The sequence below is a fragment of the Ruegeria sp. BB6 genome, from assembly GCF_056539385.1.
In genome coordinates, this window is record NZ_JBQFUW010000008.1 from 165,997 (window position 1) to 212,874 (window position 46,878).

Genomic DNA, 46,878 nt, shown 5'->3' on the forward strand with positions numbered 1-46,878 from the left:
GTCAGACCGTGCAGGACATCAAAGTTGTGACCGGCGCGCCCGGGGCTCAATAAGTCTCGCTGGTGGCCCGGCTGCATCTGGTTGAGGACACTGGCCGACATTTCGAGCCATTCCTTCACTTGCTCTGCCGTGACGATGACGGCCATCAATTCGTTCGGAAAAATGCTGAGGTCGTGAACATGGCGCAAGCGGATCTGGCCCGGCGGCACGTCGGTAAAAAAGCGCGGCCCGGCACGGCCCCCGAATTTTGAAGGCGAAACCGCCGATAGGACCGGAAAGCTCTCGAGCGGGGTGCCTTTCAGGTAGGGCCGCAGGGCCGCGGCCTGAGCCGACGCCACTAGCGCAAGCCCACGATCCGCAGCGCAAAAACTGAAGTAGCTGTGCAGATGCCGCCGTGTTTTCCCAACAGGCTGGTCAGATATCTTTCGCGTAGCAGCATGTCCTTCGGCAAACAGGCGTCGCATTTCCGGGTCTTCCACCGGCGGGTTCAAAGATGCGGTGGGTGATATGGGGCGCAGGTCTGCGCGTTGGCTGGTGACCCTCCATTTTCCGTTTTGTTCCGCGCTGAGGTTCAGGTCAATCACCCCCAGATGCGACCCCGCAGCGCCGGGCATCACGACCGGCTTTCCATGAACGAAACCTTTTTGCCAATCGACATGCTCCAATCCGTCATGCGCAGCCCCGGGAAGCGTCAGATGCGAATGTCCGGCGATGATCGCGTCGATGCCATCCACGGTGGCCAAGGGGATAATGGCGTTTTCGATCATGGGTTCCGGCGCCGAGGTACCCAGCCCGGTATGCGCCAGCGCAACTATCAGATCGCATCCGGCAGACTTTAGCTCTTTCGTTTTGGTTCGTGCGCAAGTCACGATGTCGTCTATGTCCACGACACCTTTCAAATGGTTGGCCTCCCACTTGGCCGTTTGCGGAGGCAGGACAGAAAAGACGCCAATTTTCAAAGTGGCTATCTGCCCGTTTGCGCTGATGGAGCGGTCTAGAATCGCGTGGCTTTGCCAGATCGGAGCCGCGTCCTGCCGGGTGGCATTGCTGCAAAGAACCGGGCACGGTGCCTGCCCCATCACTCGATCCAGGACATCCAGTCCGAACCCGAAATCGTGGTTACCCAATCCAATCGCGTCATATCCGAGCATGTCGAACGCCTGCATCAGGATGTGACGTTCATCTGTTTGCCCAACTGCCCACTCTCCGATCGGAGCACCCTGCAGCGCGTCGCCATTGTCGAATAGCAGAACCAGGTCTCCGCGCTCCTCGGCCTGCGCCCGCGCCTGTTTGATCAGGCTTGCGGTGCGTGTCAGGCCGATGGAAGGGTCCGGGCTGTCGCTGTAGTAATCAAACCCGGTCATATTCATATGCAGGTCTGTCGTGGCCAGAATTCGGACCCGCGCTTTCGTCAAAGAGGAAGAAGGTTTCAAAACTCTACTTTTGGCAGTTTTTTATTAATCAATTTCAACAAAAAGAGTATTCAGCGCAAAGATCAAGATGAGCCGCGGGTATTTAACGCCGCGGGTTCTTTTTCCGGTCGGTATGAATTGCCATTGCAACGCCATCGTTGTCATGGCAGCCCTGTGCGGACAACCCAAAGGAACTGCAATGAAAAACGCTGAGCATGTGACATTTGGTGGTTCTGGCCTGGATCGTGCGGCGCATTTTCGTGGAAACGCTGATGAAATCGCGTCGGCCCGGGCGAACCCCGGGGCGCGGTGTCTGTTGCTGTGGCGGGGTAAACTGCTGGCCCAGGGCGAGGCGCTGGATCGGCTGGGCTTTGTTCCGATGACACATGGCTTGGTTGAAAACGGACCGGGTGGCATTACCGAGGAACCGATCTTTCTGGGTATTTCCGACGACTCGCCAGTGTTCGCGGTCGATATTTCAAACTGGGCCGCAGATGATCTGGATTTGTCTCAGGTCGGCGCTTTTGTTGACCGGTCAGAGCAACAGCATCCTGACCTACCCGCAGGGTTTGTGTTTGCTGAACTGCGTCGAATCATGACCCGGTTATCGGCGCGCGACGCTGAATTGGCGGCGTCCGCCAAGGCGGTAATCGGCTGGCACGAGACGCATCGGTTTTGCGCCCGCTGTGGCGCGGCCAGCGAGATGTCTCAGGCGGGATGGCAGCGCAGTTGTCCGTCTTGCGGTGGGCAGCATTTCCCGCGAACGGATCCGGTCGTCATTATGCTGATCACGTATGGCGAATCCGTTTTGATGGGGCGGTCTCCTGGGTGGCCCGAAGGGATGTATTCCCTGCTGGCGGGATTTGTCGAGCCGGGCGAGACGCTGGAAGCCGCCGTCAGGCGCGAGGTAATGGAGGAGGCAGGCGTGCCGGTGGGTCAGGTGACGTATCTGTCCAGCCAGCCCTGGCCGTTTCCAGCATCGTTGATGTTTGGGTGCGCAGGTGAAGCTCTTTCGAGGGACATCAACATTGATCCTGTTGAGATCGAAGATGCGATGTGGGTCAGCAAGTCCGAGATGATGCAGGCGTTCGCAGGTGAGCATCCAAATCTTTTGCCTGCGCGCAAAGGTGCCATCGCGCATTTCCTTTTGCAGAACTGGCTTGCAGACACCTTGGACTGACAAAATACTGGGCTGAAAAGTATTAGAGCCACAAACTGAAATGCAATTCACGGCGCGCGAAGATATCGAAGCCCCGATCAACTCAGTGTTTGAGATGGTAGCTGATTTTGAACGCTTTGAGCGTATGGCCATGCGTCGCGGCATCGAGGTGCGGCGGATGTCGGGGCACATGGGAGTCGTTCCCGGTACTACTTGGGAAACCGAGTTCAGGCTGCGCGGTAAGCCGCGCCACGTCGAAATATTGATGGCCGAGTGTGAACCCCCGTCCCAGATGCGCTTTGAGGCCACCGGCAAAGGGCTGAGCGGCACGACGGTGATAGAATTCCTTGCTCTGTCCCAGCGCAGAACAAGGCTGAAACTGGATATGACCCTGGCAGCCAAATCCCTGCCGGCGCGCCTCTTTCTGCAGTCACTCAGACTGGGGCAGTCTCGGTTCCGGCGGCGCTTTCAGTCGCGGTTGAGTGAGTTTGCCCGAGAAATGGAAGAACGGCACAGGCACGGCCTCTGAAGCGCAGAAAAGCCCGAAACCGCTGGCGGGCAGCCCGCCGCCTATAGGGGATAGGTCAAGCGTTTCACTTCGCGACGCGTCTTATCCGCGCGGTTGGGCGGCTGGATACACGCCCAGAACCTCCACATTTGTGGTGAAATGCTCCAGTTCTTCCATGGCCAGCTTTACGTTTCGGTCGTCTGGGTGGCCTACGATGTCGGCATAGAATTGTGTGGCGGTGAATGACCCATCAACCATGTAGCTTTCTAGCTTGGTCATGTTGATACCGTTCGTGGCAAAGCCGCCCATCGCCTTGTAGAGGGCCGCGGGGATGTTGCGCACCTGAAAGACAAAACTGGTGATCATGCCGTGCTCGCCACGACGGGACATGTCCGCCTGACGGGACATCACAAGAAACCGCGTGGTATTGTTGTCACGGTCTTCGATATGGCGCGCCAGAACTTTCAGGCCGTAAATTTCCCCGGCAAGTTCGCTGGCCAACGCAGCCGAGTGCAGATCACCTTGCTCGGAAACCTCACGCGCGGCGCGGGCGTTGTCGGGGCTGACCCGTCCGCGAATCCCGTGTTCTTTCAGAAACCCCGCACATTGAGGCAGCAATACCAGATGCGAATGGGCTTCGGTTATGTCCGCAAGCGTGGCCCCCGGAACGGCCAGCAAATTGATGTGAACACGCACGAATGCCTCGTCGATGATGTGCAGACCACTGTGGGGAAGCAACCGGTGGATATCGGCGACCCGACCGTAGGTCGTGTTTTCGACGGGCAGCATCGCCAGATCAGCCTCGCCCGAGCGGACCGATTCGATCACATCCTCGAATGTGCGGCAGGGCAGGGCCTCCATGTCGGGGCGGGCATTGCGGCAAGCCTCGTGGCTATAGGCGCCGGGTTCTCCCTGAAATGCGATACGTTTGGTCATTTGGTCGATTCCGTGCAACAAGTTCTCGAATTGGGCGTTTAGTCGCGGTGTCTATACCTTGCCTCTTGTCAGGGGAAGCCTTAGACACCCCGCAGACAGCTGAAATGGACTCGCGATCAATGTTCGACACGATGACAGTTACCAAGGCCGCCGCAGGCCTGTTTGGCACCTTCCTGGTGCTGCTTCTGGCCAAATGGGGCGCCGAAGTTCTTTATCACGCCGATGCGCATGGCGAGACGGCTTCTTATATCATCGAAACCGAAAGCGCGGGCGAAAGCGCTGACGGCGAAGAAGTGGTGTTTGAAGACATGCTGGCCGCCGCTGACGTGGAAAAAGGCGCCAAGGTATTCCGCAAATGCACCGCCTGCCACAAGCTGGAAGATGGCGCGAATGGCACCGGCCCGTACCTGTATGGGGTTGTGGACCGCCCGGTTGCCTCGGCGAATGGGTTTACCGGCTATTCAGCCGCGATGCAGGCGCATGGCGGAAACTGGACGCCGGAAGCTCTGGACGCGTTCCTGGAACGCCCAAGCGCCTATATTTCGGGCACCTCCATGAGCTTTGCTGGTCTGAAAAAGCCGCAGGATCGCGCCGACCTGATTGCTTACCTGCAAACAATCGGCAACTGATCCCATACTCGGTATCGCCAAGATTCAAAGCCGCTGCCCCGCGCAGCGGCTTTATTTTTTGTTTAAGAAGAACTTCACAAAGCGTTCACGCATTCTAAACTTGCATATGACAGTGCTGGTCTTTTAGCTGGCGCTTACAAGGTTAAAGAAGTCAACGATCCAGAGGATGAGCACATGAAACCCCTGTCGCCCGCACCGCGCGTATCGAATGTTCGGCCTTGGGCGGCACTGATGGGGATTACTGCAGCGTTCATTTTGGGCATTGGAAACCAAGCCCATTCTGCCGAGGAAAATGTCACCCGAAGCCACGGCTATTCGTATTTCGGAAATCTCGACTATCCCGCAGACTACCCGCACCTGAATTATGTGAACCCCGAAGCCCCCAAAGGGGGAGAGTTGTCGCTGGCTGGTTCCGGAACGTTTGATTCTCTGAACCCCTATTCGCGCAAAGGTCGGGCCGGGGCGCTTACGACGCTGCAATACGACTCGCTGATCGACAGCACCGCAGACAGTGTCGGGCAGTATTACGGCCTGCTGGCTGAAAGCATGGAATATGATGAAGGCCGCAACTACGTGATCTTTCACATGCGGCCCGAGGCGACGTTTTGGGACGGCACCCCGGTAACGGCTGAGGACGTGGTCTATAGCCATCGCCTGTTTATCGAGCAGGGTCTGCCATCCTACGCGCAAGCTGTTGGTCGGATGGTAACGGGGTCCGAAGCGCTGGATGACCACACCGTCAAGTTTACCTTTAGCCCCGAAGTAACAAGACGTGGGCTGATCGAGACCGTCGGGTCAACGCCTGTATTCTCAAAAGCGTGGTTTGAAGCGGACGAGAGCCGCCGTCTGGATGAACCCCGGCTTGAGGTTGCGGTAGGGTCGGGGCCGTACAAGCTGGACAGTTACGACATCAATCGCCGCATCGTTTACAAGCTCCGTGACGATTATTGGGCGAAAGACCTGCCTATAAATGTGGGGCGCAACAACTACGATACCATTAGGGTTGAGTATTTCGCCGACCAGACCGCTGCTTTTGAAGGGTTCAAGGCGGGCGAGTATACGATGCGTATCGAAAGTGACCCCAAACTCTGGGCCTCCAGCTATGATTTTCCAAAACTGAGCGAAGGTTCAGTCGTGCGAGATGAGATTGTCGATGGCAGCCCTCCGACGCCATCGGGCTTTGTTTTCAACCTGGGCAAGCCGCAATTCGCGGATAAGAACGTGCGCAAAGCCTTGGCGTTGGCGTTTAATTTTGAATGGGCCAATGAATCGCTGATGTTCGGATTGAACTCGCCGCGGAACTCATTTGTTCAGGGAACGCATCTTGAGGCAGCAGGCGTGCCGGAAGGGGCTGAACTGGCGTTTCTGGAGACGCTGGGTGACGTGGTCCCCGCAGATGTTCTGAGCGAACCGGCGCTTTCGACGCATGAATCCAACCCGGCGCGCTTGAACGACCGCCGCAACCTGCGCAAGGCGTCGAAACTGCTGGATGAGGCCGGGTGGCCTGTGGGCGATGGCAATCTGCGCCGTAATGCGGCTGGTGAAACCCTCAAGGTGAACATCCCCTATGCGTCCAGCATTCCAACCTCGACCGCGACGATGATCGAAACTTTCGTGCAGAACTTGCAGTCGATCGGCGTGGACGCCTCGGCGGAAAAGGTGGACCCGTCTCAGTTCACGCTGCGCCGGCGCGAGCGGGACTATGACATGGTTCATTCCACCCGGTATGGGTCATTCCTGTCGACCGGCGGCGGTTTGAGCCAGATGTACGGTTCCGAAGAAGCCGCGTTCAGCTTGTTCAACCCGGCTGGGCTTGCCAGCCCGCTGGTGGATGCCGTGATTGAGGCGTCTTTTGACACAACAAATCAGGCCGAACAGGACGCCGCGCTTATGGCGCTGGATCGCGTGCTGCGGTATGAGTTCTTCATTATTCCCGATGGATACGTGGCGGACTACTGGACGGCCTATTACGACATGTACGAGTACCCCGAAAACCTGCCGCCATTTTCGCTTGGCTACCTTGATCTCTGGTGGGTCAACCCCGAGAAAGAGGCTGCGTTAAAGACGAAGGGCGCGCTGCGGTAACATGGGCGCCTATATACTAAGACGCCTGTTGCTGGTTATTCCCACGCTTCTGGGCATTATGATCGTCAACTTCACGCTGGTTCAGTTTGTACCGGGCGGGCCGATCGAACAGATCATCGCGCAGATCGAAGGGCAGGGTGACGTTTTCGCAGGTTTCGCGGGTGCCGGAGATGCCGGTGCTGCCGCCGAACCCGCCGGAGGCTCGTTCGACGACAAATACGTTGGTGCCCGTGGCTTGCCGCCGGAATTCATTGCAGAACTGGAAAAAGAGTTCGGGTTCGATAAACCACCGCTGGAGCGTTTCCTGTCCATGATGGGCAACTACCTGACACTGGATTTCGGCGAGAGTTATTTCCGGTCGATCAGCGTTATTGATCTGGTCCTCGAAAAAATGCCTGTCTCGATCTCGCTGGGTCTGTGGTCCACGCTGATTGCCTATCTGGTGTCGATCCCGCTGGGTATTCGCAAGGCGATCAAGGACGGCTCGACCTTTGATACCTGGACAAGCGGAACGATCATCGTGGCCTATGCTATTCCCGGTTTCCTGTTCGCAATCCTGTTGCTCGTGCTGTTTGCCGGTGGGTCATACTGGCAGATTTTCCCGCTGCGGGGGCTGACATCGGACAATTGGGACAGTCTAAGCCTGATGGGAAAAATCGCCGACTATTTCTGGCACATCACGTTGCCGATTATCGCCCTGACCATTTCGGCCTTTGCAACCCTGACGCTGCTGACCAAGAACTCGTTCCTCGACGAGATCAAGAAACAGTACGTGATGACAGCCCGCGCCAAGGGCTTGAGCGAGGGCAAGGTGTTGTACGGTCACGTGTTCCGCAACGCCATGCTGATCGTGATTGCGGGGTTCCCTGCGGTGTTTATCGGCGTGTTTTTTGGCGGGTCGATCATTATTGAAACGATCTTCTCGCTGGATGGGTTGGGCCGATTGGGGTTCGAGGCGGCCGTTGCGCGCGATTACCCGGTGATCTTCGGCACGCTGTTCATCTTTGGCTTGATGGGGCTGGTGGTCGGCATCATCAGTGATCTGATGTACGTGCTGGTCGACCCGCGCATCGACTTTGAAAAGCGGGAGGGGTAGATGGCGCTTTCTCCGCTTAATCAACGTCGTTGGCGCAATTTCCGGCGCAATGGCCGGGCCTTCTGGTCGCTGATCATATTCTCGATCCTGTTCGGTCTGTCGCTGTTTGCCGAATTCATCGCCAATGACAAACCGATCCTCGTGAAATACCGGGGCGAGTTTTACACGCCCGTCTTCAACTTCTACGCCGAAACCGAGTTTGGGGGCGACTTCCAGACCGAGGCGATCTATCGCGATCCCGAAGTGCGCTGCCTGATCGACAGCGGCGGGTTGGAGCAGTGTTTCGACGACCCCGAGGGCACTATCGAGCAGATCGATGCCGGTACGTTCCAAGCCGAAGGGTTCGAGCGCGGCTGGGCCATCTGGCCGTTGATCCCCTATTCCTTCAACACCAGCGTTGACCGGCCGGGTGCCGCGCCGCTGCCTCCAAATGGCCAGAACCTGCTGGGTACGGACGACACCAAGCGCGATGTGCTGGCGCGGGTGATTTATGGGTTCCGGCTGTCGATCCTGTTCACCCTGATGGTGACCGGCGTTGCCAGCCTGATCGGGATTTTCGCCGGTGCTATTCAGGGGTTCTTCGGCGGTTGGCTGGACCTGATTTTCCAGCGGATCATCGAAATATGGTCCGCGACCCCCTCGCTTTATGTGATCATCATCATGTTTGCCATACTGGGCCGAAGTTTCTGGTTGCTGGTGGCGTTGATGATCCTGTTCAGTTGGACAGGGCTGGTCGGGGTTGTCCGGGCCGAATTCCTGCGGGCGCGGAACCTTGAATATGTGCGCGCGGCGCGTGCGCTGGGTGTGGGCAACATGACCATCATGTTCCGTCACATGCTGCCGAATGCGATGGTCGCCACGCTGACCTTCATGCCGTTTATCGTCACGGGCACCATTGGTGGGTTGGCTTCGCTGGACTTCCTTGGCTTTGGCCTTCCGTCCTCGGCCCCGTCTCTGGGTGAGCTGACCTTGCAGGCGAAACAGAACCTGCAAGCCCCGTGGCTGGCGTTCACGGCGTTCTTTACCTTTGCCATCATGCTGTCGCTGCTGGTCTTCATCTTTGAAGGCGTGCGCGATGCGTTTGATCCCAGAAAGACCTTCTCATGAGCCTTTTGGATGTGAACAACCTCAAGGTCTCGTTCAAACAGGACGGGCAGGTCAGCGCGGCGGTGAAGGGGGTGTCATTCACCGTCGACCGTGGTGAAACAGTGGCTTTGGTGGGGGAGTCCGGATCGGGTAAATCCGTTACAGCCTTGTCGACAGTGTCGCTGCTGGGCGATAGCGCGATCGTCGAAGGTTCCGTCCGGTATGACGGGAATGAGATGATCGGCGCGTCCGAGGACAGGTTGATGGATGTGCGCGGCAACGACATCAGCTTTATCTTTCAAGAGCCGATGACCTCGCTCAACCCGCTGCATACGATCCAGAAACAGATGGCGGAATCCCTGGCCTTGCATCAGGGTCTGACCGGCGATGCAGCGCGTGACCGAATTGTCGAGCTGCTGACAAAGGTTGGTATTCGCGACCCGCAGGATCGTCTGGACAGCTATCCGCACCAGCTTTCGGGCGGACAGCGGCAGCGCGTGATGATCGCGATGGCGCTGGCCAACAAGCCCGACATCCTGATCGCGGATGAACCGACAACGGCGCTGGACGTGACCATTCAGGCGCAGATCCTCGAACTGCTGGCCGAGTTGCAGAAATCCGAAAACATGGGAATGTTGTTCATCACTCATGACCTTGGCATCGTGCGCCGGATCGCGGACCGTGTGTGCGTGATGAAGGATGGTGAGATCGTCGAAACCGGCCCCACGGCCGAGATTTTCGACGACCCGCAACACCCCTATACCCGCAAGCTGCTGGCGGCCGAGCCGTCCGGTCACCCACAGGCGGTGGCCTCGGATGCAGAAGAGGTCGCGCGGACTGATCACCTCAAGGTCTGGTTCCCGATCCAGCGCGGGTTCCTGAAGCGGACCGTGGGACACGTCAAGGCGGTCAACGACGCCACGCTCAGCGTGCGCGCGGGTGAGACGCTGGGGATCGTGGGCGAAAGCGGGTCGGGCAAGACAACGCTGGCTTTGGCGATCATGCGCCTGATCGCCTCCGAAGGTGGCATCACCTTCCGCGATCAGGATGTCCGACGTTGGTCCACGCGACAGCTGCGCCGGTTGCGCAAGGATATGCAGATCGTGTTTCAGGACCCGTTCGGCAGCCTTAGCCCACGCATGACGTGCCAGCAGATCATTGCCGAAGGTCTGGCGATTCACAAAGTTGACCCGCACCGCGCCCCGCGTGAACTGGTGGCTGAGGTGATGACCGAAGTGGGGCTGGATCCGGCTGCAATGGACCGGTACCCGCATGAGTTCTCAGGCGGCCAACGTCAGCGGATCGCCATCGCGCGAGCAATGGTGTTGCGGCCCAAGCTACTGGTTCTGGATGAACCCACCAGCGCGCTGGACATGACGGTGCAGGTTCAAATCGTCGATCTGCTGCGTGACCTCCAACGCAAATACGGGCTGGCCTATCTGTTCATCAGCCACGATCTGAAAGTCGTGCGCGCCATGTCCCATAACGTCATCGTCATGCGAAATGGCGACGTGGTTGAAATGGGCGCGGCCGAGGATTTGTTTGAAAACGCTCAGACGGATTACACCCGGGAATTGATCGCAGCGGCGGGCTGAAGCCCGCCCTGCGGTTTGCTCAGGCGCTGGCTTTTTCCTTTGCCGCCTGTTTTGGCACCGGGCCACGCAGTTCCTCATAGTGATCAAAGCTCAGTTTGACCCAACCGGTGCCGCGTGTGGCGCTGGCCAGACTGCGGTGCAGTTCATCCTCGGCCACCGCAGGAAGCTGCGCGTTGAAAATCTCCCACCCTGATGCGTTGGGATTGCCCTCAAAGCCCAGAACCTGACCTTGAAGCGAACTGATCGTGGGAACAAGATCGCCCACGAAATCCGATGGCAGGTGAATCTCGGCGTTCAGGATCGGTTGCAACACCACGGGTTTGGCCTGTGGCAGCGCCTCACGCACAGCGTTTTTTCCGGCCGTGCGGAAGGCATAGTCCGAGCTGTCCACGTTGTGGTGTTTGCCGTCGCTCAGCGTGATTTTCACATCTACAACCGGGAACCCCTCGGGGCCCTGTTCAAGCGCGTCCTTGGCCCCGTGTTCGACCGAGGGGATATAGTTGCGCGGCACGGCGCCGCCTTTGACCACCTCCTCAAACTGGAATCCTGACCCGCGCGGCATAGGCGCGACCGAGATGACGACATCGGCGAATTGCCCGGCCCCGCCGGACTGTTTGCGATGGCGGTGCCGATGTTCAATCGGCGTACGTATGGTTTCCCGATAGGCGGTTTCAACCGGGTCGGTTTCGATCTCGATCCCGAAATCCTCAGCCAGTTTCGCGCTGACACGGCGCATATGCTGCGGTCCCTGAGACCCCAGAACTGAGTGTCCGCTCAGCTCGTCCTGCTGGATGTGCAGTCCGGGGTCAATCTCGACCAACCGGGTCAGGGCATTGGACAAACGTACATCGTCGCGTTCGTGCGCGGGTGAGACCACTTGACGGTGGGCCGCTGGATGGGACGAGGCCCACTCGGGCAGCGGCGTGGCCTCTTTGCTGTCATAGAGATTGCCGGGGTTCAGGTGATCAGACTTGACCGCCAGCCCGATTTGTCCCGCGTCCAGCTTGTCGATCTGGGTTTTTGCATCTAAACCCGTCAGATTACCAACGGTCTCTCCGCCCAATGGCTCATGGGCTTTTACGCCGTCTCCCAGTCCGCGCAGGACGATGATCTTGCCGATATGCTTTTTCACATCGGCAAATCCTGCGATCGCACGGGCGTTTTCGGCGGCCTCATCGCGACCGGCTGCGATGTCAAACTCGGGCGCTTCGTGCCGCAAGGCTTTCATCAGGCGCGTCAGGCCGTTGCCATGGCTGGCGGATCCCAGACAGGCGGGGATAAGCTGATGGTTCTGCAATACCTGCGCGGCAAGGTCATAAATCTCGGCGCTGGGGGGCTGTTTGTCTTCGATCAGTTGTTCGAGCAGGTTGTCGTCAAAATCGGACAGAGTTTCCAAAAGCTCGGTTCGGGCTTCTTGTTCACGGTCTTCCACAGATTGGGGCAACTCGATCAGATTCGAGGGCTTCCCCTCTTGGTATTTCCAGGCCCGTTCCGAAATCAGATCGACCGCGCCAACGATGGATTCTCCGTCACGGATGGGGACTTGCCGCAACGCGATGTGATGAACGCAATAGGTCTGTAGTGCCGCAATGATGTCCCGAATGCGCCCGTTTGGGCTGTCCATACGGTTGATGAACAAAAAGCAGGGAATCCCGGCCTCCGCCACCAACCTCAGATAAGGAGCGCAGAGAACGGCCGCGTCCGGGTCCGGGGGTACAACCACAACAGCGGCGTCGGAAATGGCCATGGCCGGGCCGACATAGCCCAGATTATCCCCGCCGCCATCGACGTCGACGGCGCACCATTGTTCGTCCAAATAAGAAAAACCGTGCATATGCACGGTTCCGGATACGTCGAATGTGGTGGGTCGACCGTCGAGGCGGCTAATGGCCTCGACCAGGGTTGTCTTGCCCGACTGACTGGGGCCGAGGACGGTGAAAACGCGCATGAGTGCTGTCCCTCTTTCAGGTTGCAGTAATACCTGCACGAAAAGGACCGTCCCACGCGGATGCGTCGGCAAGAACTGTCTGCGAATTCACCTGCCTCAGGGTGCGGATCGCACAGCCCAAGTGTGGAGAAAATCGGATACCTGCGTCAAGCCCCTGCACGTATTTCAGGGCGACGGACCGCAGAGCCGGGCAATCTGCAAGACGTCAGATCGCCGAACTGTGCCCTGCTTTGCTGAGGTCATAGGCGTCGAAACTACGGGCAATTATCCGGGTCAAAGCCCGCGCTTCCGTAGGGATGAACAGGCCGTCCTCGGTAACGCTAAGCAGATTATCAAACGATGTGTTGGCGGTCTGATACATCTGGTTCAACTCGGCGGCAGAAATATCGTGGTCGCGCAGGATTTCGGCTGAGTTGATCTGAAAGTCGCACATCAGTGCCTCGATCAATCGGGCACGCAGCACGTCCTGCCCCTTGAACACATGTCCACGAGACGTCGAGAAGCGCCCCTCGCGGATCGCTTTCGTATGGGCCGACGTTGCGGGCGCATTCTGGGCGTAGCCCTGCGGAAAGCGCGAGATCGAGCTTGCGCCGACTCCGATCAAAACTTCGGCCTGATCGTCGGTATAGCCCTGAAAATTCCGCTTGAGCCGCCCAGTTTTCAGAGCTTGGGTCAGGCCGTCATCCTGCGTCGCAAAGTGGTCGATGCCGATTTCGGCGTAGTTGTCCCACATGAACAGGCGGCGTGCCGTGTCGAAAAGATCAAGACGCTGTTCCGGGGTGGGCAGCGCGTCGGACGGAATCAATTGCTGCCGTTTGGCCATCCATGGAACATGGGCATACCCGTATAGCGCCACGCGATCCGGGCTGAGCGACAGTAGCTTTTGCACGCTTTCGGTCATCCGCGACTTGGTCTGATGCGGTAGGCCGAACAGGATGTCTGCATTCAGGCTGGAAATGCCGCGTGCGCGGATCATCTCTGCTGCTTTGCGGGTGGTGTCGTAGCTTTGAATGCGGCCAATAGTTTTCTGAATTTCGTCGTCGAAATCCTGAACCCCGATCGAGGCCCGGTTCATTCCGGCCTCTGCCAGTGCGTCCAGACGCGCTTCGTCAATCTCGTTCGGGTCGATCTCGACCGAGAACTCGGCGTTCGGGCCAAGGGGAACAATCTCCAGAATACGCTTTGCCAGATCACGCATCAGATCCGGGCTCAGTAAGGTGGGTGTACCGCCGCCCCAATGCAAGCGCGACAGGGTCACCCCTTGTGGAAGACGTTCAGCCAGCAGATCCAGTTCGGCTTTCAGCACATCCACATAGGCGATGACTGGGTTGTCGGTCTGGGTGCCTTGCGTCCGGCATGCGCAGAACCAGCAGAGCCTGCGGCAGAATGGGACGTGGACGTACAAAGAGATGGCAGAGCCGGGCTTGATCCGGGAAATCCAGTCCCCATAAAGACTTGCCCCCACGTCATTGCTGAAGTGAGGGGCGGTAGGATAGCTTGTGTAACGCGGTACTTTCGCGTCAAATAGTCCAAGCCGTGCCAGTTGTGGTTTAACTATCATGGCGATACCGTTAAAGGACGGCCCGCAAAGATACCTTGATAGAGATCAAGTGGAAACGTGTATGACACCCACATTCAAGATCGACCATGCGAACTGTGCTGACTGCCCGATCCGCCATCGGGCCGTGTGCGCGCATTGCGATGCCGATGAGCTGGAAGAGCTGGAAACGATTAAGTATTACCGCAGTTTTGAGGCCGGTCAGACGATTATCTGGTCCGGTGATCAGATGAATTTTGTGGGATCGGTCGTGTCTGGCATCGCGTCGTTGACCCAGACTATGGAAGACGGCCGCACACAGATGGTTGGGCTTTTGCTTCCCAGCGATTTTGTCGGACGGCCCGGTCGCGAATCGGCGCCTTACGATGTGCAGGCTACGACCGATCTGGTGATGTGCTGCTTTCGCAAGAAGCCTTTTGAAGAACTGATGAACGAGACCCCGCATATCGCCCACCGCCTGCTGCAGATGACGCTGGATGAGCTGGACGCAGCGCGCGAATGGATGCTGGTTCTTGGGCGCAAAACCGCGCGCGAAAAGATCGCCAGCCTGTTGTCTATCATCGCCCGCCGGGATGCCTCGATCAGTCCAAAGGGGAATGCCGGGCCGATTGTCTTTGACCTGCCGCTGACGCGTGAGGCTATGGCGGATTACCTTGGTTTGACCCTGGAAACGGTCAGCCGCCAGATTTCAGCGCTGAAACGGGACGGCGTCATTAGCCTTGAAGGCAAACGCCACGTGACCATCCCGGACATGGGCCGTCTGATGGAAGAAGCAGGCGACGACTCAGACGGTGGTTTTCTGGTCTGACGTGACCTGACGCATCAGTCATGGTTTAGTGGGCTGAGTGCAGTCAGTTCAGGAGCAAACCATGGAATTCAGCAGCCTACTGGCCATGATCTTCATTGGTGCCGTAGCCGGTTGGCTTTCCGGCAAGATCATGGAAGGCCGGGGCTTCGGCCTGTTTGGAAACATCATCGTCGGGGTTGTCGGCGCGTTTCTGGCAGGAACGATCTTTCCGGCGCTTGGTTTTTCGGTTGGGGGCGGCGTGTTCTCGTCGATTTTGTTTGCCACGATTGGAGCAGTCATTTTGCTGTTCCTGATCGGTCTCGTACGGCGAGGATAAAAAAACCGCCCCTTGGGGCGGTTTTCTTTTGCTGGCCTCAATGCGCCAGAAATACAGGAACAGGCGATTGTTCCAGCATGTTTCGCGTTGCGCCGCCCAGAATGGCCTCTCGGAATCTCGAATGCCCGTAGGCACCCATGACGATCATGTCGGCTTCGGTGTCCGAGGCGTGACGATTCAGGATGTCTGATACACGGGTCATCGTCTTGCTGAGAACGTCGATTTCACATTTCACGCCGTGCCGTGCCAGCATTTGCGACAGCATCCCACCCGGATCGGACCGGTCCGGGCCGTGGCGAGGCGGGTCGATCACGACGATCCGTACAAGCTCGGCCTGTTTCAGGAAGGGCAGGGCGCGACGAATGGCGCGCATGGCCTCGACGCTTTCGTTCCAGCCGATCAGTATGGTGCCCGGCCGGTCGAACGGTTGCGCGTTTGCCGGAGTGATGAGAACGGGGGCGTGACCCTCGAACATGGCCGCTTCTACTATGGGTTCACACTCTGCGCCACGATCTTCGCCATATGGCTGAGGCAGAACCACCAGATCAGAGAATCGTGCACGGTGGGCAACATGACGTCCGATGTCCGCGATCTGCGCCACTCCGTTTTCGGCCGACCACCGGATGCCGGATTTACCCAGAAACTCTTTTGCGTGGGCCAGAATCTCCTCGGCTTCTGCATTCGCGCGGCTCAGCGTCTCTTGCAGGATCAGGGCGTTTGCGCCCGCATAGTAATACCCTGTCTGACTGCGATCGACCCCCAGACACAGGGCTTCGGCGTGGGCATCCTGAGCCGAGGCAAGCGCCGCCAACTGCGTGAGCGCTGCGTTCGATTGTTCGGTATTTGTCATGACAGTAAGAAGAGATTTGTAAGCCATTTTGACCTCTTGCCTTCGGACCACTGCAAAATGCGACTTTCTGGCCCAGTCGTTTCTATAGCATTGTCATAGTATTCGGCGGCTTGTCTTGACACAGATCAAGGCAGTTGAGGCGGCTGTCCGACAAAAGAGCAGCCAGTCAATAAGGTTCTGCGATATAAGAGAATCGCGCAGAGCATGGCAAAGGGACGCAATATGTCAAATTACATCAAGCTGATCGTGCTTGGTCTTATCGTGGTTTTTGCCGCGATCGGGACCAATTATGCACGCGATTTGGCGTATCAGGTGCATGCAATTCTGGTGATGCTGATCGCCGGCGGATTGTTCATCTGGACGCTTAGAAACACCGACGAGCCAGATATTCTTGTGGATCATTCGGCCGAATATATGGACGGCGTGATCCGCTATGGCGTTATCGCCACCGCCTTCTGGGGCGTGATCGGGTTCATCGCCGGAACATTTATCGCCTTTCAACTGGCCTTTCCCGTTTTGAATTTTGAATGGGCGCAGGGCTATCTGAATTTTGGCCGTTTGCGTCCGCTGCACACATCTGCAGTGATTTTTGCCTTTGGCGGCAACGCCTTGATCGCAACCTCGTTCTACGTGGTACAGCGCACCAGTGCCGCGCGTCTTTGGGGCGGCAACCTGGCGTGGTTCGTGTTCTGGGGGTATCAGCTGTTCATCGTACTGGCCGCGACCGGTTATGTTCTGGGTGGAACACAATCCAAGGAATACGCTGAGCCCGAATGGTACGTCGATCTGTGGCTGACCATCGTCTGGGTTGCGTATCTGGCCGTTTTCCTGGGCACTGTCGTCAAGCGGAAAGAGCCGCATATCTACGTGGCCAACTGGTTCTACCTGGCCTTTATCGTCACCGTCGCGATGCTGCACGTTGTCAACAACCTGACCATCCCGGTCAGCATCTGGGGGTCGAAATCGGTCATCGTCTGGTCGGGTGTACAGGACGCCATGATCCAGTGGTGGTACGGCCACAACGCCGTGGGCTTCTTCCTGACCGCCGGCTTCCTGGGCATGATGTACTATTTCATCCCGAAACAGGCCGAGCGTCCGGTGTTCTCGTACAAGCTGTCGATCATCCACTTTTGGGCACTGATCTTCCTGTACATCTGGGCCGGTCCGCACCACCTGCACTATACCGCGCTGCCTGACTGGGCTTCTACGCTGGGCATGGTGTTCTCGATTGTGCTGTGGATGCCTTCTTGGGGTGGTATGATCAACGGTCTGATGACCCTGTCGGGTGCTTGGGACAAGCTGCGCACCGACCCGATCATCCGTATGATGGTCATCTCGGTCGGCTTCTACGGCATGTCCACCTTTGAAGGCCCGATGATGTCGATCCGTGCTGTGAACAGCCTCAGCCACTACACCGACTGGACCATTGGTCACGTGCATTCTGGCGCTCTGGGCTGGAACGGTATGATCACCTTTGGTGCGCTGTACTTCCTGGTGCCTGTCCTGTGGAAGCGTGAGCGTCTGTATTCGCTGCAGATGGTCAGCTGGCACTTCTGGCTCGCCACGATTGGTATCGTTCTTTATGCCGCGTCGATGTGGGTCACCGGTATCATGGAAGGTCTGATGTGGCGTGAAGTTGATGCCAACGGCTTCCTGGTGAACTCGTTCGCTGACACCGTGGCCGCCAAGTTCCCGATGTATGTGGTGCGTGCGCTGGGCGGTGTGCTCTACGTCGCGGGCGGTGTGATCATGTGCTACAACCTGTGGATGACTGTGCGGAAGGCACCGGCTAAAGAAGCCAGCCTGTCCGTCGCGGTCCCGGCTGAATAAGGAGGGCCGGAGCAATGGCAATTCTCGACAAACATAAGATCCTCGAGACCAACGCGACCCTCCTGCTGGTATTCAGCTTTCTGGTCGTGACCATCGGTGGCATCGTTCAGATCACCCCGCTGTTCTATCTTGAGAACACAATCGAGAAGGTGGAGGGCATGCGTCCCTACACCCCTCTCGAAATGGCGGGTCGTGAAGTCTATCTGCGCGAAGGCTGCTATGTCTGCCACAGCCAGATGATCCGTCCGATGCGGGACGAGGTTGAACGGTACGGCCACTACTCGCTGGCGGCTGAGTCGATGTATGATCACCCGTTCCAGTGGGGATCGAAACGCACCGGGCCTGATCTGGCCCGTGTGGGTGGCCGTTACTCGGACCAGTGGCACGTGGACCATCTGCGCGATGCACAGTCGGTGGTGCCGGAATCGGTGATGCCCAAATATGGCTTCCTCGAGCACCGAAAGTTGGACGGCAAGTATATCGGCGACATCATGGCTGCTAACGCGGTCGTGGGCACGCCCTATACAGAAGAAATGCTGGCCAACGCCCAGGCGGACTTCCGTGCGCAAGCCGATCCGGACAGCGACTATGACGGACTGCTGGAACGTTATGGAGACAAGGTCAACGTGCGTAACTTTGATGGTCAGCCTGAACTGACCGAAGCCGACGCGCTGATCGCTTACCTGCAGATGCTGGGAACGCTGGTCGATTTCTCGACCTTCACCCCGGATCCGAACCGCTAAAGGAGGGTGTGATGGAAGAATACACAATCCTCAGGCAGTTCGCGGATAGCTGGATGTTGCTACTGTTGTTTGCCTTCTTTGTTGGCATCGTGATCTGGGTATTCCGCCCGGGTGCCAGCAAGGAATACAAAGACACTGCCAACATCCCCTTCCGGCACGCTGACGCACCAGCGCCCCTCCGGGGCGAAGACAAAGCTGCGCCCCTAGGGGGCGACAATCCCGCCACACCCAAGGAGGCGCGGCCATGAGCAAGACACCTGAAAAACTGCCGGGTGATCCGAAGACAACCGGACACAGCTGGGACGGTCTCGAAGAGTTTGACAACCCGATGCCCCGCTGGTGGCTGTGGACTTTCTACGTCACAATTATCTGGGGCGTGATCTATACGATCATGTATCCGGCGTGGCCGTTGGTTCAATCCGCGACCGCTGGCGTTCTAGGCTGGTCCTCTCGTGGGATGGTTCAGGAAGAAATGGTTGCCTTCCAGGAGGCCAACGCGCCTTGGAATGCCAAGCTGGTGGAAACACCGCTTGAGGACATCTCGAAGGATCCTGAATTGCAGCAATTCGCGGTAAACTCGGGTGGCGCGGTGTTCCGCACCTGGTGCGCACAGTGCCATGGTTCCGGTGCACAGGGCGCGCCCGGCTTCCCGAACCTGCTGGATGATGCGTGGCTGTGGGGCGGAACGCTCGAAGATATCGAGTTCACCATTGCCCACGGTATTCGGAACGAAGAAAGCGACGACGCGCGCTATTCCGAAATGCCGGCCTTTGGCGAGATTCTCGAGAAAGAAGAGATCACGCAGGTGGTTCAGTACGTCATGTCTCTGAGCAACGCTCAGACGGATGACGCCGCGGCGCAAGCGGGCAAGGTTGTCTTTGAGGACAACTGCGCTGCGTGTCACGGCGAAGACGGCACGGGTGACGTGTTCCAGGGTGCGCCGAACCTGACCGACGCGATCTGGCTCTATGGTGGCAGCGAAGAAGCTCTGACCGAGACGGTCACTTACAGCCGCTTCGGTGTGATGCCCGCCTGGGAAAACCGTCTGACCGATGCGCAGATCCGCGCTGTGACTGCCTATGTCCACCAGTTGGGTGGTGGTCAATAAGGTTTGAAGAATACCTTCGGACGGTTCGCCGCCCGAAGGTTGAGGCACCGGCTGTTCCATCTGTTCGCGCGTTTCCTGAACAGCCGGTGCTAATTTCCCAGACTACTAATCGCGAATGATGCAGTCCAGATGCACCTTTTCGTGCGCTGGGCTTTTTCTTTTCCAATGATCATGTGCCGACGAGTGCTTTGACCGCGACCCAACGCGGGGTTTGTCGATACTTTCATCGCGATCTCTGGTTTGAGTCGCGACCATGAAGGTTCTTGCAAGGATTGAGAGCATTTTGCCTCTCCTTTCCGGTTTGTGCATGCAGAAAAGATTGAACTTCTGGCGGAAAAATGCGACTCAATTACAATTCTATTATGTAAGCAGGGCTTACAGATGAACTGGATGAAAATGCCACCTCTGGCCTCGCTCCGGGCATTTTCGGCCTTTGCCGAGGCTGAGAATATTGTCCAGGCTGGTGCGGCGTTGAATGTCAGCCACGCTGCCATCAGTCAGCAGTTGCGGACGCTGGAAAAGTACTTGGGCGTTTCGTTGCTGGATCGGTCAGGGAAATCCATGACCCTGACCCCCGAGGGTGAAAAGCTGGCGCGTGCAGTCCGACTGGGGTTTGGCGCAATCGGAGCAGCCGTTGCGGACCTGACGCAAACAGATCAGGATCGTCCTGTCCACGTTTCGCTGACGCCCTCATTCGCTGCGTCCTGGCTGATGCCACGCCTGCCTGCCTTTCAAGCAGAATTTCCGAACATTCCTCTGGCTTTGGACCCGACGCCGAAATTGGTCAACCCAAGCCCCGGCGGTGTGGACGTGGCAATCCGGTACGGCAGCGGAGATTGGTCCGGCATTGACTCGGACCTGTTGCTGAGCAGCCCCATTGTGATCGTCGCTGCGCGGAATTTGCTTGGGAACCGGGTTGAGTGGACGCCACAAGAGCTAAGCCAGCTCCCTTGGCTGGAAGAACTGGGCACTACCGAGGCAACAACCTGGCTGGCGCGACATGGCGTCGAACACGGCCCGGGTGCCGGGCGGATTGCCTTGCCGGGGAACCTTTTGCTGGACGCATTGCGCGCCGGTCAGGGCGTAACAGTCACGGCGCGGCATTTTGTCGAGAGTGACATCGCCTCTGGGCAGCTTGTGGAACTGTTTTGCGAGCCTGAAAATAGCGGCTATTATATCGTAACGGGCGAAATACCGCTTCGTCCTGCCGCCAAAATCTTTGTCAGTTGGCTTAGGAGGCAAGTCGTCAGACTGTGACAAAAGGTGTCTGTACGATGCGCTTTTGACCCATGTCAAAGAGCCTACCTTTGTGATCTGGAAAAAGACGCCAAATACTGCCACATCTGGAGCCAGCCCGTGAGCGATTCCGACCCCGCCCCCAGCCTCTACGCCGCAAGGGAGCCCATCTTTCCCCGGCGCGTATCCGGGCCATTTCGCAACCTGAAATGGATCATCATGGCTGTCACACTGGGCATATACTACGTGACGCCGTGGATCAGATGGGATCGCGGACCCAGCCTGCCAGATCAGGCGGTGCTGCTGGATTTGGCCAATCGTCGTTTCTATTTCTTCTGGATCGAAATTTGGCCGCACGAGTTCTACTTCGTTGCGGGTCTATTGATCATGGCCGGGTTAGGGTTGTTCCTGTTTACCTCGGCGTTGGGCCGTGTCTGGTGCGGCTATGCCTGCCCACAGACGGTTTGGACAGACCTGTATATTCTGGTCGAACGCTGGATTGAGGGCGACCGAAATGCGCGTTTGCGCCTACACCGTCAAGAAAAGCTGGACTTCCGCAAGGCGCGGCTGCGCGTGACGAAGTGGACCGTCTGGCTGCTGATCGGTTTGGCGACAGGTGGGGCTTGGGTGTTCTATTTCGCCGACGCGCCAACGCTTTTGCGCGATCTGGTGACGGGTAATGCGCATCCGGTGGCCTATACCACGATGCTGATCCTGACCGGCACGACCTTCCTGTTTGGCGGGTTCGCGCGTGAACAGATATGTATCTATGCCTGCCCCTGGCCGCGTATTCAGGCGGCGATGATGGACGAGGATACTCTGGTCGTCGGTTACCGCGAATGGCGGGGTGAGCCGCGCGGCAAGGGCAAGCGTACTGCCGATTCCGAGTTGGGGGATTGCATCGACTGTATGGCCTGCGTGAATGTCTGCCCGGTTGGGATCGACATCCGCGATGGGCAGCAACTTGAATGCATCACCTGCGCGCTTTGCATCGACGCCTGTGATGACATGATGGCCAAGATCGGCAAGCCGCGTGGCCTGATCGACTATATGGCGCTGAGCGATGAAACGCGCGAGCGTGAGGGTCAACCGCCTCGGAACGTTTGGAAGCACATTCTGCGTCCCCGGACCATCATGTACACAGGTATGTGGGCTGCGGTCGGCTTTGCGCTGTTGTTTGCGCTGTTCATCCGGTCCGATATTGATCTGACCGTGGCACCCGTTCGGAACCCGACCTTTGTGACCCTGTCCGACGGTACGATCCGCAACACCTATGACGTGCGCCTGCGCAACAAGCATGGCGAGGAGCGGCCGTTCAAACTGACGCTGGCAGGGGACCCGGCCCTTCAGGTTCAGATCGAAGGCAATGACGGTGACACTGTCAATGTCGCTGCAGATACGGCACAATTAACGCGCGTCTATATCGTGGCCTCTGGTGGAACCGGCCCGGCGTCAACCGACGTTACCCCGGTGCGCATCTGGGTCGAAGACCTGCAAAGCGGAGAGCGTGCCTTCAAGGACACAACCTTTAACGGGCAAGGGAACTGAACATGGCCGAACGTAAATTCACCGGCAAACATGCCCTGGCCGTCTTTGTGACTGCATTTGGCGTGATCATCACAGTAAACCTTGTACTGGCCTACAGCGCGGTGAAGAATTTTCCGGGGCTCGAGGTCAAGAACTCTTACGTCGCCAGTCAGGAGTTTAACGAACGCCTGCAGGAACATCAGGCGCTGGGATGGGATATCCGTGCTGAGCTGTCCGGGGGGCTTTTGATTCTGCACATAACAGACCAGACCGGTGCGCCTGTCGAAGTGGCCGAGCTGCAGGCCGTCGTTGGACGGGCCACGCATGTAAAGGATGACTTCTCGCCGGACTTCAGCTTTGACGGAACTGCCTATGCAACGCCCGCGTCGCTGGGCAAGGGAAATTGGAACATCCGTTTGGTCGCAAAAGATCACAGCGGGGCCGAGTTCTCTCAGCGCGTGCCGCTGTATGTAAAGGGATAGGGAATGACGGCGCAGCTTTCATCTGGCACGGCCGCCTGTCCCGGTTGCATCGCAAACCCTGCGGAACCTGCGCGCCCGATCCCGGAAGATGTGCAGATTGCGCTGTCCCTGCCGGGCATCCATTGCTCGGCCTGTATCGCTACGGTCGAGCGTGAGCTGAATGCCCACCCCGGCGTGGAAGATGCGCGCGTTAACCTGACCCTGAAACGCGCGATGGTCAAAGCGGCGCCGGGCTTGTCTGCGGTAGACTTGATCCCGGTTCTGGAGCGCGCAGGCTATGAAGCGCATGAGCTGGACCCCGGTGCGCTGTCTGCGACGCAAGCGGACAAGGCGGGGCGTGACCTGTTGATGCGGCTGGCGGTGGCCGGGTTTGCCTCGATGAACGTGATGCTGCTGTCGGTCTCGGTCTGGTCCGGGGCGGCGGATGCAACGCGGGATATGTTCCACTGGATTTCTGCCGCCATCGCATTGCCCGCGATCGCCTTTTCCGCGCAGCCCTTCTTTGCGAATGCGTGGTCGGCTTTGCGGGTGCGCCGTCTGAACATGGACGTGCCGATCGTGCTGGCGATCCTGCTGGCGCTGATCACGTCCCTGTGGGAAACCGCGCTCAGCGGTGAGCACGCTTATTTCGATGCCGCCCTGACGCTGACCTTCTTTCTGCTGGCCGGACGCTATCTGGATTACCGCACCCGCGCCGCCGCGCGATCTGCGGCTGAGGAGTTGACCGCGTTGGAAGTTCCGCGCGCAATCCGCGTGGTAAGCGGGGTTGAGGAAGAAGTCGCCGTTGCCACACTGAATGTCGGCGATCTGGTTCTGGTCCGCCCCGGTGGGCGGATGCCTGTGGATGGCGAAATTGTTTCGGGCCAGTCCGAGCTGGACCGGTCCCTGCTAACCGGGGAAACCCTGCCGGTCTTTGCCGAAGCGGGCCTGACCGTCAGTGCCGGTGAGGTCAACCTGACCGGCCCCCTGACCATTCGTGCGACAGCGGTGGGTGAGGATACCTCGCTGCACCGTATGGCCGATCTGGTGGCCATCGCGGAATCTGGCCGGTCGCGGTACACGTCGTTGGCGGACAAGGCGGCCAAGCTCTATGCGCCGGGGGTGCATATCCTGTCAGCGCTCAGCTTTGTAGGGTGGTATATTTATTCCGGTGACGTTCGGACGGCGCTGAATATCGCCGCCGCCGTGCTGATCATCACCTGCCCCTGTGCGTTGGGTCTGGCGGTGCCTGCGGTGACCACAGCGGCCTCGGGGCGGTTGTTCCGCAAGGGGATGCTGATCAAACACGCAACCGCATTGGAGCGTCTGGCCGAGGTCGATACGGTCGTTTTCGACAAGACTGGAACGCTAACCTCGGGCACGCCCGAGCTGACCAATCTGGGCGATCATTCCCGCGCTAACCTTGAGGTTGCGCTGGCTCTGGCCGAGGCGTCCTCGCACCCTTTGTCCGTCGCATTGACGCAAGCGGCACGCGAAGCTGGGATCAAGCCCGCCACACTGAAAGACATCACCGAGGTTCCGGGATACGGCACCGAAGGCACGTACCACGGTCAGCGCGTCCGCCTTGGTCGGGCTGCATGGACGGGCGCGGAGGAGGGGGATCAGACCGCCGCGTGGCTCTCCATCGCCGGGCAGGCCCCGGTGGCTTTCCTGTTCTCGGACAGCCTGCGATCTGGTGCTGCCGAGGCGGTGCAAGCGTTCCGCGATGCGGGTAAAGAGGTCATCCTGATTTCGGGCGATACGCAGGGTGCGGTTCAGGCGCTGGCGGATAAGCTGGGCATCCAGAAATGGATCGCGCAGGCTCTGCCACAGGACAAGGCCAAGCACGTGCAGAACCTGAGCGATCAGGGCCGTCATGTGCTGATGGTGGGCGACGGTCTGAACGACACGGCGGCGCTGGCAGCGGCCCATGTGTCGATCTCTCCGGCCTCGGCACTGGATGCGGCGCGGGTGGCCTCCGATATCGTGCTGCTGGGCAATGACCTGTCGCCGATCTCTGACGCCTGTGACACGGCGGTAAAGGCAACGAAACGGATTCGCGAGAACTTTCGCATCGCGACCGTCTATAATATCATCGCGGTGCCGCTGGCGGTGGCTGGTCTGGCCACGCCCCTGATTGCGGCTTTGGCAATGTCGACCTCGTCGATCACCGTGTCTCTGAACGCGCTGCGTGTAAGGTAAAACGATGGAAGTTCTGGCCTATCTGATACCGATTTCCCTGTTTCTGGGCGGGGTTGGGCTGGTGGCGTTTGTCTACACGGTGCGCTCGAACCAGTATGACGACCCCGAAGGCGATGCGCGACGCATCCTCAGCGATGAATGGGACGACAAGCCCAAGCCCTGACAGCCCTTGAAATTGCCGCAATGCCCGGTTATGTCCGGCCCATCCGCTAGCAGAGAGAACACCGCCAAATGGCTACCATGAATCCGATCCAGTTCATTCAGCAAGTCCGCGCCGAGGTTGCAAAGGTCGTCTGGCCGACGCGCCGCGAGGTTCTGCTGACCACGGTCATGGTGTTTATCATGGCGGCCCTGACCGCCGTGTTCTTTGCGCTGGTCGATCTGGGCATTCGCGGCGGTCTGCAACTGATCCTGGGTGCGTTCGGGTAAACCCGTTCAGGCGCGCGGAAACACCGCTTGCCCCTTGCACCGCGCGCGATGTCAGAGTAGTGACGCGGGACTATTCGGAATGGGCGTGCGGCGATTCGGGCTGTGCGCCGCTTTTTATTCCGGGTCACGTGATGGAATTTCAATGACGGCCGCGTCTGATTGATCGGATGCGCCGAAGGTAAACAAGGACGACAGGTTCATGGCGAAACGGTGGTACTCGGTCAGCGTTCTTTCCAACTTTGAAAAGAAGATCGCAGAGCAAATCCGCACGTCCGTCGCCGAGCAGGGCCTTGAGGACGATATTGACGAGGTGCTGGTGCCCACCGAAGAGGTGATCGAAGTGCGCCGGGGCAAGAAGGTCACGACCGAACGCCGCTTTATGCCCGGTTACGTGCTGGTGCATATGGAGATGTCGGATCAGGGCTATCACCTCGTGAACTCGATCAACCGCGTCACCGGCTTTCTTGGTCCGCAAGGCCGCCCGATGCCGATGCGAGACGCCGAGGTGAACCAGATCCTGAACCGCGTTCAGGAAGGCGAAGAAGCGCCCAAGCTGATGATCAGCTTCGAGGTCGGCGAGAAGGTCAAAGTCAACGATGGCCCGTTCGAGGATTTCGACGGCATGGTCGAAGGCGTGGACGACGAGAACCAGAAGCTGAAGGTTTCGGTCTCGATCTTTGGTCGCGAGACCCCGGTCGAGCTGGACTTCACGCAGGTGACCAAGCAGGGCTGAGTGTTTCGCAGTCTAATTTTTCGACGCCGTGCTGCATTTGTAGCGCGGCGTTTTTTGTTCTTGGGGCTTGTTTGGCGTAAGTACCTGATTTCGAATTGACATTACGCTTGCTTGGTTTCTTTATCGGTTCGGAATGGTTTATTGCTTCATTGGAAAAATTGGATGCCACAGTCCCTTTCATCAAGTGTATTGATTTCTTTCTGCTTTGCTTTGAGTGCTGTGGGCGCCGCCGGAGCGGACACTGTTTCTTTTGCCTCGCAGGTGGAGGGAATCGAAGCTACTGCGCTTGTTGATTTGCCAGCTGGTCAGGCTAATCCAAATGATCCTGCAAACGAATTTTGTGTGATGTCATCCGGAGACTTCACCACTAAAGCAGGGCAAGCTGTTGCTGACAAAAATTGGCTTGTGACGGCAGAGGTCGAGCGGGAAGACCTAACGTTTATCAGCTTCGTAGAACGATCCCAAGCCGGAACGAGTGCTTCCTGTTTGTTGAGCGACGGAAACGTTGGAATTTTTCGGGGACGTGAACTCCTTGGGGTCATTTATTCGAATGAGGCTGTCAATCGCTCAATTGGTTTCATACAAAAGCTTGAAGATGATCGGTTGCGCATCTGGGATGGCGATTATTTGGCTATGCCGCTGGCTGACTTGCAAATTGTCGACCGCGATTTGGTAATCGTCAGAAGCGTTGCCGACAACGACAGTTTCTGCAGCGGGCAAGTTAGTGTTCCGAACATATTTGGATTAAAAATCCAGGATGCACGGCGCGTTTTGTTTGCGGAGGGTTGGGTAGTCAATCCGCTCCTGAGTGATCAGTCGCACGAATGGTATAGTGATTTGGTGGCATCCCTCCCCGAATTGGACGTTTGTTCCGGGACCGGCTTAGGGTTTTGCGCATTTGGGTATATTAAAAATGGCTCTGATGCACTCGGCGTGACTACTGCTGGAGAGGACTACCGGGTCGCGGGTTTCTCTGCTACGTGCGAGTAGCGAAGTCAGTCGTTGATCACTCGACAAAATTACACTGTGAGTATGTATGTAGCAGTTTCGCCCAATCCTCTTGCCAACCCCACCAATCCCCTGTAAACGCCGCCTCTATCGTCTTCGGGCGAGATTCTCTCGTGGGAGGTTGTCGGGATCGCGATCCCGGATCGGACCACGCAACATAAACCGGGTGGAACGCGTTTCACCTACGTTGAAAGGAAAACCAAATGGCCAAGAAGCTTGCTGGTACGATGAAACTGCAGGTTCCTGCAGGTCAGGCGAACCCGTCGCCGCCAGTTGGTCCGGCGCTGGGTCAGCGCGGCATCAACATCATGGAATTCTGCAAGGCGTTCAACGCCAAGACCGCAGACATGGAGCAAGGCGCGCCTTGCCCGACCGTGATCACCTATTATCAGGACAAGTCCTTTACCATGGACATCAAGACGCCGCCCGCGTCTTACTACCTGAAAAAAGCGGCTGGCCTGAAGCCGGTCGGCAAGCGTAACCGCCCCCGTGGTGCCGAGAACCCCGGTCGTGAGACCGTGGCCACCGTGACCTCGAAGCAGGTTCGCGAAATCGCCGAAGCCAAAATGAAAGATCTGAACGCCAACGACGTCGAAGGCGCAATGCAGATCATCCTGGGCTCGGCCCGCTCCATGGGCATCGAGGTGAAGTAAGATGGCAAAACTTGGTAAACGCACCCGCGCCGCGCGCGAAGCTGTCGCCGGCAAGGAAAACCTGTCGATCGAAGAAGCTGTTGCCCTGGTTAAGTCCAACGCGACCTCGAAATTCGACGAGACCATCGAAATCGCTCTGAACCTGGGCGTTGACACCCGTCACGCAGACCAGATGGTTCGCGGCGTTGTCGGCCTGCCGAACGGCACCGGTAAAGCGATGCGCGTTGCTGTATTCGCTCGTGGCCCAAAGGCGGACGAAGCGAAAGAAGCAGGCGCGGATATCATTGGCGCAGAAGACCTGATGGAAACCATTCAGGGCGGCACCATCGAATTCGATCGCTGCATTGCCACCCCGGACATGATGCCGATCGTCGGTCGTCTGGGTAAAGTTCTGGGCCCCCGCAACCTGATGCCGAACCCCAAGGTTGGCACCGTGACCATGGACGTGAAAGCGGCCGTGGAAGCAGCCAAGGGCGGTGAAGTACAGTTCAAGGCGGAAAAAGGCGGCGTTGTGCACGCTGGCGTTGGCAAAGCGTCGTTCGACGAAGCCAAGCTGGTTGAAAACGTCCGTGCTTTCGTTTCGGCAGTGGCCAAGGCCAAGCCGTCGGGCGCCAAGGGCACCTACATGAAGAAAATCGCGCTGAGCTCGACCATGGGCCCGGGCGTGACTCTGGATGTGGCGGCCGCTGCGGGCGAATAAGCCTCAGGCAGTTGTTGTTTTTTGAAACGGGCGGCATGTGTCGCCCGTTTTTCTTTTTGCGATCCTAAAATCTTGGTATGGCGATCCGAGTTGGGCCCAGGCTTGCATTCAATCAATGGGGTTTCGCGCCGACGAGAAAGCAACTACAGGTGTCTAAGGGTTATTCGCTAGCAGAAGACATGATGCGACTTCAAAAAACGGCTAAAGAACTCAGGCAGTTGCGGCGAACAATCACGGGGTTCCGCACCGACGTCAGCCTTCGGTACTTTGAGGAGGTCGAAGGGGTGGTTCAGGGCGGCTGTCTCACCGGTTTTCGGATCGTGAATGAGCACAGTTGGGGCACTGCGGATCTTTGCTCTAAGCTGCTGGGGTTTTACGAGCAGCAAAATCAGGACATTTTTACCCAAAGCTCGAAACCTACCCTGGTCGATCTCGGTGCGGCGGACGGGTATTGGGGTGTGGGCTTAGTGCAGGCCGGACATTTCGAGCGCAGTATTTGTTTTGAGCAAAAGCGGCGAGGCCGCCGTGTGATCCAGAAAACGGCGGCTGCGAATGGCGTGTCAGACAAGGTGTCTGTATTCGGAACGGCTACGCGCAACTCGATTGACGAAGCCCTTCACGACACACACCGGCCCGAGGAACTTTTCTTTCTCATTGATATTGAGGGCGCAGAGTTTGACCTGCTGACCTTTGAATTTCTGTCCAACTACCGGGCCTCGGAGTTTTTGATTGAACTTCACGCCGGGGGCGAATGGCTGGACGGTGAAAAGCAGGAACGCCTTTTGCGGGATGCCGCCATTCTTTTTGACTGTGAAATCATCGACGACACCAAGCGCGATCTTTTGCAACTTCGTACTGAACTGGCGTTGCCTGACGATCTGACGTGGATCTTGGCGTCTGAAGGTCGGCTGTACCCAATGCGTTGGCTGCACCTGAAGCCCCGGAAAGTTCCCGCAACTGCGCAACCTGCCAAGCCGATAGCAGAGACGGCGCAGACTTCTGATTTTGGAACCTTGTGGCTTGGCGATGAGCTGGGTCTTTTGGAGCGCGCGTGCCTGCAGTCCATGCAGTCGCAGGGATATAATCCTCTGCTTTATTCCTATTCTCCGCTGAAAAATGTCCCTCAAGGCGTCGAGGTCGTTGATGCGCGCGAGATATACGAGCCGAACCGGGTCATTCGCCACATCAGGTATAATAGCCCTGCAATCCACGCAGACGTTTTTCGTTACCACATGGTCAGGAAAACCGGGGCGATTTGGTTGGACACAGATATGTTCATGGTGAAACCGGCCTCGGAGTTGTTGGACTCTGTTGCAGCCCGCAAAGGTTTCTGCATCGGCGCTGTGCTGAAGGACTCGCCCAAGAACCGCTCGTATCATTCATTATTCAACAATGCCGTTTTTGGACTACCCGCCGACAGTCGAACGCTGCTGATGTTGGGTGAAGTTTTCGATGAGAACGAACGCATTTCGGATACATGGAGCGGTTTGAAGCGATTGTTCGCGCTGAACGATGCTGTTGACCGGCAAGAGCCGAAACCCTTCGGGAAATTGAGGTGGGGCGCAACTGGGCCGATGGCTCTTACCGAGGCATTGAATACTACAGGTGAAGCCTCGTTTGCGCATGACCATACCGGGTTTTACAACGTAACGGCCAAGCAGATGCCGGATTTGGCGCGACCGGATTCCAAACTGGTCGATTTTCTGGCCCCTACGACGTTCGGTCTGCATCTATGGGGCAGGGGCTTTCGTGCGGCGATTGCCAATGGACATCGTCCAGACACGCAAACCGCCCTGCGAGACATACTTCAGCACGCTGACTAGCGATCGAGGGCGAACACGTGGCCCGTCAGCGCCCGATGTCGAAGGCGATGCGCAGCCTGTAACCCAGCCGATCGCGCCGGTCTTCTTCGTACGCGCTACAGTCGTGATTTCTGTGCCAGAGCACGAGCCAGTCTTTCAGAAGGCGTCCCCGAATACAGAAATCCAGTATGCCTGTGTGGATCGGATGCCTGTAGCAACGAAAGAACATGTCCTTGTTGATTTTCAGAATACCACTGCGATCAACTTCACTGGGTTCGGCGTCTCTGAAAATATCCGACTTCAGGAAATCGACTATGTCGTACACCGCCAGCTTTTCCCGTGCTTCGGTGAAATCCAGGCCGATCATTTTGCCCTGTCCGACTATGAGGTTCTGACTGTGAAAATCTCCGTGCGAGAATACCTGAGTCTCGGGGATGCCCTTTAGGTTTCGGCTTTCGGCCAAAAGGACACCAAGCATCTCTTGGCTCTCGGAACGAATGTCCATTGGGGCGAAGTCCAGCAGCTCTTGAATGCTGTCCGTCATCCATTTGGGGCGAAACCCATAGTCTTTGGCGGGGTGATAGCCGTGCAGGTCGTGCAGCCAGCCCCCGGCGCGCCGGTATATCTGCGCGACCTGCTCATTGTCGGTGCTGTTGTGAATGATGTCCGCAGCCGTGGGCCGGTCAACGAACTCGGTCACGAAAAATGTGTTACCCGGCGATTCATAGACGGGTTGCACGACACGGGTCGTTTTTGAGGCTTCAAAATAGCGCGTCAGTCTAGTCAGAAGCTCATATTCCTTGCGCAACCGTCCTGACGTTGGGGAGTCGAGATCAATTTTCAGGGCGTAGTTCCCGAAAGCGGTTTCGACCTTTAGCAAAAACCGTGTGTCACCAAAATCGTGAGATCTGTAGATACACTGATAGCCTTTTACGGTTCCCGTCCGGTGGTGATCGGAAAATTCCTCTACGTAGCCGCGTGCCAGCTTGTGTTCTTGTTCAGAAAGGCGTGGCATGTGATTGTGAAAGCGACTTGGAATAGGGTTGAAAGGTTGGCTTGACAGGACCCCAGACCGCTGGACAAGTCAATGCGTGGTTTGCGCGGAAACCAGATCATGGGCACAGGCTGTGCAGAGCGATCAAAACCGCCCTGCAAGAGCAATTTTCCACTTGGAAACCCCTGCCATCTGCCCTAATAAGACCTGCGGAGTAAAGCGTGCGATTCGTCGTGCGCTTTATTTCGTTTCGTCCAAGACGGTGGGTGACCTTGCGAAAGGTCTTAATTCCCTGCCTGAGACGGGTAAGACCAAAGAATTCTGGGGGTCGCAATCCTCGGGCGCATTTTGGCCAATCCCGTAACAACGGACCTGAACGCCGGGGCGTATGCCGCGGCAAATATGAGCCGGGGTGAGTGATCGCCCCAAACTTGGAGAGAACTGTGGATAGAGCCCAGAAAGAGAAAGTGGTCGAGGAACTCGGCCAAATCTTCGAAAGCTCTGGCGTCGTAGTGGTTGCCCACTACGCCGGTCTGACAGTTGCCGAGATGCAGGACCTTCGCGCACGTGCTCGTGACGCGGGTGGTGCCGTGCGTGTTGCCAAGAACAGGCTCGCCAAAATCGCCCTCGACGGAAAGCCATGTGAAAGCATTGGTGACCTGCTGACGGGTATGACCGTTCTGACCTATTCCGAGGACCCCGTGGCAGCAGCCAAGGTGGCCGAGGACTTCGCCAAAGAGAACCAAAAGTTCGAGATCCTTGGCGGTGCAATGGGCGAGAACGCTCTGGACCGGGCTGGTGTTACAGCCGTGTCGAAAATGCCGTCGCGTGAAGAGCTTATTGCTACGATCGCTGGTATGCTTGGCGCGCCTGCAAGCAACATCGCCGGTGCAATTGGCGCACCTGCAAGCAATATCGCAAGCATCCTTTCCACCATCGAAGAGAAGGCGGAAGCTGCGTAAGCGGTTGGCACTGAATGATCTGCGTGGGGTGAATACCCTGACGTTGGAACACACACTGTAAAACGGAAAGAGCTAATACAATGGCTGATCTGAAAGCACTCGCAGAAAGCATCGTGGGTCTGACCCTGCTGGAAGCACAAGAACTGAAAACCATCCTCAAAGACGAGTACGGCATCGAGCCCGCAGCTGGCGGCGCCGTCATGGTCGCAGGTGCAGCTGGCGACGCCGGCGGTGCAGCTGCTGAGGAGAAAACCGAATTCGACGTCGTTCTGAAGAACGCCGGCGCTTCGAAAATCAACGTGATCAAAGAAGTTCGCGGCATCACCGGTCTGGGCCTGAAAGAAGCCAAAGAGCTGGTCGAAGCTGGCGGCAAGATCAAAGAAGGCGTGGACAAAGCCGAAGCCGAAGAGATCAAAGGCAAGCTGGAAGCAGCTGGCGCCGAGGTCGAACTGGCCTAAGTCAGTCCAATGGCGCATCGCTGATGCGTCGGAAATTTGGCTGGGCCCGGAGAAATCCGGGTCCAGCCGAACCTGTCTTAGAAAGGACCTCATGAATTGGGGTGTTTTCTAAGACGCGGTTCTTGGATCGGGAGGCTGCCTTCGGGACGGTGGCCATGAATTGATCCGGACGTGTCGTCTCGAATGTGCAAGATGCCGGGGCCCGACGGTGTCTTTGCCCGCTGAGAACATCGAAAGGTGACATCTGACATGGCTCAAACGTTCCTTGGCCAGAAACGTCTTCGTAAATATTACGGCAAAATCCGTGAAGTTTTGGAAATGCCGAACCTCATTGAGGTGCAAAAATCTTCTTATGATCTTTTTCTCCGCTCCGGCGATGCAGAGCAGCCAACCGATGGCGAAGGCATCAAAGGTGTGTTCCAGTCGGTTTTCCCGATCAAGGATTTCAACGAAACCTCCGTTCTGGAGTTCGTGAAATACGATCTGGAAAAGCCGAAATACGACGTTGAAGAGTGCATGCAGCGCGATATGACCTATAGCGCGCCGCTGAAAGTCACTCTGCGTCTGATCGTTTTTGATGTCGATGAGGACACCGGCGCACGTTCGGTCAAGGACATCAAGGAACAGGACGTGTTCATGGGCGATATGCCCCTGATGACGCCGAACGGAACGTTCATCGTGAACGGCACCGAGCGTGTGATCGTGTCCCAGATGCATCGTTCGCCCGGTGTGTTCTTTGACCACGACAAGGGCAAGACCCACTCGTCGGGCAAGCTGCTGTTTGCCTGCCGCATCATCCCGTATCGCGGCAGCTGGCTGGACTTTGAGTTCGACGCCAAGGACATCGTGTTCGCCCGGATCGACCGTCGCCGCAAATTGCCGGTGACCACGCTGCTGTATGCGTTGGGTCTGGATCAAGAAGCGATCATGGACGCGTATTACAACACCGTGTCCTACAAGCTGGACAAGAAGAAGGGCTGGGTCACACCGTTCTTCCCCGAGCGTTTGCGCGGCACCCGCCCGACCTATGATCTGGTCGATGCAAAATCCGGTGAAGTGATTGCCGAAGCGGGCAAGAAAGTCACTCCGCGCGCGGTCAAGAAATTGATCGAAGAAGGTGTGGTCACTGACCTGCTGGTTCCGTTCGATCACATCGTTGGCAAGTTTGTCGCCAAGGACATCATCAATGAAGAAAACGGCGCGATCTATGTCGAGGCCGGTGATGAGCTGACCCTTGAATACGACAAAGACGGAGAGTTGATCGGCGGCACCGTCAAGGAACTGATCGATGCGGGCATCACCGACATCCCGGTTCTGGACATCGACAACGTCAATGTCGGCCCCTACATGCGCAACACCATGGCTCAGGACAAGAACCTGAACCGTGAAAGCGCGCTGATGGACATCTATCGCGTCATGCGCCCGGGTGAGCCGCCCACCGTCGAGGCTGCGTCGGCCCTGTTCGACACCCTGTTCTTCGACAGTGAGCGTTATGACCTGTCCGCCGTTGGTCGCGTGAAGATGAACATGCGTCTGGCTCTGGACGCGCCGGACACCCTGCGCACCCTGCGTCGCGAAGACATCGTGGCCTGCATCAAGGCGCTGGTTGAATTGCGTGACGGCAAAGGCGACGTGGACGATATCGACCACCTCGGCAACCGTCGTGTGCGTTCGGTCGGCGAACTGATGGAAAACCAGTACCGCGTTGGCCTGCTGCGCATGGAACGCGCGATCAAAGAGCGTATGTCGTCGGTCGAGATTGACACCGTCATGCCTCAGGATCTGATCAACGCGAAACCAGCTGCGGCTGCTGTCCGTGAATTCTTTGGCTCGTCGCAGCTGTCGCAGTTCATGGACCAGACCAACCCGCTGTCGGAAGTCACCCACAAACGCCGCCTCTCGGCGCTTGGCCCCGGTGGTCTGACACGTGAGCGTGCGGGCTTTGAGGTGCGCGACGTTCACCCGACCCACTATGGCCGGATGTGCCCGATTGAAACGCCCGAAGGTCCGAACATCGGTCTGATCAACTCGCTGGCCACCTTTGCCCGCGTGAACAAGTATGGCTTCATCGAAACACCTTACCGCGTCGTCAAAGACGCCGAGGTGACCGATGAGGTTCACTACATGTCCGCGACCGAGGAAATGCGTCACACTGTGGCGCAGGCGAACGCGACTCTGGACGCCGATGGCAAGTTCATCAACGATCTGGTGTCGACCCGTCAGGCCGGTGACTACACGCTTGCCCCGCGCGAGAATGTAGACCTGATTGACGTGTCGCCGAAACAGCTGGTCTCGGTCGCTGCATCGCTGATCCCGTTCCTTGAAAATGACGACGCCAACCGCGCTCTGATGGGCTCGAACATGCAACGTCAGGCGGTTCCGCTGCTGCGCGCCGAAGCGCCGCTGGTTGGTACCGGGATCGAGGAAAAGGTTGCGATCGACTCGGGCGCTGCGATTCAGGCGAAACGCGCCGGTATCATCGACCAGGTCGATGCCCAGCGTATCGTTATCCGCGCCACCGAAGATCTGGAACTGGGCGACGCTGGCGTTGACATCTATCGTCTGCGCAAATTCCAGCGATCGAACCAGAACACCTGCATCAACCAGCGTCCGCTGATCAAGGTGGGTGACACCGTCCAGAAGGGCGAAGTCATTGCCGATGGTCCGTCGACCGATATGGGTGAACTGGCCCTTGGTAAGAACGTGGTCGTCGCGTTCATGCCGTGGAACGGTTACAACTACGAAGACTCGATCCTGATCTCGGAACGTATCGCGCGTGACGACGTCTTTACCTCGGTCCATATCGAGGAATTTGAAGTCGCCGCCCGTGACACCAAGCTGGGCCCGGAAGAAATCACCCGTGACATCCCGAACGTCGGTGAAGAAGCGCTGCGCAACCTCGACGAGGCGGGCATCGTTTACATCGGTGCGGATGTTGAGCCGGGCGATATTCTGGTCGGTAAGATCACTCCGAAGGGCGAAAGCCCGATGACCCCGGAAGAAAAGCTGCTGCGCGCCATCTTTGGTGAAAAAGCATCTGACGTGCGCGACACCTCGCTGCGCGTGAAGCCGGGCGACTACGGTACGGTCGTTGAGGTCCGCGTCTTCAACCGTCACGGCGTCGAGAAAGACGAGCGTGCGCTGCAGATCGAGCGTGAGGAAGTCGAACGTCTGGCCCGTGACCGGGACGACGAGCTGGCGATCCTTGACCGCAACATCTATGCGCGTCTGCAAGGTCTGATCCTGGGTAAAACCGCTGTCAAAGGCCCGAAAGGTGTCAAGGCAGGGTCGGTGATCACCGAGGATCTGCTGGAAACCCTGACCCGTGGTCAGTGGTGGCAGCTGGCACTGGAAGGTGAGCAGGACGCACAGATCGTTGAAGCTCTGAACGAGCAGTACGAAGTGCAAAAGCGTGCTCTGGACGCCCGTTTTGAGGACAAGGTCGAGAAGGTCCGCCGTGGCGACGACTTGCCGCCGGGTGTGATGAAGATGGTCAAAGTCTTCATCGCCGTGAAGCGCAAGCTGCAGCCGGGCGACAAGATGGCCGGTCGTCACGGGAACAAAGGTGTGATCTCCAAGGTTGTTCCGATGGAAGACATGCCGTTCCTGGCCGATGGTACGCCGGTTGACTTCTGTCTGAACCCGCTGGGCGTGCCTTCGCGAATGAACGTCGGTCAGATCCTTGAAACTCACATGGGTTGGGCCGCGCGCGGTCTGGGTCTGAACATCGACGACGCTCTGGGTGAATATCGTCGCTCTGGCGACCTGACCCCGGTGCGCGAAGCGATGAAGCTGGCCTATGGCGAGGATGTCTATGAAGAAGGCATCACCGGTCTGGACGAGGATGGCCTGATCGAGGCTGCGGGCAACGTGACCCGCGGTGTTCCGATCGCAACCCCGGTCTTCGACGGTGCCAAGGAAGCAGACGTCAACGACGCGCTGGTGCGTGCGGGCTTCTCGGAAAGCGGTCAGTCGGTTCTGTTCGACGGTCGCACCGGTGAGCAATTCGCACGTCCGGTCACCGTGGGCATCAAGTACCTGCTGAAACTGCATCACCTTGTGGACGACAAAATCCACGCGCGTTCGACCGGGCCGTACAGCCTGGTGACCCAGCAGCCGCTGGGCGGTAAGGCGCAGTTCGGTGGTCAGCGCTTTGGTGAGATGGAGGTCTGGGCTCTGGAAGCTTACGGCGCCGCCTACACCCTGCAGGAGATGCTGACCGTGAAATCGGATGACGTCGCCGGCCGGACCAAGGTCTATGAGTCGATCGTCAAGGGCGAGGATAACTTTGAAGCGGGCGTACCGGAATCGTTCAACGTTCTGGTTAAAGAAGTCCGTGGCCTCGGCCTGAATATGGAACTCCTGGATGCGGAGGTTGAGGAGTAAGGGCGCTGCCCTTTCTCCCGTCCCCCCTTCCGCAAGATTTGAGGTAACAAATGAACCAGGAAATCACCAACAACCCGTTCAACCCGCTGACGCCCCCGAAGGTTTTCGACGAGATCAAGGTCTCGTTGGCGTCGCCCGAGCGGATTCTGTCTTGGTCCTATGGCGAGATCAAGAAACCCGAAACCATCAACTACCGGACGTTCAAGCCCGAGCGTGACGGTCTGTTCTGTGCGCGTATCTTTGGCCCGATCAAAGATTACGAATGTCTGTGCGGTAAATATAAGCGGATGAAGTATCGCGGCGTTGTCTGCGAGAAATGCGGTGTGGAAGTCACCCTGCAGAAAGTCCGCCGTGAGCGTATGGGCCACATCGAACTGGCCGCGCCTGTTGCGCATATTTGGTTCCTGAAATCGCTGCCGTCCCGCATCGGTCTGATGCTGGACATGACGCTGCGCGATCTGGAACGCGTTCTGTACTTTGAAAACTATGTCGTCATCGAGCCCGGTCTGACCGACCTGACTTACGGCCAGATGCTGACCGAAGAAGAGTATATGGATGCGCAGGATGCCTATGGCATGGACGCGTTCACCGCCAATATCGGTGCTGAAGCCATCCGTGAGATGCTGGCCCAGATCGATCTGGAAGCCGAAGCCGAGCAGCTGCGTGCTGATCTGGCCGAAGCCACCGGTGAGCTGAAGCCCAAGAAGATCATCAAGCGTCTGAAGGTTGTTGAATCCTTCCTCGAGTCGGGCAACCGGCCCGAGTGGATGGTGATGACCGTGATCCCGGTCATTCCGCCGGAACTGCGTCCGCTGGTTCCGCTGGATGGTGGCCGCTTTGCGACCTCGGATCTGAACGATCTGTATCGCCGTGTTATCAACCGGAACAACCGTCTGAAGCGTCTGATCGAGCTGCGCGCGCCTGACATCATTGTCCGCAACGAAAAGCGGATGCTGCAGGAATCCGTGGATGCTCTGTTCGACAACGGCCGTCGTGGTCGTGTGATCACCGGTGCCAACAAGCGCCCGCTGAAATCGCTGTCGGACATGCTGAAAGGTAAGCAGGGTCGCTTCCGTCAAAACCTTCTGGGTAAGCGCGTCGACTTCTCGGGTCGTTCGGTCATTGTGACCGGCCCGGAACTCAAGCTGCACCAGTGTGGTTTGCCCAAGAAGATGGCGCTGGAACTGTTCAAGCCGTTCATCTACTCGCGCCTTGAAGCCAAAGGTCTGTCTTCGACCGTGAAACAGGCGAAGAAACTGGTCGAGAAAGAGCGTCCCGAAGTGTGGGATATCCTCGACGAGGTGATCCGCGAACACCCCGTGATGCTGAACCGTGCGCCGACGCTGCACCGTCTTGGCATTCAGGCGTTCGAGCCGGTCCTGATCGAAGGTAAAGCCATCCAGCTGCACCCGCTGGTCTGTTCGGCCTTTAACGCCGACTTCGACGGTGACCAGATGGCCGTTCACGTCCCGCTGAGCCTTGAGGCCCAGTTGGAGGCCCGTGTTCTGATGATGTCGACGAACAACGTTCTGTCGCCTGCAAACGGCGCGCCGATCATCGTTCCGTCGCAGGATATGATCCTGGGTCTCTACTATGTGACCCTCGAGCGCGAAGGCATGCCCGGCGAAGGCAAGGTGTTCGGTTCGATCGACGAAGTTCAGCACGCGCTGGATTCCGGCGAGGTACATCTGCACACCAAGATCACCGCTCGGATCACGCAGATCGACGAGGAAGGCAACGAAGTTCAAAAGCGCTATGAAACCACTCCGGGCCGTCTGCGTCTGGGTGCGTTGCTGCCGATGAACAACAAAGCTCCGTTCGAGCTGGTCAACCGTTTGCTGCGGAAGAAAGAAGTGCAGCAGGTTATCGACACCGTCTACCGTTACTGCGGTCAGAAAGAGTCGGTTATCTTCTGTGACCAGATCATGTCGATGGGCTTCAAAGAAGCGTTCAAGGCGGGCATTTCGTTCGGCAAGGACGACATGGTCATCCCGACCGACAAGTGGGGCATCGTCGATGACACCCGCGATCAGGTGAAGGACTTTGAACAGCAGTACATGGACGGCCTGATTACTCAGGGTGAAAAGTACAACAAAGTTGTCGATGCCTGGTCGAAGTGTAACGACCGCGTAACTGACGCGATGATGAGCACGATCTCGGATGTCGCCAAGGCCGAAGACGGGTCGGACATGGAGCCGAACTCGGTCTACATGATGGCCCACTCGGGTGCGCGTGGCTCGGTCACTCAGATGAAACAGCTGGGCGGTATGCGCGGCCTGATGGCCAAGCCGAACGGTGACATCATCGAGACGCCGATCATCTCGAACTTTAAAGAAGGTCTGACCGTTCTCGAGTACTTCAACTCGACCCACGGTGCCCGTAAGGGTCTGTCGGATACCGCTCTGAAGACGGCGAACTCGGGTTATCTGACCCGTCGTCTGGTGGACGTGGCGCAGGACTGTATCGTTCGTGAGATCGACTGTGGCACCGAGCGTGCGATCACAGCCGAAGCCGCCGTGAACGATGGTGAGGTTGTTGCCTCGCTGGCCGAACGTGTGCTTGGCCGTGTGGCGGCTGACGATGTTCTGCGTCCGGGCACGGATGAGGTGATCGTGGCCGCAGGTCAGCTGATCGATGAACGTATGGCCGACACTATTGACGAAGCTGGTGTTGCATCGATGCGCATCCGTTCGCCTCTGACCTGTGAGTCCGAGGAAGGCGTTTGTGCAACCTGCTACGGTCGTGACCTTGCACGTGGCACCATGGTGAACACGGGTGAGGCTGTCGGCATCATCGCCGCCCAGTCCATCGGTGAACCCGGTACGCAGCTGACGATGCGGACCTTCCACATCGGTGGTGTTGCCCAAGGTGGTCAGCAGTCGTTCCAGGAAGCCAACCAGGAAGGCGTTGTTGCGTTCGAGAACCCGCAAATTCTGGTCAATGCAGCAGGCGAAAGCCTGGTCATGGGCCGGAACATGAAGCTGGTGATCAACGACGAACACGGCGAAGAGCGTGCCAGCTTCAAACTGGGCTACGGCTCGAAGCTGTTCGTCAAGGATGGCGCAACCGTCGCCCGTGGCGACAAGCTGTTCGAGTGGGATCCCTACACCCTGCCGATCATCGCCGAGAAAGCCGGTACCGCGAAATACGTTGACCTTGTTTCGGGCCTTGCCGTTCGTGACGAGACCGACGAAGCAACCGGTATGACCCAGAAGATCGTGGTCGACTGGCGCGCGGCCCCCAAAGGCAGCGACCTCAAGCCCGAGATCATTCTGGTTGGTGAAGATGGCGAACCGGTCCGCAACGATGCGGGTAACCCGGTTCACTATCCGATGTCGGTGGATGCGATCCTGTCGGTTGAAGATGGCCAGACTGTCGAAGCCGGTGACGTTGTCGCGCGTATCCCGCGTGAAGGCGCCAAGACCAAGGACATCACCGGTGGTCTGCCGCGTGTGGCTGAACTGTTTGAAGCTCGTCGTCCGAAAGATCACGCGATCATCGCAGAAGCAGATGGTTACGTGCGCTTTGGCCGCGACTACAAGAACAAGCGCCGCATCAGCATCGAACCGGCTGATGAGTCCATGGAGACCATCGAGTACATGGTACCCAAGGGCAAGCACATCCCGGTGGCCGAAGGGGACTTCATCCAGAAGGGTGAATACCTGATGGACGGTAACCCGGCTCCGCATGACATCCTGTCCATCATGGGTGTCGAGGCGCTGGCGGACTACATGATCGACGAGGTGCAGGACGTGTATCGTCTGCAGGGCGTGAAGATTAACGACAAGCACATCGAGGTCATCGTGCGTCAGATGCTGCAGAAGTGGGAGATCCTGGATTCAGGTGACACCACCCTGCTGAAAGGCGAGCATGTCGACAAGCAAGAGTTCGACGCGGCCAACGAGAAGACCATCGCGCGCGGTGGTCGTCCGGCACAGGGCGAGCCGATCCTTCTGGGGATCACCAAGGCCTCGCTGCAGACGCGTTCGTTCATCTCGGCGGCGTCGTTCCAGGAAACCACACGCGTTCTGACCGAGGCTTCGGTGCAGGGCAAGAAGGACAAGCTGGTTGGCCTGAAAGAGAACGTCATCGTCGGTCGCTTGATCCCTGCCGGTACCGGTGGTGCGACACAGGCCGTGCGTCAGGTTGCGCAATCGCGTGACAACGTGGTGATCGAAGCCCGCCGGGAAGAGGCCGAAGCCGCCGCTGCCCTTGCTGCTCCGGTCATTGACGACGACATGGTCGGCGACGAGCTGGACGTGATGGTGGAGACACCGGAAAGCCGCGAGTAAGCGAAGTTCAGAAATGAAGATCAGGCCCTGCGTTTCGCGGGGCCTTTTCTTTTGCGCGCGGACCTCTCGTACCGCGTCATACGTGCCGGGTGGAGGATTGCGTCAGGCTATCGCGTTTTACGCTTTGCTTGGGTAATCATCAAAGAGCGGGCAAGTGCCGCAGATTCAACCGCAAGGGACCGGTAAAGAATGACGCCCAATGTCAAAGGTGCGTTGTTGATGATGGGTAGCATGGCTGCCTTTACTATCAACGATACGTTGGTCAAAGTCGCGGGGGCGGAAGTGCCTCTGTTTCAGATGGTGGCGATGCGCGGGGCGTTGGCGACTGTCCTTGTGTTTATTCTGGTTCGTCATTTTGGTGCGCTTCACCTGAATTTCCCGCGTCATGACAAATGGCTTGTCGCCGCGCGGTGCCTTGCCGAGCTTTCGGCGACATTCTTCTTTTTGACGGCGCTATTGCATATGCCACTGGCCAATGTGACAGCCGTTTTGCAAGCCTTGCCGCTGACCGTGACACTGGGCGCGGCCCTGTTTTTCCGCGAGCACATCGGTTGGCGCAGAATTGTGGCGATCGTGGTGGGATTTGTCGGGATGCTGCTAATCGTGCGTCCCGGGCCAGACGGATTCAGCGTCTATTCAGTATATGCCCTGATTGCCGTTGCAGCGGTTACTGTACGGGACCTGATCACGCGGCGCATGTCAAGCCATGTGCCCTCGCTGGTCGTGACCTTGGCGACGACCCTGACCATTACGGTATCGGCAAGTTTCGTGACGCTGGTAAAGGGCTGGCAGCCTGTACCAGCCGATGCGGGCATATTGATTGCTTCGGCGGCTGTTTTTGTTTTGATGGGGTACCTGTTCAGCGTCATGGTCATGCGCGAAGGCGAGGTCGGGTTTATCGCGCCCTTCCGTTATTCAAGCCTGATCTGGGCTTTGGGTTTGGGTTGGGCCGTGTTCGGCGACTGGCCGGACGCGATCACAATGTTGGGTGCCGTGCTGGTGGTCGGAACCGGATTGTTCACCTTGTTCCGTGAACGCGCCGGACAGCGTCCTGCTCGATCGCAAAACGCGCGATGAATTCCCCCTCAAGTTCCGGCGTGAGGGGCGAAAGCTCTGCCCTGTTGTGGCGCGCATGTGGGGAATCGTTGAACTGGTTCAGGGTCCGAACCCACATTGGCGCGTCAGGATAGCTGATCACCGGCATGAAGTTCCCGATCCTGTGGTGGGCGAAGTTCATGATCGTCAGGTCGCACCCGCCGCGGACATACATGCCCAACCCCACGCCCAACAGCGGTTGGAATTTCTGAGCGGCTAGTATTCCATCTGGTCCGAAACGCGCAAGAAAGCCGTTGTTGTAGTCTATGGCGACGGTTTTGTTCTTTTCGATCAGACCTTTGCCGTCTTCTGAGGCAATGCGCAGCCGTTCTATGAAATCCACGGAAACGGCGTCGTCGTCGTCATGACGAAATTGCAGACAAGGCGCGTCGGGGTTTTGGCGTGCGGCGTTCAGAACCTCTTTCATAACGCGGCGTTGTCGCATGGGTTCCCGTGCGATGATCCTGATCTGTTTCACGCCCGCTGTCAGGTCATGAAGCCGGTCCAGGGCCGGTTTCGGCAGGCATTCACCAATCACGACGAGAAGTTGAAAATCCTCGTCGGTCTGTTCCCTGAAACAGGGCAGGGTGGTCGTCTCGAACAGGCGAAAACGCTCTTCCAGGCGATCCGGGTTATAAAGATAGGCCCGGCGTTCTTCGATCGAGTCATGTTCGATCTGAAAGCCACCATATGCGGGATAGGAAAAGCGGCACAGGCCGATGACTTGCATGTTTCATCCGTAAGGCAGAGCGTTGCTGCGGACTATGCCGACACGACCGGCTGCCTGCAACGGCAGTTGTGCTGGAAGCATCCAGCGAAAAGGGATAAATCAATGCAAACCCGCCGGACCGGTGTCATGTCAGGTGTGCTGTTGACACTTGGGCCGACTCCCCCTATTACGCGCGACATCTCGGTACCGGGGGCCGCCCCAAAACCGATCTCAGTAATGGACTGGTCAAGACCCGGACAATTTTGCAGTTCGCGTCCTCTGATAACCAACCGCGACGTTCACCTCGGAATGGGAACGTTCGCGGGTTTTGCGCTTGTGGACGCATGAGCGCAGCAAAGTTTAACCGCACGCAATGCGCGTGCATGTCATGTGTGTTGCAAAACGGGGAAGAAACCGGAATGCCAACTATTCAACAGCTGATCCGCAAACCGCGGCAGCCCAAAGTCAAACGCTCGAAGTCCATGCACCTGGAGCAGTGCCCGCAGAAGCGCGGCGTCTGCACCCGTGTGTATACCACCACACCGAAAAAGCCGAACTCGGCTATGCGTAAGGTTGCCAAAGTGCGCCTGACCAACGGGTTCGAGGTCATCTCGTACATCCCCGGTGAAAGCCACAACCTGCAGGAACACTCGGTTGTTCTGATCCGTGGCGGCCGTGTGAAAGACCTTCCCGGTGTGCGTTACCACATCCTGCGCGGTGTTCTGGATACTCAGGGCGTCAAAGATCGTAAGCAACGTCGTTCCAAATACGGCGCGAAGCGTCCCAAGTAAGAAGGAGAGGCTGATATGTCACGTCGTCACGCCGCCGAAAAACGCGAAGTCCTGCCTGACGCCAAATTTGGCGACAAGGTTCTGACCAAATTCATGAACAACCTGATGATCGACGGCAAGAAGTCGGTCGCAGAGCGCATCGTCTACAACGCCTTTGACCGCGTTGAGAACAAGGTAAAGCGCGCTCCTGTCGAAGTGTTCCACGAAGCGCTCGACAACATCAAACCGTCGGTCGAGGTTCGCTCGCGCCGGGTTGGTGGTGCAACCTATCAGGTTCCGGTCGAAGTCCGCCCCGAGCGCCGCGAAGCTCTGGCCATCCGCTGGCTGATCACCGCTGCGCGCGGCCGCAACGAAAACACCATGGAAGAACGCCTCGCCGGTGAACTGCTGGACGCTGTACAGTCCCGCGGTACTGCCGTGAAGAAGCGCGAAGACACCCACAAGATGGCCGAGGCGAACAAAGCCTTCAGCCACTACCGTTGGTAATCCAGAGGCTTATCCAAAATGGCACGCGAATATCCGCTCGAACTATACCGTAACTTCGGTATCATGGCGCACATCGACGCAGGTAAGACCACCTGCTCGGAGCGTATCCTGTATTACACTGGTAAATCCCACAACATCGGTGAGGTGCACGATGGTGCAGCCACCATGGACTGGATGGAGCAGGAGCAGGAACGCGGCATCACCATCACCTCGGCTGCGACCACCACCTTCTGGGAACGCACCGAAGACGGTAAGACCGCCGAAACTCCTAAGCACCGCCTGAACATCATCGACACCCCCGGCCACGTTGACTTCACCATCGAAGTTGAACGTTCGCTGGCGGTTCTCGACGGTGCCGTCTGCGTTCTGGACGCAAACGCCGGTGTTGAGCCCCAGACAGAAACCGTGTGGCGTCAGGCTGACCGCTACAAGGTTCCGCGTATGGTTTTCGTCAACAAGATGGACAAGATCGGCGCTGACTTCTTCAACTGCGTCAACATGATCGAAGACCGCACCGGCGCACGCGCTGTTCCGGTTGGTATTCCGATCGGCGCTGAGACCGAGCTGGAAGGTCTGATCGACCTGGTCACCATGGAAGAGTGGCTGTGGCAGGGCGAAGATCTGGGCGCAAGCTGGATCAAAGCTCCGATCCGCGACAGCCTGAAGGACATGGCTGACGAATGGCGCGGCAAGATGATCGAAGCGGCCGTCGAAATGGACGACGACGCGATGATGGAATACCTGGAAGGCAATGAGCCCGACGTTCCAACCCTGCGCGCCCTGCTGCGCAAAGGTACTCTGGAAATCGCGTTTGTTCCGGTTCTGGGTGGTTCTGCTTTCAAGAACAAAGGTGTTCAGCCGCTGCTCAACGCTGTGATCGACTATCTGCCCAGCCCGCTGGACGTCGTTGATTACATGGGCTTCAAACCCGGCGACGAGGAAGAAGTTCGTGACATCGCCCGTCGTGCAGACGACGAGATGGCCTTCTCGGGTCTGGCGTTCAAAATCATGAACGACCCCTTTGTTGGCTCGCTGACCTTCACTCGGATTTACTCGGGCACCATGAACAAGGGTGACTCGATCCTGAACTCGACCAAAGGTAAGAAAGAGCGCATCGGTCGTATGATGATGATGCACTCGAACAACCGGGAAGAGATCGAAGAAGCGTTTGCAGGCGACATCATCGCGCTGGCGGGTCTGAAAGACACCACCACCGGTGACACCCTGTGTGACGCGAAGGATCCGGTGGTTCTGGAAACCATGACCTTCCCCGATCCGGTGATCGAGATCGCAGTTGAGCCCAAAACCAAGGGCGACCAGGAAAAGATGTCTCAGGGTCTGGCCCGTCTGGCCGCCGAAGACCCGTCCTTCCGTGTGGAAACCGACCTGGAATCGGGTCAGACCATCATGAAGGGCATGGGCGAACTTCACCTGGACATCCTGGTTGACCGTCTGAAGCGCGAGTTCAAGGTTGAAGCGAACATTGGTGCACCGCAGGTGGCCTATCGCGAAACCATCTCGATGCCGGTCGAGCACACCTACACCCACAAGAAACAGTCGGGTGGTTCGGGTCAGTTCGGTGAGGTTAAACTCGAGATCACTCCGACAGAGCCGGGCGAAGGTTACTCGTTTGAAAGCCGCATCGTTGGTGGTGCCGTTCCGAAGGAATACATCCCGGGTGTTGAAAAAGGCATCCAGTCGGTTATGGACAGCGGCCCTCTGGCTGGCTTCCCCGTGATCGACTTCAAGGTTGCCCTGCTGGACGGTAAGTTCCACGACGTTGACTCGAGCGTTCTGGCGTTTGAAATCGCGGCCCGTATGTGTATGCGCGAAGGCATGCGCAAAGCTGGCGCGAAACTGCTGGAACCGATCATGAAGGTCGAAGTGATCACCCCGGAAGAATATACCGGCGGTATCATCGGCGATCTGACCTCGCGTCGTGGCCAGGTGTCTGGTCAGGAACCGCGCGGCAACGCGATCGCGATCGACGCGTTCGTTCCGCTGGCGAACATGTTCGGCTACATCAACACTCTGCGTTCGATGTCGTCGGGCCGTGCCCAGTTCACCATGCAGTTCGACCACTACGATCCGGTTCCGCAGAATATCTCGGACGAGATTCAGGCGAAATACGCATAAGCGAAGATTTGAGGGAGCCCGGTCCACGGGCTCCCTTCATTACCGAAAAAGGAGGCCATCATGGCAAAGGAAAAGTTTGAGCGTACAAAACCGCACGTCAACATCGGCACGATTGGCCACGTTGACCATGGTAAGACGACGCTGACCGCAG

Annotated in this window: 40 protein-coding genes (1 of these 40 only partly in view); 33 read left to right on the forward strand and 7 right to left on the reverse strand. The window is 57.8% G+C overall.

Translation table 11 applies throughout. The features are described from left to right. On the reverse strand, positions 1-1,433 hold the 5' portion of the coding sequence (locus ACR0B7_RS17585) for a bifunctional 2',3'-cyclic-nucleotide 2'-phosphodiesterase/3'-nucleotidase (protein WP_480682110.1). Its footprint begins 433 nt before the window's first position; only the first 1,433 of its 1,866 coding nucleotides appear in the window; it begins with the start codon at positions 1,431-1,433; its stop codon lies beyond the left edge, outside the window. 178 nt (positions 1,434-1,611) lie between these two features. Here ACR0B7_RS17585 and nudC point away from each other — a divergent pair, with 178 nt between their 5' ends. Together nudC and ACR0B7_RS17595 are read left to right on the forward strand one after the other, a co-directional pair. Beyond that, positions 1,612-2,592 (forward strand): NAD(+) diphosphatase, encoded by a 981-nt coding sequence (gene nudC / locus ACR0B7_RS17590; RefSeq protein WP_170485719.1) that lies wholly within the window; start codon positions 1,612-1,614, stop codon positions 2,590-2,592. A gap of 40 nt (positions 2,593-2,632) precedes the next feature. After that, the gene (locus ACR0B7_RS17595) at positions 2,633-3,100 is read left to right on the forward strand and encodes an SRPBCC family protein (protein ID WP_170485718.1); all 468 of its coding nucleotides are present in this window, start codon (positions 2,633-2,635) and stop codon (positions 3,098-3,100) included. Between the two features lie 81 nt (positions 3,101-3,181). Here the strand turns inward: ACR0B7_RS17595 and ACR0B7_RS17600 are convergent, their stop codons facing one another. Beyond that, positions 3,182-4,015: a prephenate dehydratase gene (locus ACR0B7_RS17600; protein ID WP_170554114.1), complete on the reverse strand. Its 834-nt coding sequence runs from the start codon at positions 4,013-4,015 to the stop codon at positions 3,182-3,184. Positions 4,016-4,134: 119 nt separating this feature from the next. Here ACR0B7_RS17600 and ACR0B7_RS17605 point away from each other — a divergent pair, with 119 nt between their 5' ends. From ACR0B7_RS17605 to ACR0B7_RS17625, 5 genes are all read left to right on the forward strand, one after another. After that, positions 4,135-4,644 carry a c-type cytochrome gene (locus tag ACR0B7_RS17605; protein ID WP_170386730.1) on the forward strand — a complete coding sequence of 170 codons (510 nt, stop codon included), beginning with the start codon at positions 4,135-4,137 and terminating at the stop codon, positions 4,642-4,644. A gap of 174 nt (positions 4,645-4,818) precedes the next feature. Beyond that, positions 4,819-6,729, forward strand: coding sequence for an extracellular solute-binding protein (locus ACR0B7_RS17610; RefSeq protein WP_170485716.1), 1,911 nt, complete (start codon positions 4,819-4,821; stop codon positions 6,727-6,729). A gap of 1 nt (position 6,730) precedes the next feature. Beyond that, positions 6,731-7,825, forward strand: a complete 1,095-nt coding sequence (locus ACR0B7_RS17615) for a microcin C ABC transporter permease YejB (RefSeq protein ID WP_170386010.1) — start codon at positions 6,731-6,733, stop codon at positions 7,823-7,825. After that, entirely contained in the window at positions 7,826-8,932 is a 1,107-nt protein-coding gene (locus tag ACR0B7_RS17620; RefSeq protein WP_170485715.1) for an ABC transporter permease, read from the forward strand. It abuts the gene before it with no gap. Beyond that, positions 8,929-10,506 carry an ABC transporter ATP-binding protein gene (locus tag ACR0B7_RS17625; RefSeq protein WP_170485714.1) on the forward strand — a complete coding sequence of 526 codons (1,578 nt, stop codon included), beginning with the start codon at positions 8,929-8,931 and terminating at the stop codon, positions 10,504-10,506. The genes ACR0B7_RS17620 and ACR0B7_RS17625 overlap by 4 nt, the downstream gene beginning before the upstream one ends. A 19-nt stretch (positions 10,507-10,525) precedes the next feature. On the opposite strand, the gene ACR0B7_RS17630 is transcribed toward ACR0B7_RS17625, so the two are convergent. Then, positions 10,526-12,454, reverse strand: coding sequence for an elongation factor G (locus tag ACR0B7_RS17630; RefSeq protein ID WP_170485713.1), 1,929 nt, complete (start codon positions 12,452-12,454; stop codon positions 10,526-10,528). 205 nt (positions 12,455-12,659) lie between these two features. Then, complete coding sequence (gene hemN / locus ACR0B7_RS17635; protein WP_170485712.1) at positions 12,660-14,015, reverse strand: oxygen-independent coproporphyrinogen III oxidase; 1,356 nt, start codon at positions 14,013-14,015, stop codon at positions 12,660-12,662. Between the two features lie 61 nt (positions 14,016-14,076). Here hemN and fnrL point away from each other — a divergent pair, with 61 nt between their 5' ends. Next, entirely contained in the window at positions 14,077-14,820 is a 744-nt protein-coding gene (gene fnrL, locus ACR0B7_RS17640) for a transcriptional regulator FnrL (RefSeq protein WP_170385995.1), read from the forward strand. 61 nt (positions 14,821-14,881) lie between these two features. Next, positions 14,882-15,136: a GlsB/YeaQ/YmgE family stress response membrane protein gene (locus ACR0B7_RS17645; protein ID WP_170385992.1), complete on the forward strand. Its 255-nt coding sequence runs from the start codon at positions 14,882-14,884 to the stop codon at positions 15,134-15,136. A 37-nt stretch (positions 15,137-15,173) separates the two neighbouring features. On the opposite strand, the gene ACR0B7_RS17650 is transcribed toward ACR0B7_RS17645, so the two are convergent. Further along, a complete protein-coding gene (locus ACR0B7_RS17650) occupies positions 15,174-16,013 on the reverse strand; it encodes a universal stress protein (RefSeq protein WP_170485711.1) in 840 nt (279 codons plus the stop codon). Between the two features lie 195 nt (positions 16,014-16,208). Here ACR0B7_RS17650 and ccoN point away from each other — a divergent pair, with 195 nt between their 5' ends. The 15 genes from ccoN to ACR0B7_RS17725 all read left to right on the forward strand — a co-directional run bounded on the left by ccoN (position 16,209) and on the right by ACR0B7_RS17725 (position 30,439). After that, positions 16,209-17,816 carry a cytochrome-c oxidase, cbb3-type subunit I gene (ccoN, locus tag ACR0B7_RS17655; protein WP_170415607.1) on the forward strand — a complete coding sequence of 536 codons (1,608 nt, stop codon included), beginning with the start codon at positions 16,209-16,211 and terminating at the stop codon, positions 17,814-17,816. A gap of 14 nt (positions 17,817-17,830) precedes the next feature. Then, positions 17,831-18,559, forward strand: coding sequence for a cytochrome-c oxidase, cbb3-type subunit II (ccoO, locus tag ACR0B7_RS17660; protein ID WP_170385983.1), 729 nt, complete (start codon positions 17,831-17,833; stop codon positions 18,557-18,559). An 11-nt stretch (positions 18,560-18,570) separates the two neighbouring features. Next, the gene (locus ACR0B7_RS17665; protein ID WP_170485710.1) at positions 18,571-18,807 is read left to right on the forward strand and encodes a cbb3-type cytochrome c oxidase subunit 3; all 237 of its coding nucleotides are present in this window, start codon (positions 18,571-18,573) and stop codon (positions 18,805-18,807) included. Beyond that, positions 18,804-19,667 carry a cytochrome-c oxidase, cbb3-type subunit III gene (gene ccoP, locus ACR0B7_RS17670; protein ID WP_170385977.1) on the forward strand — a complete coding sequence of 288 codons (864 nt, stop codon included), beginning with the start codon at positions 18,804-18,806 and terminating at the stop codon, positions 19,665-19,667. The genes ACR0B7_RS17665 and ccoP overlap by 4 nt, the downstream gene beginning before the upstream one ends. Positions 19,668-20,048: 381 nt before the next feature. Further along, positions 20,049-20,924, forward strand: coding sequence for a LysR family transcriptional regulator (locus tag ACR0B7_RS17675; RefSeq protein ID WP_170485709.1), 876 nt, complete (start codon positions 20,049-20,051; stop codon positions 20,922-20,924). Between the two features lie 99 nt (positions 20,925-21,023). Beyond that, positions 21,024-22,451 (forward strand): cytochrome c oxidase accessory protein CcoG, encoded by a 1,428-nt coding sequence (gene ccoG / locus ACR0B7_RS17680; RefSeq protein WP_170485708.1) that lies wholly within the window; start codon positions 21,024-21,026, stop codon positions 22,449-22,451. Positions 22,452-22,453: 2 nt separating this feature from the next. Further along, positions 22,454-22,912 carry a FixH family protein gene (locus ACR0B7_RS17685; protein WP_480682118.1) on the forward strand — a complete coding sequence of 153 codons (459 nt, stop codon included), beginning with the start codon at positions 22,454-22,456 and terminating at the stop codon, positions 22,910-22,912. A 3-nt stretch (positions 22,913-22,915) separates the two neighbouring features. Beyond that, positions 22,916-25,093: a heavy metal translocating P-type ATPase gene (locus ACR0B7_RS17690; protein ID WP_170485706.1), complete on the forward strand. Its 2,178-nt coding sequence runs from the start codon at positions 22,916-22,918 to the stop codon at positions 25,091-25,093. Between the two features lie 4 nt (positions 25,094-25,097). Next, entirely contained in the window at positions 25,098-25,256 is a 159-nt protein-coding gene (ccoS, locus tag ACR0B7_RS17695) for a cbb3-type cytochrome oxidase assembly protein CcoS (protein ID WP_170355309.1), read from the forward strand. Positions 25,257-25,324: 68 nt separating this feature from the next. Then, the gene (secE, locus tag ACR0B7_RS17700; RefSeq protein WP_058272489.1) at positions 25,325-25,522 is read left to right on the forward strand and encodes a preprotein translocase subunit SecE; all 198 of its coding nucleotides are present in this window, start codon (positions 25,325-25,327) and stop codon (positions 25,520-25,522) included. A 199-nt stretch (positions 25,523-25,721) separates the two neighbouring features. Further along, entirely contained in the window at positions 25,722-26,255 is a 534-nt protein-coding gene (gene nusG / locus ACR0B7_RS17705) for a transcription termination/antitermination protein NusG (protein WP_170385962.1), read from the forward strand. 162 nt (positions 26,256-26,417) lie between these two features. After that, the gene (locus ACR0B7_RS17710) at positions 26,418-27,245 is read left to right on the forward strand and encodes a hypothetical protein (protein WP_170485705.1); all 828 of its coding nucleotides are present in this window, start codon (positions 26,418-26,420) and stop codon (positions 27,243-27,245) included. Positions 27,246-27,466: 221 nt separating this feature from the next. Further along, positions 27,467-27,916 (forward strand): 50S ribosomal protein L11, encoded by a 450-nt coding sequence (gene rplK, locus ACR0B7_RS17715; RefSeq protein ID WP_037314971.1) that lies wholly within the window; start codon positions 27,467-27,469, stop codon positions 27,914-27,916. A 1-nt stretch (position 27,917) separates the two neighbouring features. Next, a complete protein-coding gene (gene rplA / locus ACR0B7_RS17720; RefSeq protein ID WP_170385957.1) occupies positions 27,918-28,616 on the forward strand; it encodes a 50S ribosomal protein L1 in 699 nt (232 codons plus the stop codon). 179 nt (positions 28,617-28,795) lie between these two features. Next, the gene (locus ACR0B7_RS17725; protein WP_170570984.1) at positions 28,796-30,439 is read left to right on the forward strand and encodes a hypothetical protein; all 1,644 of its coding nucleotides are present in this window, start codon (positions 28,796-28,798) and stop codon (positions 30,437-30,439) included. A 25-nt stretch (positions 30,440-30,464) separates the two neighbouring features. Here the strand turns inward: ACR0B7_RS17725 and ACR0B7_RS17730 are convergent, their stop codons facing one another. Continuing rightward, entirely contained in the window at positions 30,465-31,433 is a 969-nt protein-coding gene (locus tag ACR0B7_RS17730; protein WP_170576912.1) for an aminoglycoside phosphotransferase family protein, read from the reverse strand. Positions 31,434-31,855: 422 nt separating this feature from the next. Between ACR0B7_RS17730 and rplJ the strand changes: the two genes are divergently transcribed. The 5 genes from rplJ to ACR0B7_RS17755 all read left to right on the forward strand — a co-directional run bounded on the left by rplJ (position 31,856) and on the right by ACR0B7_RS17755 (position 42,587). Continuing rightward, complete coding sequence (gene rplJ, locus ACR0B7_RS17735; RefSeq protein ID WP_170355300.1) at positions 31,856-32,374, forward strand: 50S ribosomal protein L10; 519 nt, start codon at positions 31,856-31,858, stop codon at positions 32,372-32,374. Positions 32,375-32,454: 80 nt separating this feature from the next. Then, entirely contained in the window at positions 32,455-32,832 is a 378-nt protein-coding gene (gene rplL, locus ACR0B7_RS17740; RefSeq protein ID WP_170485701.1) for a 50S ribosomal protein L7/L12, read from the forward strand. A gap of 249 nt (positions 32,833-33,081) precedes the next feature. Beyond that, positions 33,082-37,218, forward strand: coding sequence for a DNA-directed RNA polymerase subunit beta (gene rpoB, locus ACR0B7_RS17745; protein WP_170576911.1), 4,137 nt, complete (start codon positions 33,082-33,084; stop codon positions 37,216-37,218). 50 nt (positions 37,219-37,268) lie between these two features. Further along, on the forward strand, positions 37,269-41,510 hold the full coding sequence (gene rpoC, locus ACR0B7_RS17750) for a DNA-directed RNA polymerase subunit beta' (RefSeq protein ID WP_170485699.1): 4,242 nt from the start codon (positions 37,269-37,271) through the stop codon (positions 41,508-41,510). 189 nt (positions 41,511-41,699) lie between these two features. Then, positions 41,700-42,587 carry a DMT family transporter gene (locus ACR0B7_RS17755; RefSeq protein WP_170485698.1) on the forward strand — a complete coding sequence of 296 codons (888 nt, stop codon included), beginning with the start codon at positions 41,700-41,702 and terminating at the stop codon, positions 42,585-42,587. Here ACR0B7_RS17755 and ACR0B7_RS17760 read toward each other — a convergent pair. Then, a complete protein-coding gene (locus ACR0B7_RS17760; protein ID WP_170485697.1) occupies positions 42,529-43,335 on the reverse strand; it encodes a putative rhamnosyl transferase in 807 nt (268 codons plus the stop codon). The genes ACR0B7_RS17755 and ACR0B7_RS17760 overlap by 59 nt on opposite strands. A gap of 398 nt (positions 43,336-43,733) precedes the next feature. Here ACR0B7_RS17760 and rpsL point away from each other — a divergent pair, with 398 nt between their 5' ends. The 4 genes from rpsL to ACR0B7_RS17780 all read left to right on the forward strand — a co-directional run. After that, positions 43,734-44,105: a 30S ribosomal protein S12 gene (rpsL, locus tag ACR0B7_RS17765; protein WP_005621086.1), complete on the forward strand. Its 372-nt coding sequence runs from the start codon at positions 43,734-43,736 to the stop codon at positions 44,103-44,105. A 15-nt stretch (positions 44,106-44,120) separates the two neighbouring features. Next, on the forward strand, positions 44,121-44,591 hold the full coding sequence (rpsG, locus tag ACR0B7_RS17770; protein ID WP_010441203.1) for a 30S ribosomal protein S7: 471 nt from the start codon (positions 44,121-44,123) through the stop codon (positions 44,589-44,591). Positions 44,592-44,609: 18 nt separating this feature from the next. Further along, positions 44,610-46,727: an elongation factor G gene (fusA, locus tag ACR0B7_RS17775; RefSeq protein ID WP_170385928.1), complete on the forward strand. Its 2,118-nt coding sequence runs from the start codon at positions 44,610-44,612 to the stop codon at positions 46,725-46,727. Between the two features lie 60 nt (positions 46,728-46,787). Then, positions 46,788-46,878, forward strand: a 91-nt coding sequence (locus ACR0B7_RS17780) for a GTP-binding protein (RefSeq protein ID WP_215675807.1), incomplete at its 3' end; no start/stop codon positions are given.

Excerpts from the sequence above, each read along its gene's own strand:
- ACR0B7_RS17630 (WP_170485713.1), bottom strand. The coding sequence starts at position 12,454 with ATGCGCGTTTTCACCGTCCTCGGCCCCAGTCAGTCGGGCAAGACAACC.
- ACR0B7_RS17690 (WP_170485706.1), top strand. The coding sequence starts at position 22,916 with ATGACGGCGCAGCTTTCATCTGGCACGGCCGCCTGTCCCGGTTGCATC.
- ACR0B7_RS17650 (WP_170485711.1), bottom strand. The coding sequence starts at position 16,013 with ATGGCTTACAAATCTCTTCTTACTGTCATGACAAATACCGAACAATCG.
- ACR0B7_RS17710 (WP_170485705.1), top strand. The coding sequence starts at position 26,418 with ATGCCACAGTCCCTTTCATCAAGTGTATTGATTTCTTTCTGCTTTGCT.
- ACR0B7_RS17755 (WP_170485698.1), top strand. The coding sequence starts at position 41,700 with ATGACGCCCAATGTCAAAGGTGCGTTGTTGATGATGGGTAGCATGGCT.
- rplL (WP_170485701.1), top strand. The coding sequence starts at position 32,455 with ATGGCTGATCTGAAAGCACTCGCAGAAAGCATCGTGGGTCTGACCCTG.
- ACR0B7_RS17625 (WP_170485714.1), top strand. The coding sequence starts at position 8,929 with ATGAGCCTTTTGGATGTGAACAACCTCAAGGTCTCGTTCAAACAGGAC.
- fnrL (WP_170385995.1), top strand. The coding sequence starts at position 14,077 with ATGACACCCACATTCAAGATCGACCATGCGAACTGTGCTGACTGCCCG.
- ACR0B7_RS17665 (WP_170485710.1), top strand. The coding sequence starts at position 18,571 with ATGGAAGAATACACAATCCTCAGGCAGTTCGCGGATAGCTGGATGTTG.
- ACR0B7_RS17610 (WP_170485716.1), top strand. The coding sequence starts at position 4,819 with ATGAAACCCCTGTCGCCCGCACCGCGCGTATCGAATGTTCGGCCTTGG.
- rplA (WP_170385957.1), top strand. The coding sequence starts at position 27,918 with ATGGCAAAACTTGGTAAACGCACCCGCGCCGCGCGCGAAGCTGTCGCC.
- ccoO (WP_170385983.1), top strand. The coding sequence starts at position 17,831 with ATGGCAATTCTCGACAAACATAAGATCCTCGAGACCAACGCGACCCTC.
- secE (WP_058272489.1), top strand. The coding sequence starts at position 25,325 with ATGGCTACCATGAATCCGATCCAGTTCATTCAGCAAGTCCGCGCCGAG.
- ACR0B7_RS17685 (WP_480682118.1), top strand. The coding sequence starts at position 22,454 with ATGGCCGAACGTAAATTCACCGGCAAACATGCCCTGGCCGTCTTTGTG.
- ACR0B7_RS17605 (WP_170386730.1), top strand. The coding sequence starts at position 4,135 with ATGTTCGACACGATGACAGTTACCAAGGCCGCCGCAGGCCTGTTTGGC.
- nusG (WP_170385962.1), top strand. The coding sequence starts at position 25,722 with ATGGCGAAACGGTGGTACTCGGTCAGCGTTCTTTCCAACTTTGAAAAG.
- ACR0B7_RS17595 (WP_170485718.1), top strand. The coding sequence starts at position 2,633 with ATGCAATTCACGGCGCGCGAAGATATCGAAGCCCCGATCAACTCAGTG.
- ACR0B7_RS17645 (WP_170385992.1), top strand. The coding sequence starts at position 14,882 with ATGGAATTCAGCAGCCTACTGGCCATGATCTTCATTGGTGCCGTAGCC.
- ACR0B7_RS17725 (WP_170570984.1), top strand. The coding sequence starts at position 28,796 with ATGATGCGACTTCAAAAAACGGCTAAAGAACTCAGGCAGTTGCGGCGA.
- ACR0B7_RS17600 (WP_170554114.1), bottom strand. The coding sequence starts at position 4,015 with ATGACCAAACGTATCGCATTTCAGGGAGAACCCGGCGCCTATAGCCAC.
- rpoC (WP_170485699.1), top strand. The coding sequence starts at position 37,269 with ATGAACCAGGAAATCACCAACAACCCGTTCAACCCGCTGACGCCCCCG.
- nudC (WP_170485719.1), top strand. The coding sequence starts at position 1,612 with ATGAAAAACGCTGAGCATGTGACATTTGGTGGTTCTGGCCTGGATCGT.
- ccoS (WP_170355309.1), top strand. The coding sequence starts at position 25,098 with ATGGAAGTTCTGGCCTATCTGATACCGATTTCCCTGTTTCTGGGCGGG.
- ccoN (WP_170415607.1), top strand. The coding sequence starts at position 16,209 with ATGTCAAATTACATCAAGCTGATCGTGCTTGGTCTTATCGTGGTTTTT.
- rpoB (WP_170576911.1), top strand. The coding sequence starts at position 33,082 with ATGGCTCAAACGTTCCTTGGCCAGAAACGTCTTCGTAAATATTACGGC.
- ACR0B7_RS17760 (WP_170485697.1), bottom strand. The coding sequence starts at position 43,335 with ATGCAAGTCATCGGCCTGTGCCGCTTTTCCTATCCCGCATATGGTGGC.
- ACR0B7_RS17675 (WP_170485709.1), top strand. The coding sequence starts at position 20,049 with ATGAACTGGATGAAAATGCCACCTCTGGCCTCGCTCCGGGCATTTTCG.
- ACR0B7_RS17615 (WP_170386010.1), top strand. The coding sequence starts at position 6,731 with ATGGGCGCCTATATACTAAGACGCCTGTTGCTGGTTATTCCCACGCTT.
- rplK (WP_037314971.1), top strand. The coding sequence starts at position 27,467 with ATGGCCAAGAAGCTTGCTGGTACGATGAAACTGCAGGTTCCTGCAGGT.
- fusA (WP_170385928.1), top strand. The coding sequence starts at position 44,610 with ATGGCACGCGAATATCCGCTCGAACTATACCGTAACTTCGGTATCATG.
- ACR0B7_RS17620 (WP_170485715.1), top strand. The coding sequence starts at position 7,826 with ATGGCGCTTTCTCCGCTTAATCAACGTCGTTGGCGCAATTTCCGGCGC.
- rpsG (WP_010441203.1), top strand. The coding sequence starts at position 44,121 with ATGTCACGTCGTCACGCCGCCGAAAAACGCGAAGTCCTGCCTGACGCC.
- ACR0B7_RS17730 (WP_170576912.1), bottom strand. The coding sequence starts at position 31,433 with ATGCCACGCCTTTCTGAACAAGAACACAAGCTGGCACGCGGCTACGTA.
- rpsL (WP_005621086.1), top strand. The coding sequence starts at position 43,734 with ATGCCAACTATTCAACAGCTGATCCGCAAACCGCGGCAGCCCAAAGTC.
- hemN (WP_170485712.1), bottom strand. The coding sequence starts at position 14,015 with ATGATAGTTAAACCACAACTGGCACGGCTTGGACTATTTGACGCGAAA.
- ccoP (WP_170385977.1), top strand. The coding sequence starts at position 18,804 with ATGAGCAAGACACCTGAAAAACTGCCGGGTGATCCGAAGACAACCGGA.